This is a genomic window from Pacificibacter marinus, assembly GCF_018860665.1.
Taxonomy (GTDB): Bacteria; Pseudomonadota; Alphaproteobacteria; order Rhodobacterales; family Rhodobacteraceae; genus Celeribacter; species Celeribacter marinus_A.
The window spans coordinates 1-45,733 of the sequence record NZ_JAHKPK010000053.1 but is presented as its reverse complement, the minus strand read 5'-3'; the positions used below and the strand labels follow the sequence as shown (position 1 = coordinate 45,733).

Below are 45,733 nucleotides of genomic sequence, written 5' to 3'. Positions count from 1 at the left end.
GCCTCAAACAAGCCCAAGTCGCGATCAATGCTTGGCTCCGAGAATACAATCATAACCGGCCTCATCACGCCCTAGATATGCGCCCCAGTTCCAGAAACCTTAGTAGAGAAATACAAAATTAGTGGTACTGAAATTGGGCGCTAGACACCAGACTTGCGGATCATTGACCAAGACCTCTGGGATGCAGTGCGGACCCGCCAAGGGGCGTTAAAGGTCAAAAACACCAACACGCCGATCTGGGACCGCCGCCGTCCCAAAACCCTGTTTTCTGGCCTTATGAGCTGCGGTCAATGCGGGGGCGGATTTTCAAAAGTGAACAAACACAGCTTTGGCTGCTCAACCGCACGCAACAAGGGCAAGGCTTGCTGCACCAACATGGCGATGATTTCACAAGAGGAACTGGAACGGCTTGTGCTTGCTGCGCTGCAAAATAACCTGATGGATCAAGACGCTTTGGCGATGTTCTGCGAAGAATACGCCAAAGAGCGCAACCGCCTGCAGGCCTCAGCCGCGCAGAACCGTAATGCCCTCATCAAAGAACTTGCGACAGTTAAAGCCGACCATGCCAAGCTGGTCGACGCGATCCTCGCAGGCATCCCTGCGGCGCGCGTCAAAGACCGGATGCTGGCCTTTGACGCGCGCCGCATTGAGTTGGAAGCGCAGCTTGAACGCGACCCCGCCCCCTCACCAATCCGCATCCATCCAAAGATGGCCGAGACCTACCGCGATAAGATCAGCGATCTGATTTCGCAACTTCAGGAACCAGATGGCATGCTGGCGGCGAAGGATGCCCTGCGTGGTCTGGTGGATCGGATTGTGCTCACGCCAACGGAGCCAGAGGGCAAGCTGTCCGTCCACCTTCATGGCGCCCTTGCTGATCTCTTGTAGCTCGGCTTGGGGTCCAAACGCAAAAAAGGCCTGAGTGACAAAACCCAAGCCGTTGATATTATTGATGAGTTAGTATTGGTTGCGGGAGCTCGATTTTATAAATACTTGCCTTTTTATAAGATCCACACAGCTCAGCTTGGTTAAATATCCTAAAAATGCGTCCTCCAGTAAGGATGTAGCTCATCTATAACGAGGGCATGTTCATGTGTGCGTTTTCCGTTGAGATGCGGGTGATCCAATGGCAGGTTCGCATGCGTGTGCCCGACTTGGCTTCTGTCGTTTGCAGGCCACTGCACGAGACACATTATGATCCCCAAAAGTGTCAGGCTCGCCAACACCAGCAAGGCAGGGATCATGCCAAAGGTCGTCATCACCCACCCTGACAGCGGATAGGTTATGAGCCAACAGCCGTGGCTTAGGGCAAATTGCACCGAAAAGAGCGCCGTGCGATCCTCTGGATTGGCCGAGCGTCGCAAAATGCGCCCCGAAGGCGTAAGCACAACCGAGTAACCAAATCCAACAAGCGCCCAAGCTCCGAGTAAATAGACCCAGCTTAAGCCGTTTATCGCAATCAAAAGACACAGACCGATCAAGGCGAACAGCATCAAAAACGCACCCGATATCATCGCCAGGCGATCAGAGACCCTTGTGAGAAAACGTGGCAAAACAAGTGCCGCCGTCATTGACCCCGCTCCGAAAGCAAACATCGTCCACGCAAGCCCGCTATCAGACAGACCAAGCAAGTCTTTGACAGCAATGATTGTATTGACCAAAACCATCGCGCCCGCAGCCGAAGCTGCAAGGTTCAAAGCAAGCAATCCACGTAAGCGTGGTGTCGCAAAATAGATATGAAACCCTCGCGCCATGCCACCGAAGACCTTGCTTTGCTTGGCAGCAGTGGCAGACGGCAGCACCACAGACGCGACGAGCAAGGCAGAGCCCACAAAGCCAGCCACAGTTCCTAAAAAGAGCGATCCAGAGCTCATCACGAGCAGCAAAAGCGCCGCCACAGTCGGGCTCAGAATGTTTTCCAGATCATAGGCCAACCGTGATAGCGAGAGCGCGCGCGTATAATCAGCTTCATCGGGAAGAACATCAGGCAATGTCGCTTGAAAGGTCGGTGTGAACGCAGCCGAGGCGGATTGCAGCGCCAAGATCAATAGATAAACCTGCCAAACTTCCGTTACGAAAAATAATGCAAGCGCACATGCCGCTCGCACAATATCGAGGCCTATCAGCAGACGGCGACGGTCCATTCGAACGGCAACAGCGCCTGCGATTGGCGCGACACAGACATATGCGATCATCTTGATGGTAAAAATGATGCCAAGCGTCTTGGCTGCATTCGCGCCAGAGAGGTCATACGCCAAAAGACCCAAGGCAGTTGTCGCCAACCCCGTTCCCAAAAGCGCAACAACTTGTGCCGCGAAGAGGTTTCGATATGTACGATTGGAAAGAATGCTCAGCATAATGACCTCAAATGTTGGTGGCCTCTAAAACAAAGGCGATAGACATTTACCAATATGGTAGATGTTTTAGATCAAGGAATGGGCATCCAAAATTGCCCGCTTCAAGTAACACAGGCAAACATCTTTCGATGTTTGCGCTTCAATCGCGTTGCCCCAAAGGCCGAAAGACAAGGGAAAATCGATGATCTGCCTCTTGTTCAATCGACACCCAACGGAGGCATTTACATAAGAAAACTTGGCAGCCAAAGCGACAATGATGGCACGAGTATCAAGATCAACAGCAATCCAACCATCGTGAGCAGGAAAGCTGTGTTCGCACGGGTCACCGCCATCACCTCTTCATTCCCAATTCGAGCGGCCACCAAAAGCGCAAGAGCAACAGGCGGCGTCACCTGTCCGATCGCAACGGTCATCACCATCATAACCCCGAAATGGACCAGATCCACATCCAACGTCATTAACGACGGCAGTAAAACTGGCATAATCATCGGGATCAAAGGATCCAGCACCATGCCTGCAATCAAAGCAAGCAACAGCAACGAGACAATTTGAAGAACCACCGATTCAAACGGGAACAGAACCGTCATCACCTCAGCCAAAGCCATAGGCACGCGGGCTTGGGACAAGGCCCATCCTAAAGCCGTAGACAATCCGACAACCATGAGGACCTCACCCGTCAATATGGCGGCATCTACAGCCACGCGGTAAAGACCCCGAAAATCGAGGCTACGATACACGATCATAGATAAAAAGAGCGCGTAAGCGACAGCAAAGGCACCCGCCTCAGATGGTGTAAACAGGCCAAAGACCAATCCACCAAGGATCAACACAGGCATCCCCATCGGCAAGATTGCCGCCCGACCGGTCTTGAGCAAAAGCAGCCAAGAAAATCCCTGCGCGGGTTTCCAACCGTGATAGCGCGCAAGAAAGCCAATCGTAGTCATAAGAGCCAACGCCATAAGCAATCCCGGGATGGCCCCTGCAAGAAACATTGCACCCAGCGAAGTCCCTGTCACTGCTGAATAGAGGATCATTGGCGATGACGGAGGCACCAAGACCCCAATACCAGATGATGTCGCGGTCAACGCTGCCGCAAATGGGCCAGGATATCCCGCTTCCTTCATCTTTGGAATAATGACAGACCCGCTGCCCGCAAGATCTGCAACAGAGGTGCCGATCATGCCGCCGAACATCAAGCTGACAGCGACATTTACATGCGCCAACCCGCCTCGCATCCAGCCAAGCAACGCGCTGGCAAACGCGAATAGGCGATCCGCTATTCCGCCTGCATTCATGATGCCTCCAGCTAGAATAAACAAAGGCAATGTGACAAGGATGTAATCAGATAAGCCGACCAATGTCTGTTGTGGCATCGCCAGCATCCAGCCCCCTGAAAAGGTCAAAAAAACCACCACTGACGCTGCCAACGCCACGATGATCGGCAAACCGGCGAGCGCAAACACACACAGTGTTACGATTGTTGCAGCAGCAAGCCCCATCATGTTGAACGACCTCCGAAGGCTATTTGCGTAGTGCGAAACAGCAACACGGCAGCCATGCCCGTCATGCTCAGCATGAGAGCTGAAATACCAAGACCTTTTGGCATTCTGAGGATCGGAGTAACATCCGTGCCAAAGAGGTTGAGATAGGCCCCGATTTTCAAGGCGAAAAAGGCCAGTGTGAAACTGCCGATTGCGCCACAAACAACACCCAGTATACGGCGCGCACGGGTCGGCAGGCGCATGACCAAGACATCGCAGCAGATCAAACTCCCGCGTAAGACCCCCAAAAGTATACCGACGGAGGCGACCCAAATCATCGCCGTCATAACGATTTCTTCGCTCCACGGTAGAGGGTTGTCAAAAATATATCGTCCCAGCGCATTCGCCAACACAAGAACAACGATCAATCCCATCAGCGCTGCGGCAAGCATTTCAGTGCCTTGGATTGCGATCTTAGCGATAGGTCCCTTGGCCGCGTTCCCTCGTATAAAGGTGATGACCGTGTTCATTTTCTCACCTCAGGCAAGCTATGCTGGAAAAGTGCGCCGTAGCCGGGGCAATCATCCGCGACACCGCCAAGACGCAGCGCATGCCAAAACGATGATTGGACAGCAGAAACAACTGGTTTCCCCAATTCCTTTTCGACAGCATCGATCAATCCAGCGGTTAAGAAATTCGTGCAACTGATGAACACCGCATTTGCGTCTGGCGTGTCCATTTCACAAATTATATCGAAAGTTTTTTGCAGCGGCACTTCAGCCAAGGCCTGATCCGTGTCGATTTTCAGATTGCGACTGGCGACAACAGGGTGGCCGTTTTCTTCGAGGAACCGGATGGCACGATTGTGAACCTCATCAACATAGGGCGTCGCCAGAATGACGGATTCAGCCCCAACCGCTTTCAAGCCAGCCAATGACGCCGTTGAGGCCGTATTCACCGCAATCCCCGGCGCCCATTGTTTTAGCTTTGCAATAAGCGCCTGATCATAGGCTGTGCCATGCAAAAATGAAGCAGAGGTTCCACCGAAGCATAAGACATCGATAGGAGCAGACGCCAAAAGGCGCGCGGCTTGTTCCAACTCAGGCGCATCCATCATCGCCTGAATGCCTTCGACAGTTACCTTTGGCAGTTTTATCCGCGTTGTATGAACGGAAACACCTTTTGGGGCCATAGCCCACATCTCAGCTTCCATGACAATGGAGGATGCCATGAAAATCAGCCCAATCCGGCAGCGATCACCATTGCCATCATAGGTGAATTTGGGGGCCATACGGCCCCCATTTATCGTGTTAATTTGCGTACTCACTGAAGCATTTCCTCTACAGCGACCATGAATTCTGATGACACAATCTGCGCGAACTCATCGCGCAAGGGCGCGGCGGCTTCTTTAAACGGTGCCAAGTCAGGTGTATTCACCTTCAAGCCCGCTTCGATGAATTCAGAAACCAAAGACGCGTCACTGTCATCAGACAAAGTGCGCGTGGCTGCGGCACTCACTTTTGCGGAGGCCATGACTTTTTCTTGTTCTTCTGGTGAAAGTGCGTCCCAAACAGAGCCAGCCATCGTCAATGTGATGGGCGTGTAGACGTGATTGGTAAGCGAAATGAATTCTTGCACTTCGTCAAAGGAAAACTCTTTGACCACTGAAAGGGGGTTTTCTTGACCGTCCAGAACCCCTTGGCGCAAAGCAACATAGACCTCGCCCAATGCCAAAGGCGTTGGTGCCGCGCCAAGTGCTTGGAATGCCATGATACGTGTTTGCGACCCAGGTGTGCGTAGCTTTAGCCCAGCAAGATCAGCAGGCGTCTCGATGGGGCGTACTGAGTTACTGATCGCGCGGAACCCCAATTCACCAAAGGCGAGAACTTTCAATCCGTTTGTTTCAAGCAAAGAGTCAGCCAACATGCCGCCAAGCTCGCCATCAAGCAAAGTGCGTGCTGTGTCTTTGTCATCGAACAAGAATGGCAAATCAAAGATCGCAAATTTGGAATCCAGTTCGACAATGTCAGACCCCAAAGGTACAACATCCAACTGACCCGCACGCAACAGTTCTGTCAGGGCCGTTTCATTGCCCATAGCGCCGCTTTCAAAGAAGTCGACGCTGAACCCTTCTGACGCTAGCAAGTCGTCTTTAAAGGCGGTCAGCATGACGTTTAGTGGGTCGCCCGGCGGTGTTTCGACCGCCATAGTCAGTTTTGTTTCCCCGAACCCCGGTAGGGCTGAAAGCGCGGTCAATGCCGCCGCAAAAGCAAGTGTGATAGGTTTCATCGTGAACTCCCGTTGGTGTGCATGAGGCAATAGTGTCCTTGTGGACGCTTTGAATTGGAAATCGGGCAAAACAGGTTTTTTGGGTGGCTGGAAAGCCCCTCCAAAACTGGCCTTAAGCCCAATCTCACTTTCGATGCTGCCCCTTGCAGCACCCCCCAACAATTACAGAAAACCTATCTTCTACGAAGCCACACCCACATGAAGGCGCTTAAATAATTGAAATGTAATGGTAATAAATAATGGCTCTTTTCGAGAAACCGCATGTTAAAAAAAATTCGCCAGTTTGCGCACAATATTTACGCAAAATTTTTGAAAGAAAACTGTGCCGACAATTGTCAATCTCGTCTTTTTGAATACCGCTCAGCTACAGCGCTACGCTTGAGGCGCGTGACTTAGAACGGTTTTAGAAAAAGAGATAATTCAAACAGGACGGGCCGCAGCGCTTAGTGAGCGCCTCATCACGTGACGCCTCTCAAAAACAGCAAGACCTAAGAAGGGTTTTGGCTACTCTCTACTTTGGAAGTTCCTTCTTTTCTATCGAGATCGATACGCGCAGTGTCATCTCAAAGAAATTCCAAACCAGTCAAAGTGGAACGCTTCCATCACCCTGAACAGATGGACACGCTCACTGTATCGCTGGGAAAATAAATCTAGGATATGAATATGACAGTCGAAAAAACGGATACACTTGTGGTGGGAGCCGGGCAATCTGGGATTGCAATGAGTGAACACCTCACAGAAATGGGTGTGCCACATATCGTACTTGAGCGCAGCAGAATTGCAGAGCGCTGGAGATCCGAACGCTGGGATTCACTGGTGGCAAACGGACCAGCATGGCACGACCGTTTCCCCGGTCTTGAGTTCGACGACGTATCCCCTGAGACATTCCCCCCCAAGGAACGCATGGCGCGCTATTTTGAAGACTATGCAGCGATGGTCAATGCTCCTGTGCGCACCAATACCGAAGTCAAATCCGTCAAACGTTGCGAGGGTCGTCCCGGTTTTATGGTCTCGACCTCACAAGGCGAGATTGAAGCTCAGCGCGTTGTGGCAGCGACAGGCCCATTCCAAGTGCCGCTCTATCCTAAGATTGTCCCCGAAACATCCGACATCCAGCAAATCCATTCTTCTGCATATAAGAATCCCGACCAATTGGCCAAAGGGGCCGTGCTGGTTGTGGGCGGTGGCGCATCTGGGTCGCAAATTGCCGAAGAACTGCAACGGGATGGGCGCAAAGTGTATCTATCTATCGGTGAGCACTACCGCCCTCCTCGCTCATACCGTGGGCGCGATTATGTGTGGTGGCTTGGCGTTCTGGGCAAATGGGACGAGATCAAAACCGAAGCAAAGAAAAAACACGTTGCTTTCGCGGTCAGTGGCTATGACGGCGGCAAAACAATCGATTTCCGCCGCCTGGGTAACATGGGCATCACTGTGCTTGGCATCACCAAAGCCTATCAAGATGGCGTACTAACCTTCGCCCAAGACCTTGTGAAAAATATCACTGAAGGTGACGAAGCCTATCTCGATGTTCTCAGAGAAGCGGATGCATATGTCGAACGTAATGGCATCGATCTTCCGCTGGAACCCGAGGCATGGGAGGTTCAACCCGACCCCGACTGCATCACCAATCCTATACTTGATCTCGACATGAAAGAGGCTGGCATTACGACGATTATTTGGGCGACAGGGTTCAAATTCGATTTCAGTTGGATGCAGGTAGATGCCTTCCATCCAGACGGCACCCCGTTTCACAAACGCGGGATTTCTGCAGAAACAGGGATCTATTTCCTTGGGCTTCCAGAACTGACCAACCGTGCATCATCCTTTATCTACGGATGCTGGTACGATGCGAAATATATCGCGACCCATATCGGCGTTCAGCGAAATTACGTCGCGTATAAATCAAAATAGCGACCAAGACCTACGCTTAGACATCTGATCTGGTTTATCAAAACACAAACGGCCGTTTCAACATCTGATGATGCTGATGCGGCCTTAACACCATAAGGATTATACAATGAAAACTGTCATGTTTCTCAACGGCCCCAACGCCAATTTATATGGTCTTGATCCAAAAGGGGCGTATGGAAACGATAGTTTTCCGCAAATTGAATCTGCCTGTATGGCCTGCGCTGAAGATCTCGGGTTTAAACTTATCTTTCGCCAATCCAATCACGAGGGCGTGCTGATTGACTGGATTCAAGAAGCCCGTACGAGCTGTGATGGAATTCTGATCAATGCCGCGGGGCTGACCTATACCTCTATCGCCATTCTTGATGCTTTGCTGGCCTTTGACGGCCCCATTATCGAATGCCACATGAGCAATATTTGGAAACGTGAGGCTTTTCGCAGCCACTCATTCATTTCCAAAGCAGCAACTGGCGTGATCGCTGGACTGGGGGTGCAGGGGTATCTTTTGGGGCTGACGGCAATGAATACACTGATCAAGGGTCCTCAAACATGACAGACAGTCTGGTATTCTATAGTAAACCCGATCCGTTTGATGCGTGGCGCGATGCGTTGACACCTCACTTGGGCGATCAGGTTCGCATCGAAAATGCAGACGCCGTCAGCAATGTCGATGATGTCCGATTTGCATTGGTTTGGATGCCTCCTCTTGGCTTTTTTGATCGTTTTCCGAACCTTGAATTGGTGATCAACCTCGGGGCTGGCGTGGATAGGCTGGTGGCCCGAGAAGACCTGCCAGATGTGCCGATCACACGGTTGTCTGATCCCAAAATGGGCCAGATGATGGCAAGTTTTGTGTTGTTTTCTGTCCTGCGTCACGCACGCGATATCCCTTATTTCGAGGCCGCTCAAGCGCGTCAGGAATGGGCTTATAAACATCCGCGCGCAGCCAGTGACATTAAGGTTGTGGTTCTAGGGTTGGGGCAACTCGGGGCGCTTGCGGCAAGTGAAATCGCGCGCCAAGGCTTTGACACTCACGGTTGGGCCACAAAACCTCAAACACTATCAGGCGTAACAGTCCACTGCGGCGATGAAGCCCTCGATGGGCTATTGGGGGACGCTGATATTGTCGTGTGCATGCTGCCTTTAACAGCAACGACCCGCGAACGCCTTAACGCGAGCAGCTTTGCCGCAATGAAACCCGGCGCTGCTTTCATCAATGTGTCGCGTGGCGAAGTCGTGGCGGAATCCGCACTCATCGAGGCGCTGCGCTCAGGTCACCTCTCAGGCGCAACATTGGATGTTTTTCAAACGGAACCGCTGGGGCCTGAACATCCGCTTTGGTCGATCCCGAACGTGCTCATCACCCCGCATCTCGCGTCAGTTGCACTGCCCAAAAGTGCCGCGCCACAAATTGCCGCCAATATCAAAGCTGTTCAAAACGGCGATGCATTGAGCAACGAGGTTTCCAGAGTGCGTGGATATTAGGCACTCTGGGTTTACTTTTCTGACCACGGTTATGCGCCGCAGTGAAGAAGACTCTTGTTATGCAAATAATTCAGACAGTTAAGTGATTAGAGTGGTAAAAGCTAAGTAGCGGTTTGAAAATTGTGATTTTTAAAAACGTCGTCATTCCCACAGGCTCAGGTTAAGAGACGGTCCCTCCTCGGATAGGCAGTCATCTCAGTTTCGCAAGACATAACGTCACTTACCCAACCGGAGTTTAAAATGAAAAAGCTACTCTTAACCGCTGCTGCTATCAGCATGTTTGCACCCGCCGCGTTTTCTGAAACATTGACAGTCAGCAGCTGGGGCGGAAGCTTTCGCGATTTGATTGATCAGACCATTGCCAAGAAATTCACTGAAGAAACTGGCGTCGAAGTCGAGTTCATCACCGGCGGCACCATCGACCGCCTGAACCAAGCAAAGCTGAACCGGGATATGCCGGAAAGCGACGTCACCTTCACCACATCACACATTGGTTGGCTTTATACCAATGACGGATTGTTTGAAGAATTGGACATGTCCAAAATTCCAAACGCAGAGAACCTTGTTGAGCAAGCCAAAATCAGCCCTGCTCACATCGGCGCATGGGCATATGTCTACACCATCGGCTATCTGCCTGATTCAGTGCCAGAAGGCATAACATTCGACAGCTGGAATGATCTATGGTCGCCGGAACTGGAAGGCAAAATCGCGGCACCTGATTTTGATCCATCGCACATCATTTCCGTCGCAGCCAAGCTTGAAGGCGTTGACATTGAAAACTGGCAGGATGCTTCCGAAAAGTTATTGGCACTCAAGCCTAACTTTAAAGCCTTCTACACCAATGATGCGAACTCACAGCAATTGCTGTCAACGGGCGAAACACCTGTGCAAGTCATGCTTTCAATGAATGCGTATCACATGCAATCAGAAGGCTTGGACGTACAGATTGCCATCCCTTCTGAAGGTGCTGTTTTGGGTGTCGATACAATGGGCATCACAGCTGGCACGGATCAAGAAGAGTTGGCGTATAAGTTCATCAATGCCGCTCTGGACCCCGAAGTTCAGGCCAAAATCGCTGAAATCAAAAAAGGCAGTCCGGTTGTCTCAAATGCCGTACTTCCTGACGAGATCGCAGCGCTCCCAGGTATTTTCACGACGCCTGAGCAATGGGAAAGCGAAACGCTTATTATCCCGCATGATCTTCGTGCTGAAAAAACAGCCGAATGGCGCCAATGGTTTTCAGAAAACATGATTTCCAGCAACTAAGCCTGACCAAGACGACAGCCCAGCAGTCTAAACTGCTGGGCCCCCTCAAACAGAGTAGCCTTTTTTAATGTCGAAACGCCCTTTTCTTGGATGGTTTTCCCTACCCTCGGTCTTGATTGCCTTTGCGATCACCGCCTCTTTTATTGCGATCGTGCAATACAGTTTCAGGGCCTATGTCCCCGGATCACTCGACCCCGGCGGTTTCACGTTCGATAACTTTACGACGCTTTGGAAAATGGTCTACGGGCAAGCGTTTTTGAACACTGTATTGCTCTGTTTTTGGACCGCGATATTCACCTTATTGATCGGCTATCCCCTTGCCTATGCTATGGTGCGCGCGCAATCGGTGAAGCTGCGCAGTGCCATTCTGTTGATCTCACTCACCCCGCTATTCTTAGGCGAAATTGTACGCACCTATTCGTGGATCATCGTGCTGGGCAATCGTGGTTTTGTGAATGCGGCCTTAATGCAGATGGGGCTCATCGATGCCCCCATCAACTTTATGTTTACTATGACCGGCGTCGTTATCGCATTGGTGCATTTTACATTGCCAATTGTGGTGGTGATGCTGGCCGCAGCCTTGTCGCATATCGACCTGAACCTTGAGCGTGCCGCAACCTCACTTGGCGCTGGCCGTGTGCGCGTTTTTGCAAGCATCACCCTGCCCCTATCCATACCCGGCATCGCCGCAGCCACCTCAACTGCATTTGCTTGGACGTTCTCGGCGTTTGCCACGCCGCAAATGATTGGCGGCGGCAAGGTACAGACCATTTCCACATTGGTTTACCAAGTTGGCTTTGCATCGTTCAACTTCCCGCTCGCAGCATCATTGTCGTTGGTGGGGCTGCTGTTCACCATCGCAGTGCTTGCCATTTTTAACACCGGCATTCGTCGTTTGGAAAAGTTCGGAGCGCATTCATAATGAAAAAGTCTTTCTTTGATCATCTGCTAGACTGGAGTGGCCGGATTCTTTTGACCATGATCCTCGGCTTTGTGCTGCTCCCCTTTTTAGTGGTTTTTATCGCCTCCTTTAACGACAGTGCGATCCTATCTTTTCCTCCGAAAAACTGGTCACTACGCTGGTATACGAACGCCATTGAGTATCGGGATTTTGGGAAAGGACTGGTCAATTCACTTAAGATTGCGGCCATTGGTGCGACATGTGCCATGATCGCAGGTTCAGGCTTTGCATATGTTTTGAACCGCTATGAGTTCTCATTGAAATCTGTGTTGAACAGCATTCTCATGTCGCCCTTGATCATCCCCAATTTCACCATTGGTCTTGGTTTGCTTATCCTGTCCACAGCGGCGTCTTTGCCGAGAACAATTTGGCTGGTGATTGGCGTTCATGTCATCATCGTGCTGCCTTTTGTGATCCGCTCTGTCTACGTTTCATTGCAAAACTTCGAGCGCCGCTATGAACAGGCCGCGGAAAGCCTTGGTGCATCCCCGCTGCGTGTTTTGCTGACCATTACGCTTCCGCTTTTGGTGCCGGGTCTTATTTCTGGCGCGCTCTTTGCTGCCATTTTGTCGTTCAACGAGTTTACGGCCTCACTGTTTGTCGTGAACCAAAGCACCCAGACTTTCCCCGTCGCGATGTACAACTACGTCCGCGAATACGCTGACCCAACGCTGGCCGCCGTCTCAGTCATTTACGTGATTGCCGTCGCTGCCCTGCTTCTCGTCGTGCATAAATTCTTCCGTCTTGAAAAGGTCCTCAATGTCGAATGAGATTTCCCCCAGCGTTCCGCAGAACAAACCCCAACACCCAGCCGTTCAGATCGATGGTGTTGGCAAGTCTTTCTCTGGGACCGTCGCGCTAGAACCAGTCTGGCTGAAAATTCGTCAAGGAGAGTTTCTCACCTTGCTGGGCCCATCAGGCTGCGGAAAAACCACGCTGCTTAATCTGATTGCGGGCTTTCTTGAGGCGGATTGTGGCGAATTGTTTATCAATCGCGACCTTGTCACCCAAGTGCCACCACACCGACGTGAAATTGGAATCGTGTTCCAGAATTATGCTTTATTTCCGCATATGACTGTGGCGCAAAACGTTGGCTACGGCTTGCGCACGCGCCACGTGTCTAAGGCGGAAACGGCCGAACGCGTGCGAGAAGCATTGGAACTGGTCAAGCTTGAAGATTTTGCAGATCGCAAACCCAATCAACTCTCGGGCGGTCAACAGCAACGCGTTGCGCTGGCACGGGCCTTGGTTATTCGCCCGAAGGTCCTGCTTTTGGATGAACCTTTTTCTGCGCTTGATCGGAATTTACGCACAGCAATGCAAGTCGAGCTCAAAGAAATCCAAACCCGCCTCGGCCTCACCACAGTGTTTGTCACGCACGACCAAAGCGAGGCCCTGAGCATGTCAGACCGCATAGCAGTGATGTCTCGCGGGCAGATCCGTCAAATCGGGTCTCCGACCGATATTTATGACCGGCCTCAGAACCAATTTGTGTCAACTTTTGTCGGCGACGCAAATCTATTTTCTGCCACTTTTGTGGACCGCGACGAATCCTCTGTGCGTCTCACGGTCGGCGCAACACAGTTGCAGTTGGAAACGTACCAAGATGATCTTCCTGAACTCGGTCCTGTGACATTATTTGTCCGCCCCGAGCAATGCAAATTGACGCAAGCCGGAGAGGCCGGAAGCATTCCCGCAACCGTTGCTTTGACCGTTTATCAAGGCAGTTACGCCGAAGTGCATCTTGACTGCGCCGCCGCGGACAATCGCGTGATGCAACGTGTGCCAGCAAGTGAAGCGCCAATCGCAGGCACCAAGGTTGGTATCGCGTTACCGTCCCGTGGTCCTGCAATCTATAAACTGAATGGAGAGGTCGAATGACCAATACTATGCGTGCCGTGATTGCGAGCAAAGCTGGCGGCCCAGAGGTTCTCGAACTTGTTGAGCGCCCCATCCCCGTACCAAAAGCCGGAGAGGTGCTTATTCGCGTTGCAGCATCAGGTATTAACCGACCGGATATTATGCAACGCTCAGGCGCTTTGCCCGCCCCAGCAGACGTCTCCGACATCCTTGGACTAGAAGTCTCAGGCACCATCACACGCCTTGGTGAGGGTGTGGATGCTCTATCTGAGAATACAGATGTGATGGCCTTGGTCAAAGCTGGCGGATATGCTGAATACGTACCTGCAAAGGCAGATCACTGCCTGCCAATTCCTGCAGGGCTAACCAAGGCAGAGGCTGCCGCACTTCCTGAAGGTCTGTTCACAATTTGGCACAATCTCTTTGAGCGTGGGGCCCTCAAAACGGGTGATCGCGTTTTAATTCAAGGGGGGGCCAGCGGTATAGGCACACTGGCATCGCAACTCGCGACGGCTTGGGGGGCTGACGTTTTTGTCACCGCAGGCGGCGCTGAGAAATGTGCGGCATTAAGTCAGATGGGCATACATGCCATTGACTACCGTACAGCGGATATCACCGAAGACATAATGCGCGTGACGGGTGGTCACGGGGTAGACGTCGTGCTGGACATTCTTGGTGGCGATATGATCAACAAGCATCTGGCCTGCATGGCGCAGGGTGGGCGCCACATCGGTCTGGCATTCATGACGGGCATGATCGCGCCCGTGGATCTTGGGCTGGTGATGCGAAAAGGTCTTTGGCTCAGCTCATCCACACTGCGCCCCAAAAGTGATACGGACAAAGCCGAGATCGCGCAGAACGTTCGTGAAAAGCTTCTTCCCCTCATCGCCAACAAAAGCGTCCGCCCCGTGATATCCCAAACCTTCGCGTTAGACGATGTGGCGCAGGCACACACATTTTTAGAAAGCGGCAACAATATTGGCAAGATCGTCTTGGCAACGCAAAAGGCGCCGCTATGAAGCTTTCGCTGTATTGGGGGTCGGCGTCACCATTCGTACGCAAGGTGATGGTTGTGGCGCATATGTTGCAGATTGAGGACTCCATCGAGGTGCTCGACAGCGCTGCGCATCCCACGGACAGAGACACACGCATTCAGACCTATAATCCGCTGGCGAAAGTCCCTGCGGCTCGGACTGAAGATGGTGTTGTGTTGTATGACAGCCGCGTGATTTGCGAATATCTCGACACCGAGAAAAATGGCGCGTTATTCCCGCGCGCAGGTGCTCCCCGTTGGACTGCGTTGCAACGCCAAGCCCTTGCCGATGGATTGCTGGATGCGGCATTGCTGATCCGCTACGAAACGCTGCTGCGCCCCGAACAGCACCGCTGGCCATTGTGGATCGAAAAGCAAACCGAAAAGGTCATGGATGCGCTCAACGCTATGGAGGCCGACATTCCAGATGCTCGATGCCAAGACATCGGCGCCATCAGCTATGCCTGCGCCCTTGGCTGGCTCAACTTTCGTTTCCCCGACCTGTCTTGGCAACAAGAGCGGCCTGCTTTGGCGCATTGGCACGCCGCGTTTGAGAAAACCCCTGCCTTGATAGCCACCCGCCCCACGGCCTGAATATCTTTGGACCTTAGCCGCCCCAAAGATGACCACTGCGATATAAAAAGGAGCATTCCGATGCCACATATCCGCCACCGCAAATTCAACACAAAAGAAACCTACCCCGAGCAAAATCTTGATAACGATTTGTCGCAAGCCGTGATCGCCAAAGGCGGAACGACAATATTTTTGCGTGGTCAGTGCCCCCAAGATTTGGATACGGCCGAAAACATCCAAAGCAACGACCCAGTAGAGCAAACCCACAAGGTCATGAGCAACATTCGCCAACTTGTGCAAGAATGTGGCGGCGAGATGCGCCACGTTACGAAACTGGTCGTGTATTTGACGGATGTACGCCACCGCGAGGCCGTATACAAAACCATGGGAAGCTATATCAAAGGCGTTTACCCAGTCTGCACCGGTCTTGTGGTTGTCGCCTTAGCGCGCCCTGAATGGTTGGTCGAAATTGATGCCACGGCCGTTATCCCCGACTGATTTTAATTGTGTAACTTTAAGACTTAGCGCCGCTTGCTGCGCTAAGCCTGAACACATCCACGTTCACCTTGAGCCCTTCCCCTTGGAGATTACATGACTTTTTCTATCATTGGCCACTGCCCTGACACCGGAATGTTCGGGGTCGCGATATCATCGTCATCCCCAGCAGTTGCGGCACGGTGCTCTTTTGCACGTGCAAAGGTTGGTGCCGTTGCGACACAAAACATTACAGATCCGCGATTGGGACCACATGCTCTTGATCTCATGGAACGCGGCGCCAGCCCTTCAGAAGCCCTATCGATCCTAGAGCGCAGTGGCCCACATATGGGCTACCGACAAGTTCTAGCAGTTAATCGCTCAGGCCAAAGTGCAATTTATTCAGGCACTCACGTTTTAGGTCTATGGTCTGAAGCCACAGGGCCAGACACAGCTGCCGCCGGTAATCTGTTAGCAGATGCAGATGTGCCAGAAGTCATGGTACAATCTTTTATTAACAGTACGGGTCATTTGGGCCAGCGGCTTTTGAGGGCTTTACGGGCAGGCTTAACGGCTGGCGGCGAAGCTGGGCCAGTTCATTCTGCGGGCTTGCTGTTGGTTGATCAAGAAAGTTGGCCTCTGGCAGAACTGCGTTGTGACTGGACAGAAAACTGCCCCATTACGGCGTTGGAAGCCTCTTGGGACGTTTTTCAGCCCCAGATGGAGACATATGTCACCCGTGCGCTCGACCCGCGTGATGCGCCCTCTTATGGCGTTCCGGGCGACGAGTAACTACAGTTTACGAGCTTAAATCCAAAGCACGCGCAACTTCCAAGAAAGGTCCAGTCATATCATGCCGTTACGATTTACTTTGAGACAACTTGAATATTTCATTGCGGTTGGCGAAGCTGGAAGCATCGCTCTGGCGTCTGAAATGGTGAATGTCACAGCGCCGTCAATGTCATCAGCCATTGCGCAGCTTGAGGCAGGGTTTGGCGTTCAACTGTTTACCCGTCGCCATGCACAAGGATCAGTCCTGACACCTGCAGGCGTGCGCTTCACAGAACAGGCCCGCGCAGTTTTGGCCAATGCTGCACAGCTCAACGATATGGCGAATATCTATACAGGCAGCGTTCGCGGCCCGCTCAGGGTTGGTTGCCTAAAGACATTCGTTCAAGTCATGGTGCCACAGTTGCGTCGCGGTTTTGAGGATAAGCATGCCAACGTCGATTTCAATCAAATCGAGTTGGATCAAGCACAGATATTCGATGCCTTAGGCTCTGCCAGAATAGACATCGCATTGACCTACGATCTTTCATTGCACAGTGATATCGACTTTCAACCACTGCAACCCTTGCCACCTTATGTTATGGTTGCAGTCGATCATCCATTGGCCAGTGCCAGTTCGTTAACCGCGGCTGACTTGATTGATCACGAAATGGTACTGCTCGACATGCCGCATAGCTCTGATTACTTTTTGTCCTTTTTCCGCAGTTTAAGCCGCCGTCCCAGCATTGCAGAACGGACGTCCGAGATCACAATTCAGCGGTGTTTGGTCGCGAATGGCTTTGGCTTTGGCATTTCAAATATGCGCACGGTTTCAAAGACGTCTATGGATGGGATGCCCCTTAAATTTATCCCGCTGGAAACCGATGTGCCGCCACTACAACTGGGGATTGCGTTGTCCAAAGCGAGCCATGTTTCGCGTACGATTCAAGCCTTTATTGATCACTGCCACGAAGCCGCCGACGCCAATAAACTCCCCGGCCTCGTGATATAATAGGAAATCTGAATGAGCTCCGAGATTTTAGATATTCTGACAAAGCTGGTCTCATTTCAGACCGTGTCACGCCACTCCAACCTGGCTTTATTGGACTACGTGGAAGGCCTGCTTGGCCCGCTTGGCGTACGGCTTGAGCGGTTCACCAGCAGCGATGGCACGCGCGCAAATCTTTGGGCAAGCCTCGGACCACAAGGATCTGGCGGCGTGGTCATGTCAGGGCATTGCGATGTGGTGCCCGTGACAGGCCAAAATTGGAGCAGCGGTCCATACACATTGCGTCGTGAGAATGGAAATCTATATGGGCGCGGCACGGCAGACATGAAAGGTTTTTTGGCCGTGGCCATCTACACCATGATTCAAGCAGCCCAGTCCCCATTAAAGCTGCCTTTACACCTCGCCATTTCTTATGACGAAGAGATCGGCTGCCTCGGCGTGCGCGGGATGCTGGACTCTCTTGCCAAACGGCCAGAACGCCCCGCGCTTTGTATTATCGGAGAACCAACAGGCATGCGCATCGCAACAGGCCATAAAGGCAAGCGCGCGTTACATGCCTGTTGCCATGGGCAAGAGGCGCATTCTGCACTGGCCCCTGATGCCTTGAATGCCTTACACCTTGGCGCGGCCTTGATTGCGCGCATTCAAGATCAACAAGCTGAGCTTGAACAAAATGGTGCCCGCGATATGGCCTATGATATTCCTTATTCCACACTGCATGTTGGCACGATGCAGGGGGGCACAGCGCTAAATATTGTGCCTAACTTGTGTGATATCGAATTTGAAATACGTAACATTGCGGCGGATGATCCTGATGCACTTATTGCCAACATCTCAAAGGACGCGACTGCAATTGTCGCACCACATAAAAGTCGTTTTCCTGATGCGTGCATTGAAATCAAAGAAGTGTCTGGCTACCCAGGCTTAGACACACCGGTTGATACCCCAAGCGTTACTTTTCTTAACACCCTGATGGACCCAGAGAGCGCCCTCATTAAAGTCGCATTCGGCACGGAGGGCGGCCTGTTCCAAGAACGCCTTTCAATACCCGCAGTGATTTGCGGACCGGGGCACATGGCACAAGGGCATAAGCCAGATGAATTCGTCAGCGAAGCACAGCTTGCCAAGTGTGATCAATTCCTTTCAGCGCTCACCACGGCTCTGCAAGACGGTACGGAACCGACCCTTCAAGCCGTGACCACTCTCATAAGAACTGGACCAATCGCGATTTGATGCCGCCCCTTTGATAGCATTTACTGCATGTATGGATACCCCCATTGGTGCAAGAAATTTCTGAACGGTTTGAGTGTGTGATCGGGTGCTGTAAGTTGCTGCTGCTCTTGAGACATCCAATTTGCTGATTATAGCTTTTCTCCGAGGGCCTCAAAAGTTGTCTTTCCATTGTGCGCGCCGTGCGGTCTGTGGAAGTTGTAAAAGCGTTCCCATTCATCGAGTTTGGCCTCTAAATCAACATCATCTTTGTAGCTGAGCAGCTGATAAAATTCTTGCCCGTCAGATCTGTGCGAACGTTCAACTTTGCCTGGAATTCATGGCCGTTATCGGTTCTGATCTCACGGATGCGGGACCTTTTCGATGATGTGATCCGCGAAGTCGATGGCATTGGCTTGGGTTTGTTTTTCGTAGATTTTCAGGGCCCGCACCCGCGTTGCATCACCGATAGCGGTATATTGAAAACGACGCAGATTTTCCCCTTTTCTCCTTTTAAGATCAGGACCTTAACATCCATTTGACTGTTGTGGACAGGACCTGTTTTTGATAGCGTTTGGTGTGGACCTTGCGCAGGCTGGTCCCGCGCGGAAGGCGGTTCATCCCATGACGCCGCAGGAGGCGTGAAACGGTAGCGTCAGGCATTTTGATGTCGTGATAGCGCGCCAGATACCAAACGATCCGCATTGGACCGAGATGGTATTTGCGGCGAAAAAGCCGCGCCAGTTTTGCTAACATATACAAAAATCTCAAACTTACCGACATCAAGGCCGACAAAATCCGTATTCTGTGCCATATTCTAAATCTCTTTCTTATGCTCCGGGGTCATACGCCCCAATCAACTGTTCGAGTTTGAAGAAAGAGAAGGGTCGCCAGTCTAGATTACGTGGTCGCACCACAAGGGGCTAACGGCGTACACCTTCCCGATCCGGTATCTTGCAAAACGCCGGATCGGGATAACGATAGCAAACTTCCGATACATAAGGGGTTATTCAGAGCAACTTTTTTACAAGACTAAAAGAACAGTCAACCCAGACCTGAATGAGTTGGATTATAACAGCAATATAGGTAGAGCTTTTCAACAAAGGGTAGAGGGTCGCCCAATTTGGCGGATCAAGCATCTGCCTGAATATAAGGTGCTAAAGCCGCATAAACTGATCGTTTAATAATCAAATAGTACCCGCCATCATTGTTAAACGATCATCATCACGGTGAAACAGCAACCGTTGGCATTCGGTTTTCATCTCGAAATAAATCGTTGACACGTCTTTATATAAGAAACCACGTCTTCAATGGTCACCTGCCAGACCTGAATGCTCGACGTTGTTCGGGGCAATGACGCGGGCGCTGCGTTGACATGGAGGTCGCCCACATGAGAACGTAAATCGACAGTTTTCAGGAGAGTCTCTATGCGCCGTATTTTCGCCGCCCTCATTGTTCTGCTCACTTTCGCATCCGCCGGATTTGCGCAGTCGCCACTGCCTGAGCAACAATTACTCAATACCCGCAATGTGGATTTCTACGGGGCTGACTTAAAATCGATTTTCGACACCACTTTGGATACCTGCCAACGGGCTTGTCTGAATGATGCGCAGTGTAATGCCTTCACGTTCAATAGACGCAGCGCTTCCTGTTTTCTAAAATCGGCAGTCGGGGAACAAACCGTCTATGACGGAGCGATTTCGGGCGAATTGCGCCGCGTGCCGCAGGCCCGCCACGAACTTGCGAAACTGCGTGCGGGGGAATTGGACTGGTTGCGTGCGGGAGATTTTGATGCGGCCCGCCGTCAAACACAAATGCTTGGCGCTCAGACCTACGCAGGAAGCTGGAAGCTCAACGACGCGCGCGAAGCCTATGCGAGCAAACTGTTCTATGACGACAAAATTTCGGCGTTCAACTGGCTCGGTGTGGCACTCGCGCTATCCGATGAGCCCGACATGTGGATCGACTATGCGAGATTGTCCCAACAGGCCTATCACCTCATGGTCCAGAACAAACACCCTGCGGACAGTCGCCGCACGGCGCGCAATGCGATCCTGCCAAGTGCCATCAACGCCTATCTTCGCCAAACCACAGATCAGGGCCGTGCCGCCGCACTTGTGTTTCTCAGTCAAGCTCTGGAAATGAATGATCGGGGCCGCGAGCAGATTTCCACTCTGCGCTTGGCACAACGCCTTGCCCCAAATAGCAGCACCGCCGAGCAACTTGCCCGTGCCGAACGTCTCTACGGGTTCCGTATCATCGACAGTGACGTTGACAGCGACATTGCCCTGTCACGGGTTTGTGTCGAATTTAGCGAGTCTCTGGCCTCTGCGGGCGTCGATTATAGCAACTATGTCAGCCTACCCGACACAGCGACCAATGCGGGGTTTGCCGTTACCGCCGAGGGACGTTCGCTTTGCATCGAGGGAGTGGCGCATGGCGCGCGCTATGCCTTTACCTTCCGCAAGGGTCTGCCTGAGGAAAATGGCGAGAAACTCGCTCGTGATGTCCCACTTGAAGTCTATGTCCGTGACCGATCACCCTCTGTCCAGTTTCCGGGTCGTGCCTATGTTCTGCCTCGGATGCCAGAGGCGGGCCTGCCCGTGGAAACCGTCAATCTCGACCATCTCGATCTGAGCCTATACCAGATCAGTGATCGCACTCTGATTTCCGCAATCCGCGAGGAACATTTCGGGCGAGCGCTCTCCGGTTACAGGGAAAAAGACTTCCGCAACAATTTCGCCAACGTGATCTGGCAGGGCGAAGCAGATGTCCAAAACACGCTGAACAAAACGATGGTTACGCGCCTGCCGTTTGACGGACCAATGAAAGATCTCGCCCCTGGCATCTATGCGCTTGCGGCCACTGTGCCTGATGATGATCGCGATTATTCTCAAAGCGCGCTGCAATGGTTCGTCGTCTCCGACCTTGGCCTAACCAGTTTCTTAGGCACAGACGGCCTACACGTCTATGTGCGCGGCCTGAATGACGCGAAACCAAAAGCCGGCGTGACGGTCGAACTCTTGTCGCGGGCAAACCGTGTTCTGGCCACGACCGAAACAGATGTCGAAGGGCATGCCCTCTTCGAGGCGGGGCTCACACACGGCACGGATAGCGCCGCGCCCGCAATGCTTCTGGCGCAGACGGGAACCAAGGACGCGCCCGAGGATATGGTGTTTCTCTCGCTGACCGATCCAGCTTTTGACCTGTCGGACCGTGGGGTCGAAGGGATGCCCCCTGCCCCGCCGATTGATGCCTTCCTTGCGACCGACCGCGACGCCTACCGTCCGGGCGAGACCATCCACGCAACAGTTCTTTTGCGCGATACAAACGCGGCGGCGCTCTCTGGCCTGCCGCTAACCGCGATCCTGACACGTCCTGATGGCGTCGAATATTCACGCGTTCTCTCATCGGGGGACGTTGCGGGCGGGCATGTCTTTGACCTGCCGCTTGGCACCAGTGTCGCCCGTGGCACGTGGCGTTTAGAATTACGTTCTGATCTGGAAGCGCCCGCGCTCACATCCGCGTCACTCTTGGTCGAGGGTTTCTTGCCCGAACGCATTGATTTCTCGCTCTCGCTCCCAGATGGCCCCATCCGCGCGGGCGACACTCCGCCGTTGACCGTCGATGCGCACTATCTCTTCGGCGCACCTGCGAGTGAACTTGGGGTCGAGGGCACCGTGCGCCTGTCGCAGGCAAAAGGACTTGAGGCATGGCCCAAATATCATTTCGGCCGCTATGATGAACCGCTTAGCTCGGTGATGCACGGCTTTGGCAACGGGGTGACGACCGATGCACAGGGACAGGCGACGGTCCCGCTGGAATTGCCTGACCTCACAGCTAACGGCCATCTGGTCGAGGCCACAATTGTCGCACGTGTTGCCGAAGGCTCGGGCCGTCCTGTTGAGCGAAAAATGACCCGTATGCTCGCCCTTGACACACCCGTCATCGGCTTGCGTCCCGAATTTGACGGGCTTGTCGGAGAAGGCGAAACCGCGCGGTTCAAAGTGGTCGGTCTTGCACAGGACGCAGCACCCGCGCCGATGGATATACACTGGACGTTGAACCGTCTGGAACGCCACTACCAGTGGTATCAGGCCGATGGTCGTTGGGATTGGGATGTCACCACAACACGCACACCGATTGCCACTGGTGATCTCACCACAGATACGGACCCTATCGCACTGGAAGCGCAGGTCGACTGGGGCGAATACGAGATGGTCGTCGAACGCACCGATGGCGAATATGTTGCCACATCCTACGCGTTTTCGGCGGGGTGGTATGTCCCTGCCGGAGCCGACAGCCCAGACACATTGGACATGTCCCTCGACGCCAAAACCTACGACGTGGGCGATACGGCCAAACTGCGACTGGTCTCACGTTATGACGGCACAGCGTTCATCGCGGTGATGTCCAACCACCTGATTGCGACCCAATCGGTGGCCGTGGAAAAGGGCGAGAACCTTATTCCCGTTGACGTGACCGAAGACTGGGGAACGGGCGCCTATGTCACCGTACAGGCCATCCGCCCAATGGATGGAGGGGCAAAGGTCGGTCCCGCCCGCGCACTCGGCTTGGTCTACGCCAAGATTGAGCCCGGCAAGCGCGCGCTTACCGTATCTCTGGACACTGATGAGGTCATCGACCCACGCGGCCCACTGCCCGTGACGGTGAATGTGGAGGGTGCAACGGGCCCCGCCTATGTAACCGTGGCCGCCGTGGATCTCGGAGTGCTGAACCTGACAGGGTTTGACTCCCCCTCCCCTTCACAACACTACTTCGGCCAGCGCCGCCTCGGCGTGGAAATCCGCGATGTGTACGGGCGGTTGATCGACGGCATGAATGGCGCAATGGGACAAATCCGTTCGGGCGGCGACGCCACAGGCGGATTGCAGCGCCAAGCCCCACCCCCAACAGAAGAACTGGTTGCCTATTTCAGCGGCCCCGTGGAAATAGGCGCGGATGGCACGGCGCAAGTCTCCTTTAACATTCCGTCCTTCAACGGCACGGTGCGGTTGATGGCCGTGGCGTGGAGCGACGAAGCCGTCGGCGAGGCCGAACGCGATGTGATCGTGCGTGATCCTGTCGTGGTGACGGCAAGCCTGCCACGTTTCCTTGCGCCCGACGACACCACGCAAATGCTACTGGAGTTTGTTCATACCGAAGGGCCTGCGGGAGACATGCCTCTGACAATTGAGGCTGCTGGCCTTGATCTGGGCACAGATATCCCCGCGACAATCTCACTCACCGAGAAAGGCAAAACCGCGCTACGGGTACCTGTGTCGGCGCGCATCTCTGGTGATTACGAGATGACGGTCACACTCACCACGCCCGCGGGCAAGGCGCTGACCAAAACATTGCATGTACCCGTGCGGGTCAATGATCCGCAGGTCTCGCAAACCCGCCGCTTTGAATTGGCCGCAGGGGATACCTTCTCGCTCACCCGCGACGTGTTCACGGGCCTGCGCGAAGGCACGGGATCGGCACTGATCAGCGCGGGATCATTGGCGCAACTCAATGTTCCGGCATTGATGCGCGACCTTGACCGCTACCCCTACGGCTGCACCGAGCAGCTCACCAGTCGCGCTATACCGCTATTGTATTTTGACGAAGTGGCAGATGCGATCGGGATGACCCAAACGCAGGATGTTGACGACCGTCTCGAACAGGCCGTGAAACGTATCCTGACACGACAAAACAGCAGCGGGGCCTTTGGCCTGTGGCAACCTGAAGGTGGTGATTTCTGGCTTGATTCCTATGTGAGTGACTTCCTGTCACGCGCAAAACTGCAAGGCGTCGATGTGCCTGACAATGCTTTCCGCACGGCAATGGACAATCTGCGCAATGAGATTTCCTATGCCTCGGATTTCGAGGTGGATCGAAATGGTGGCGGCGTAGCCTTGGCCTATGGCTTGATGGTTCTGGCGCGTGAAGGCGCGGCACGGATCGGTGATCTGCGCTATTATGCCGATGAAAAGGCAGAGGATTTCGCAACGCCACTGGCACAAGCCCAACTCGGCGCGGCACTGGCTTTCTACGGAGATCAGCTAAGAGCGGATCGTCTCTTCACCCTCGCCAACCGCAACATTATGCGCCTCGCCAAAGACAGCGAACGCGGGGTTTGGCGCGACGATTACGGCAGCACCCTACGCGATGCCGCCGCAATCCTGAGCCTTGCGACCGAAGCAGGAAGCAACGCGGTGGACCGTGAGGCCCTGACGCGGATGATTTCGCGCCATGATGGACCCCGCTCGACACAGGAAATGGCATGGGGACTTCTCGCCGCGCATAGCCTGATCGACGATCCGCGCACGGACGGGCTGACCGTCAATGGCGCATCAATGTCGGGTGGATTTGTGCAACGTGTCGTGGACGGGGCTGACTTGTCACCGCTTGAGGTTCGCAATACGAGCGCGGAGGACGCCGACATCACCCTGACCACCTTCGGCGTTCCAATCGGTTCGGTGGAGGCGGATGGCTACGGCTACACTATGACGCGACGCTATTTCACGCCCGAGGGCACTGCCATCGAGGGGCCTGTGGAACAGGGCACGCGGCTTGTTGTCGTGCTCGATGTGACCCCATCGGATGACCTCAGCGGGCGGTTGATGATCGACGATCCGCTGCCTGCGGGGTTGGAAATCGACAATCCGCATCTGATCTCTTCGGGTGACATGACCATGATGCCGTGGCTCAAAACCTCCTATGCGGAACATGCCGAGTTCCGCAGCGACCGCTTCCTTGCACAGGTTAGCCGACAGGACGGGCAACCAATCAGATTGGCCTATGTGGTGCGCGCGATTACGCCAGGCGACTACCATCATCCCGCGGCCTCGGTCACGGATATGTATCGCCCTCAGTATAACGCGAATACCGCTTCGGGTCGCTTTATCGTCACGCCATGAGGCAGTCCCGCGCGGCGCGTATTGGCACTTTAACCGTCGCGGTTTTACTGGTGGCGGGCTTCGTGGGATTGGTCGGTTTCGCGCGGACGTGGGTGGCGGACACTCAACTGCCCTCCCTCACCCCCGCGACCTCCGCCGAGGTGCTGGATGCCGATGGCCGCTTGCTGCGGGCCTTCACCGTAGAGGACGGGCGTTGGCGTTTGGCGGCAGATCCCGAACGGGTCGACCCTCACCTGATCGAGATGCTCATCGCCTATGAAGACAAGCGGTTCTATTCCCACTACGGCGTTGATCCATTGGCTATGCTGCGAGCCACCGCCCAGGCGGTGCGACACGGTGAAATTATCTCGGGCGGCTCGACCCTGACCATGCAGGTCGCTCGACTTCTGGAAGACAGCGGGACGGGATCATGGCGCGGAAAGCTGCGGCAAATCCGTGTGGCCTTGGCGCTTGAGGCGCAGTTGAGCAAGGCCGATATTCTCTCACTCTATCTGACGCTTGCCCCCTACGGCGGCAATATCGAGGGGGTGCGGGCCGCCGCTCGCATATGGTTTGACAAGGAGCCAGAACGACTAACCCCTGCGCAGGCCGCGCTTCTGATCGTGCTACCACAATCGCCCGAAAGCCGCCGCCCCGACCGTCACCCTGAGGCCGCAAAAGCCGCACGCGCCGCCGCCCTTGCGCGGTTTGTCCGTTCAGGGATTATCACGCAAGACGATGCCGATGCGGCACTACGTGAACCCCTACCCCGCAACCGCCACGCCTTCCCTGCACTGGCTCCTCATCTGACGGCACGTCTCCACCATGACGCCCCCGATACGCCAGTCCTGCGCACAACGATCAACGCTCCCCTGCAAGCCGCATTGGAACCTCTGGCACAGCAGGCGCTCGCAGGCCGCGATCCGCAAAGCTCCGTGGCGATTATGGTGGCCGACCATCAGACAGGCATAGTGCTGGCCACGGTCGGTTCCGGTGGATGGGATCGGCCCGGCGGGTTTGTCGATATGACACGCGCGCTGCGCTCGCCTGGTTCGACGCTCAAACCGCTGATCTATGCCTTGGCTTTCGATGACGGGTTGGCCCATCCCGAAACCCTGATCGACGACCGCCCGACCGCCTTTGGCAACTATGCCCCACAGAATTTCGATGGCCAGTATCGCGGTGAGTTGCGTGTTTCCGAAGCCCTGCAACTCTCGCTCAACATTCCTGCCGTAGCACTTACAGAAGCCCTTGGTCCCGCCCGCCTGATCGCAGCCCTCCGCCAAAGCGGGGCACAAACCGCACTGCCCAATAACGAAGCCCCCGGACTGGCCGTGGCGCTTGGCGGTTTGGGGATGACCCTCGAAGGACTGACACAGGTTTACACGACCTTAGCACGGGGCGGCATACCGATACCGCTTCACTATCTGGCCGAGAACACCCCTCGCGAGGGCCGCGAAGTGGTGCGTGCTGCAAGCGCTTGGCAAGTCGGGCATATCCTCGCGGGATTGATGCCACCTGCGGGACAACCCTTGGGCAAAATCGCCTACAAAACGGGGACGTCCTATGGCCACCGCGATACATGGGCCTTAGGGTTTGACGGGCGCTATACAGTCGGCGTCTGGCTTGGGCGCCCTGATGGCACCCCCATTCCTGGCGCCTTTGGTGCTGATGTCGCCGCCCCGTTGTTGTTCGACGTGTTCCAACGGATCGCCCCGCAAAGCACGCCGCTGCCCCCGCCCCCATCCGATGTTCTCTTGGTTGAAAACGCCGCGCTGCCCGCGCCGCTAAAACGGTTCCGCCCGCGTGGCGCAACCTTTGCACCTCACGCAGACGCGCCAAAGCTGACCTTCCCGCCAGATGGAGCCACGCTTCTCCTCGACAGCGCACCGCTCACTTTGCGACTACGTGACGGCGCGCCGCCTTTTACTGTGTTATTGGACGGGCACCCCGTGATCATCGGCGCTCGCAGGCGCGAAGTCACATTACCGCCGCTTGCGACTGGTTTTGCGACCATCTCGGTGGTCGACGCTACGGGCCGATCAGACCGCGTGGAAATTGGCGTCACACCCACGCCGTGATCCCGCAAAAAGATAGGCTACAGTAACGCCGTAAGTGTTCCGAAAGGCACTTACTACGACCTCTCTTATGCGCTCAAGGCGCGATCTCGTTTGCTTCCTGCCATGTATTACGGTTTCCCATGGACTTAAGCTCACCTTATGGCTGTCGCTCGGATTTACCGCGCCACGTAGTTTCTGAGAAAGAACAGCCCAAAGAGCAACAGCCCGCCCCAATTCATCAAACTGATATTTATAGGGCGGTTGCAAATTAGGCCACGGTTGCGCCTGTATTGTGTTGGTGCGGGCGGTGGAAAAGTCGTCCACTTTTGCTCTCACTGATTTGTCAGAGCCCATTGCGGGAATACAATCTCGTTTTCGAACTGGGCGCAGACGCGGTCGTGATCAATCCCGATGGCCCGACGACATGGCCAGTTCTTTCCCGAGTGCAAAATGATGCGCAGCATATCCTCGTCGTCGACCTTGGGCTAAAGGGCATGACTCGGCAGATGCATTTGCCCCCGTCTTTGAAAGTCGAAATATTCTCGAACGGCGAATTGGTGCAGACGGATGATTGCTGTAGATATGCCGTTGACCGCGAGACATTTCCGTTAACCTCCCAGACTTGGGAAGAAGGAGATGTTCATGATCTTGGCGCTCAAGGCACTCACGACGTTCTGTTGCTGACAGTCGACAGCGACATGGGAAACGTCCGTGCCTACTGGGCTTCGTGAGGGGTAAAGCGTTCCAGAGCGCAGTGAGCCAGGTCGTGGGTCAAGGAGTATGCCGTCGTCTCGCGCCCGAGCGCGGCGGCTTGACCGCAGTAGTGAGCGCTGAAATCCCGGTTCCCAATGCGCTCGGCCGCGGCGCGTAGCGGACCTGTTGCAGAGAACCCCTTGGGAAAAGCGGGTGCGTTCTGAGAGATCGGGCCGAGTTCGCGTGCCATCCGATTGGCGAGCACGCGAGTCGGTCGCCCGGAAATCACATTGCAGACTGCGGTTTCGCCATTGGCGGCATCGGCTAACGCCTGCCGGTAGAGCGGGCTGATGGTCGCCTCTTCGGTGAACAGGTACGCCGTTCCGATCTGGACCGCACTCGCCCCCAGCGCGAAGGCGGCGACGATGCCGCGCGCATCTGCGACCCCTCCCGCAGCGATGATCGGCAGATCGACAGCATCGGCCATCTGCGGCACCAGCGCCAGTGTTCCGGTCTGACTGCCGAGGTTGTCGGTCAGGAACATGCCGCGGTGGCCTCCGGCCTCAAAGCCTTGGGCGATGATCGCGTCGCACCCATGCGCAGCCAGCCATCGCGCCTCGTCCAGCGTTGTGGCCGAAGAGATAATCTTGCAGCCTGCGGCTTTGACCCGAGCAACAAGCGCGGGTTCGGGCAGGCCGAAGTGAAAGCTGACCACGGCTGGCGCGAAGGCCTCGATGACCGCGCAGCGCGCCGCGTCAAACGGTCGGAGGGGGCCGACGGACAGAGCATCCGGGGCGTCGAGCCCGAGCGCTGCGTAATAGGCCGACAGCTTTCCAAGCCAGGCAGCGTCGCGCGCGGGATATTCCTTCGGCGCGGCGTGGGCGAAGAAGTTCACGTTCAGTGATTTGGCGGTTTTCTCTCGCGCGGTCGCCAGAACGCCGTGTAGGCGGTCTGTATCCAGCGCCGCGCAGGCCAGGGATCCGAGCCCGCCTGCCGCGCTGACGGCAAGTGCCATGTCAAGACCACTGGCACCGGCCATTGGCGCCTGGATGATAGGGTGGTCGATGGAGAACAGGTCGCGAAGACGGGTGTCGGGCCACATGGGCAGCTCCTTTTCTGTCAGGTGCCGGATCGGCGGTTACAGGGAGATCAGCGGTGTCACTTGTAGGGTGCACCCGTCTTTTCACAGAGTGTTTTCAGCCTTTGTAGACTGTCCTGCGACCAGGTTGTCTTCTGGTCGTAAAACACTTCGACTGCGGGCGTTTCATCCGGGATGATGTACCACGGAAGCTTGGTAGCGGTGTGAATGTGAACATCGGGCGGCATAAGAGACGGATCATCTAGCGTGCCCACCCGCAAGAAAAGGTGGTGTTCGCCCTGGTTGTTGATCAAGTAGTTGCTCCACAGCGCGACCTTGCATGACGCGCAGCGCGCGATGCGCTGTCCACGACCGCTGGGTGTGTCGACCAGTAATTTCTCGATCTCGCCAGACAGAAGAATGACGCGATCGGTTTCGATGAGCGCGTTGATGGCGTGGGCGCTGCCGGTTTGCCTCTGACAATTGTGGCAGTGGCAGGCGTGCACAATCATTGGTTTGGACGTCACGCGGTAGCGCACCGCGCCACAGGCGCATCCGCCTTCGCAAAAGGTGGGGTCATTATTGGTCATTGGTGTTTCTTTCCATGCTGGGCGCGCCGTCCGCCCGGCACACGGCCGGGTTCATGGACAGACAGTCGGGTTGAAACCTGTTGCGGGTCGCGCAGCGCGAGATACCAGATGTCCCATGCCAGCGCCTGATCTACGATGCCTCGCACCGTGCTGTCAGCGGCATCGGTCGTGACGTCGATGGCAATGCGGGTATCCAGCGGCGCGGCATGACCTGAGCCGAGGCCGAACAGCGCGGCATCGTCAAAATCCATTTCGACAGAGACATCGACAGCCTCGAAACGGACAGACTCCCGAGCGGCGAGCATCTTGACGGCCATCGCGACGCAGGCGGCAATGGCGGCGCGGCCGTGGAACCCCGGTGAAAGGCCGGCGCATTCGCCGCCCATCGCGCGGCCCATATCGAGCATCATTTCGAAACGGCCCTGCGTGACATGGCAGGCCAGGCCTTCGCTGATGTGACCGTTGGTTTTTACCGTGCTGCGTGCCTTGCTCGGGTCCGATTTCATGCGCGCGATCACCGCATTCTGTGCGTCACGGATATGCGCGTCGCGATCCGTGTTCTGAGGGGAAGTGGTAAAATGTTGGGTCATGTTGTTGTTCTTTCGGTTCATGCCGCTTGGCGGCCGGTGGATTGGACGAGGTGATCGGCAAGCGCGGCGGCATCGGCGCCGACGCCATCGATCAGCGATGACTTGCGGGTACGCAGGAATGGAAGGCCCAGTACGTAGAGGCCCGGCGCAACACGGCCGTCGCTATGGCCAAGCCGCCCCTTGCGGTCGAACACGGGCAGGTGAAGCCAGCTGAAGTCCGGCCGGAATCCGGTTGCCCAGATGACGGTCGAGATCTGCCGTCTCGCGAGGTCGAGCCGGAGCGTCGGGCTTGCGGGGACCTCGGTCGCGGGGAACCGTTCGGGCGGTGCCAGGCCGTCGGTTCCCGCCTGGTCCGCCCAGATGTCGAACGCCGCCAAGGCCCGGTTCATTTTCAGATCGGACAGCGTTGATGCATTGGCCAAACCGCCGGAGAACAGCGCCTCACCGTCACGTATGTCCGCAAGGCGGCCGACCACCTCGACGCCCGCTCGCTGGAGCGCGTTGAGGTCGAGGAACTGAGCATCGCGATCGCCGACGAGTTGCAGCGACGGCACGGCGCGGGCGCGGGCCAGATCGTCGATCTCGCCGGTCGTGGTCGCAAGCAGTCTGGACCGGTCCATCCACCATTGGATGTCGCGACCGCGGTAATGCCGCGGCATGCGGATGTGCTGACCTGCGGCGAGAGTCACCGGGTGTCCGGCGGCCCGGATTTCGGACGCAAGCTGGACACCCGTAGCGGAAGCGCCGACTATAAGAACACCGCCAGCGCGCAGTTGGGACGGGTTGCGATAGTCCAATGGGCTCAGCTGGGTGATATGTTCGGGAAGCGCTGCGGCGCAGGCGGGGACATGCGCGCGGTTGCAGGCACCGCTCGCCAGAACCAGATTGCGGCAGGCCCAGATGCCCTTGTCAGTCATCACCCGGTATCCGTCACCCAGGCGGGAAACCGAAGTGACGGTGGTTTGCTCCTCAACCGGGGCAGCGATTGCGGCCGCGTATCCGCCAAGGAAGCGGACGACGCCAGCCATGTCCATGAAGCCGTCCGGGTTGGATCCGGAATAGGCGCAGCCGGGTAGCCTGCTTTGCCAGTTAGGGGTCAGCAAACGCAGGCTGTCCCAGCGTTCGCTCGCCCAGGAATTGGCGACTTTTCCGCGTTCGAGAACCACATGCGGCACTCCGCGTTGTTGCAGGCAATAGCTCATCGCCAGACCCGCCTGACCGGCACCGATGATGATCGTAGAAATGCTTTTCATGGGGTTGTTCCTTGTCTGGACGTCCGGCGTTTCCGCAAAACGTTGGGATTAGCACTGCTTGCGGGGTGCCGCGGATGAGCGTTGCGCCGAAGTTTTTGGGTGCGGCTGGTAGTGGCCGAGGTCAAAGAGGGCCACGCCGCGCAGTGGCTTGGGGTCGATACTCATTGGTGTTCGTTTCGGTAGAGGGTTGGCTGGCCATCGGCCGCACCGCAGGCACGGCCGATGACAAGGTGACTGTTACGATACGGTGACGGCGACGTTCGTCGGGTTGGTCAGGATGTCGAACAGAGCAGAGCGTTTCTGCGACTGGGCAACCAGCGCGCGGATGTCTTCGTCGCTTGCGTCGGCGTCGATCTCGAAAGACACGCGGACCGCCGAGAAGCCGTTGCGGATTTCGGGATCCATGCCAAGGATGCCTTGGACATCAATGTCGCCCTCGACGGTGGCGCGCACCGAGTGCAGCTGGATGCCGCGATGCTGGGCAACCGCGGCTACGCCGCCGGTCAGGCAACTGGCGAGTGCCGACAGCACGATCTCGGTCGGGGTCGGAGCGCGGTCTGCCGCGGCAAAGACTTCCGGATGATCGGATTCGATCGAGAACGTGCGCTTGCGCTCATGCTCCTGGCCGAGACCGAAATAGCCGTTGATCGTATTTCGGTTGTAGGTGCCTTCAATCCAGTCGCAGGTGCTTTTGAAGGTGAACTGTGCTGCGACAGGGGTTTCGGCAAACGCGCCACGCGCGCCGATGAGGGCTTCGGTGTTGACGCCGTTGTTGGCGGTGGTTGTGGATACGTAGGTCATTTTTGGTCCTTTGGATTGTTGGTTGAGTCTGAATTTTCGGTATCGCGGGTAAGCGATCCTATGGGTCGTTGCTGGCCCCAGCGGGGAAACAGCGGGTGGATCGGGTGCAGGCGCCGGCGCGTGTCGGGCGGTTGATGCATCCCGTTACCGGGCACGTCAGACGTGCCGGCGAGTTCGCGCCGAAAGCGGCGGAATTGGGGTGAAAGACATAGCGGTCTCTTTCTTGTTGCGGGTCAGCGCGGCGCGCGGGCGGTGATCAGCCAGGATGAACTGTCCATCCACAGGCCGCCCTCGCGCGCTTGGACGCCTTCAAAAAGCTCCGACAGGGCGAGCATGATCTCGGCGCGGCGGGCGACACCTTCGGCACCGGCCTCGCGGTAGGTTTCCCCTGCCGGACCAACCGCGAGTTGGAAGTTCACAGCGTCATCGATGTCGCGTCCGACCTGCACCTTGGCGTCGATGCGCTGGAAGGCGATGTCGGTGAAACCAGCTGCTACCATTTGGGCGCGTGTCGTGTCTTCATCCGCCATCGAGAACGGGCCGGGGCCACAGGTACGTGCATCGGCACCCGGTGCGGGCAGATAGCGGCGCACGATGTCGCCGGCCGCGATCAGCCAGGGATTGTCCTTGCGCCCGCGCCAGACGATATGCGCCATGCGACCACCGGGCTTGAGAGCGTTGCGCATACTGCGCAATCCGGCCACCGGGTTTGAGAAGAACATCGTGCCAAAGCGCGAAAAGACAAAGTCGTACTGGGCAACGCCCAAACCCCGCTCGGCATCGCCGGACTCGAATCGGACATTGGGCGCGAACCTGCGTTCCGGCCGGTTGCAGGCGATATCAAGAAAGGCATCACAGCAATCGACGCCTACCACTCTCCCTTCTGGCCCAACGCGGTTGGCCATCGCAATGGCGGTGTCGCCAAAGCCGCATCCGACATCCAAAACGTGGTCGCCCCGCGCGATTTCGAGCAACGGCATCACTGTTTCGCTGTGGCGCGACAACCCGCCTTCGAGCACGTGGCGATACTTGACGAATTTGGGGGCCAGCGTGTCGTTCCAGAATTCGACGAGCGGCGACGTCGGCAGGATTTCGGCATCATGGGTGGTGAATTCGTTTTGAACAGTCATTTTTGTTTCTCCGGTAAAGGTCGCCTTGGGAATCAGCGAATTTGGTGTGGTTTCAGCCGCGCCGGATGGCGGATTTTTCTCAGAAAGATCCGGCGACTTTGTATTCTGCATCCGCTGGGCTGATGGCGATGTCGGACAGCTGGCGCGGCGTGAGATAGGAGAGGGTCAACCTCTGACGGCGGGTTTCGAGAAGGTCCTGGGGCTTGGTTCGCTTGACCGAACAGTCCTGCCGAAACCCTGATATTGCTTTGATAAACATTGCTTTTCTCTTCGGTTTTTCCTGGCGACGGGGTGTCCGATCGCCGATGACCAAAGGAATAGAGGAACCAGGGCGGGCGAAATACTTCACCGCAAGAAGTAACCCGCTACAAAAAACGAAGGAATCTGCTACAATATGTGAAGTTCATCATAGCCAAGGTGACGAGGTGGAGTGCTTATGAATTACAACCAGTTCTGTCCGATCGCGAAAGCCGCCGAGATCCTTGGCGAACGCTGGACCATTCTGATCCTGCGCGAACTCTTGATGGGTGGGCGACGGTTCAGCACGCTGCAACGCGGGCTAGGAGATATTTCTCCGGCCCTTCTGACCAAGCGGCTGAAGCAACTCGAAGAGCAGAACATGGTGATCCGTCGGCGCATCCCCGGTCAGAGAGGGTACGAATATTTTCCGACCGAGGCATGTGAATCGCTGTTGCCGGTTCTGTTTGCACTTGGCGAATGGGGGATCATCTGGGCCAAGAACACGATCCTGGACCAGGATTTCGATGTCGAGTTCCTAATGCTCTACCTTGAGCGCAGCATCGACCGCGAAAAGATCAAGGGGCAGGAAACAATCATCAAGTTTCGCTTCTCGGATTTGGAGGAGCAACGTGACTGGTGGTTGGTCGTCAGCCCGGAAAAGTCAGAGGTTTGCATCAAGGACCCGGGCAAGGATATCGACGTCTATTTCAATTGCACGGTCCAGACCCTGTCGGACATTTGGATGGGCGACCGGACCTACCGCGATGCCATCAAGAACGGCGATCTGTTAATGGATGGAGATCCAAGCCTGACCCGCACCGTAACGTCTTGGCTAAGACCGGGCGTGTTCGCCAATTCGCCCCGCGATGTCGTGCACGGCGAAAGCCCGAGTCTTGGCGCTTTGTGACTGTCGACCTTTGTAGCTGAAAAGTTGATAGAACTCTTGTTGATCGGAACGGTGGAATCGCTCGACTTTGCCGTTCAATTGCGGTGTGCCGCGTTTGATGTAGGCGTGCCTGTTCCCGAGATCTTCGACATGCCAATGGAACTTGGCCTGAAACTCGTGGCCATTATCCGTGCGCACTTCGCGAATGCGAAACGGTGACTTTTCGATGATGTGGTCAATGAAGTCGATGGCATTGGCTTGGGTATGTTTTTCGTAGATTTTCAGGGCGCGAACTCTGGTTGCATCGTCGATCGCGGTGCATTGGAACCGGCGGACCTTTTCGCCGCATTTTCCTTTGAAGGTCAAGAGCTTGACGTCTACTTGGATGTGGTGACCTGGAACCTGCTTCTGATATCGCTTGGTATGCAGCTTGCGCATTCGTGTGCCTCTGGGCAACCGGTTAAGACCGTTGCGTCTGAGGATACGGTAGACCCCGGCATCTGAGATTTTGATGCCGTGGTAACGTGCCAAATACCAGACGATCCTTATGGGCCCCAAGTGATACTTGCGGCGCAGATACAGAACCTTCTCGACAATTTCAGCAGATGTTTGATTGGCCGGGTTCTTCGGAATTGATTTGGCATTCTTCAAGCCAGCCTCCCCATGCTTTTGATAGGCATCCCGCCATCTATAAAAGCTGAATCTCCCAATTCCAAAATACCGGCATGCTTTGCGTACATTGCCGATCTTCTCAGCATGCTGGAGCACTCTCAGCTTGCGTTGAATGTCACGTTCTTCGTTCGTCATAAAAACTTCCCCACCCAAAATTGGGTAATTTACAGGAAGTGTCCCGAGAGTCCGTACATATTTACACGATATGACTAGAATTAGCAGGTCGCGTAGGGCCAAGCACTGGTTCACCTCGACAAAATGGAAAAGACGAATGGTCTCTGATACAGCAACATAGGCTGCGGTTAGTTCATAGTTTCGGCATCGTCAATGTAATGCACTCCCTCGCACGAGACGCATTGCGTCCTAAAATCTGAAGGGGTTTGATAAAAAAATGGACAGCGTGCGAAGAGGCATCCAACAACGACGATAGAATACACACACGACAAAGGGGTGCAGTTTTCCAGCCGAACGATATGCTGGATGCCAAGGACACCTTGTTGGGGTTGATCGCTAGAAACGCACTCAAAACATCTGAGCCTAGCGGCAAGCTTTCAATCCATCTTAAAGACGCGCTGGCTGAGCTGGTGTTGCTCAGCCTAGACACGAAAAGACGATCCAGGTGAATTAGTGTTGAATGTGGTAAAGCGCAGCCGACGACACTTACCGGTGCTCAGATGTGTCATTTAAAACGGGGCCTTTTAAACAGGGTATTGGCGCAAAACGATGCAGACGAAAAACGCGAGTGTATAGGAAACTCTGAGCCAACGAGTCGGTGCCTCCATACACTGAGCATTTCAGCCTGTCCGCATTCAAACTAACAGTATAGCGTGTGAGTGATCACACTCTTTCCAAAGCAATCGCGATGCCTTGCCCGACGCCGATACACATGGTGGACAGGCTTTTTTCGCCGGGTTTCAAATCAAGCATTGCAGTTCCGGTAATTCGAACACCAGACATGCCCAAAGGGTGACCAAGCGCAATCGCGCCACCATTTTTGTTGACCCGCGGGTCATCATCGGCGATGCCCAGATCACGCAGGGTGGCGAGACTTTGAGATGCAAAAGCTTCGTTCAATTCAATCACCGCAAAATCGTCGGTGCCAAGACCCAGACGCCCCATCAGTTTGCGCGAAGCTGGCGCAGGGCCAAACCCCATGATGCGCGGCGCCACACCGGCCGTTGCTCCGCCAAGGATCTTGACAATGGGTGTAAGACCATGCTTTTCCGCCGCAGCACGTGTCGCCAAAATGACCGCAGCGGCGCCATCATTAACTCCAGACGCGTTGCCCGCAGTAATCGTTCCACCTTCTTTCACAAAAGCACGCAGCTTTTGCAGATCCTCAAGGGTGGTTGAAGCACGGGGATGTTCATCAGCCGCCACAACAACGTGGGCTCCCTTGCGTTGGGGAATGGTCACGGGTGTAATCTCTTGAGCAAGACGACCGTTGTCCATAGCGACCTTTGTGGCTTGTTGGCTTCGAAGGGCAAAGAGGTCCTGATCTTCGCGGCTGATATCGAAATCTTCGGCCACATTTTCAGCGGTCTCAGGCATAGAGTCGACACCGTATTGCGCCTTCATCAATTTATTCACGAAACGCCAGCCGATGGTGGTGTCATGGATTTCATTTGCTCGCGAAAAGGCACCTGTGGCCTTGGGAATCACGAAGGGCGCACGCGACATGCTTTCAGTGCCGCCAGCGATGACAAGGTCCACTTCACCCGATTTAATCGCCCGCGCGGCCGTGATGATCGCGTCCATGCCCGAGCCGCACAGGCGGTTCATTGTGGTGGCAGGAACCGTGTCAGGATAACCAGCAAGCAAGAGCGACATGCGCGCGACATTACGGTTGTCTTCGCCGGCTTGGTTTGCGCAACCAAAGATGACTTCATCAATCGCGGAAAGATCCAAATCAGGATTGCGCTCTGCCAGCGCCCGCAAAGGAACGGCACCCAGATCGTCGGCGCGCACAGCGGACAATCCACCGCCATAGCGGCCAATCGGGGTACGGATATAATCACAGATAAAAACGTCGATCATCACAGAGTCTCCGGCACAATCAGATCGTCAACAACGCCATCCACATGAAGTCTGGCCCCCGTGACAGATTGAAGTTGATCCATAGAAATTTGCGGTAACTTTTCACATAAAACAAACTGGCCGTCACGAATGTCGATAACGGCAAGCGAGGTATAAACCCGTGTTACACAGGCAATCCCAGTGAGCGGAAGGGTACAGGCCTCAAGCAATTTTGGCGCGCCCTTTTTGGTCACGTGATCGGTGACCACTGCAACGTTTTTCGCGCCATGCACCAAATCCATTGCCCCCCCAACGGCAGGCACGCCTTTGGCTCCGACACTCCAATTGGCCAAGTCACCATTTTGACCGACCTGATAAGCGCCCAGAACGGCAAGGTCCAAATGTCCGCCACGCACCATCGAGAAACTATCGGCATGGTGAAAAAACGATGCACCGGCATTAAGTGTAATCGCCCGTTTGCCCGCGTTGATTAGATCCCAGTCCTCCTCACCCTCAGCGGGGGCTTTGCCAAATCCAAGCACACCGTTTTCAGTATGATAGGTGACCTCACGGCCCTCGGGTTGAAATTTTGCAATCATTTCGGGAAAGCCAATCCCAAGGTTCACATAGGAACCATCCGCCAGATCTTGCGCCGCGCGCCATGCGATTTGGGCATTGGTAAGCTTGTCTTCCATCACGTTGAAATCAGCCATTAGTACACCACCCCTTCGCGCACGAGTTCTTCTTCTTGTTTCGGATTGGGCACCTCGACCATAGTGTCGATGAAAATGCCCGGTGTGATCACATGTTCTGGATGAATGGAGCCAGGCGGCCCCAAATCAGTGACTTGCGCGATTGAATGATCGGCAGCCATCGCCATCAGCGGGTTGAAATTACGCCCAGCTAAACGATAGGTCAGGTTCCCGACGTGATCACCTTTATGTGCTTTGAGCAATGCAAAGTCCGCTTTGAGCCAGCGTTCACGCACATACATTTTTCCGTCGAATTCTGCGGTATGCTTGCCTTTGGCCAGATCTGTACCAAAGGACGTGGGCGTGTAGAATGCTGGAATGCCGGCGCCTGCGGCCCGAATGCGTTCAGCCAAGGTGCCTTGTGGGACCAGTTCAAGATCGATCTCACCCGCAAGATATTTGGTATTGAACGCCTCGGCATTGGACGAGCGCGGGAAAGAACAGATCATCTTGGTGACCATGCCAGCCTTGATCATCGCCGCAATCCCGGTGGCCCCATTTCCGGCGTTATTGTTGATCACCGTCACATTTGCGGGGCTGCCCGTTGCGCGATACCGATCAATCAAGGCATGGATCAATTCGATCGGCGCGCCCGAGCCGCCAAAACCGCCAATCATGATTTGTGCGCCATCGGGGATGTCGGCGACAGCATCTCGCAATGTATCTGCTATTTTCGTCATGGGTATCTCCTACGTTGTGAGCAAATTAAAGCGTCCCCCAATCGTTCGTCACTTGATTTGTTCACATATTGATATTTGTTCAATTGTCGGATACCTTTGTGCGCATGCTGAACAAATCCACTGATTTCATCGCCTCACTGGCCAAGGGACTGCGTGTCATCGAGGCGTTTGGAACCGATACGCCACGCCTATCGATCACAGAAGCCGCCAACCAAAGTGGACTTGATCGCGCTACGGCACGTCGGGTGCTGTTGACGTTGCACCGAGAAGGCTACGCCGATTACGACGGCAAATTTTTCACGCTCACACCGCGGGTGCTTCGGTTGGGCGTCGCGGCACTTTCCTCCCTCCCCTTGTCCCAAATTGTTCAGCCATGGCTAGAACAACTCTCCGAGCAGATCGGCCAGAGCTGCTCAGTCGCGCTTTTGGATGAGGGCGAGATCGTCTATATCGCGCGTGCGGCGCAAAAACGGGTGATGTCGATCGGACTTATGCCCGGGTCTCGTCTGCCTGCAGCATGCACGTCAATGGGTCGGGTTCTATTGGCCGCCCTGCCCCGAGATGAGGCCGAAAGCCTGATAGAATCTCTTGATCTTGCGCCACGCACACGATTTTCTCTGACCAACCCCGCCGATATCATGGCCCACATTGATGCCGCACGTAGCAATGGGTATGCCATCATAGATCAGGAAATCGAAATCGGTTTGAGGTCCATTGCGGTGCCCTTGATCGACGGACATGGACGAGTTGTCGCGGCAATCAACACTGGCATGGCAGCAACACAAGCGGCCCCAGAGGACATCATTGATCTCTATCTCGGGAAACTTCTAAACGTCCAAGACGGCCTCAAGCGTGTGCTATAAATCACCAATCCACTCGACCGTCTCAAGCAACATCACCGCGCAGTCAAGCGCACGCGCGGTCGTCGTCATCATGGGGGGGTACGGTCATACATTCGAGTGCCCAACTCATACCTGAGCGTTCGCGCTCGCTTTGAACAGCGCGGTGCACATGTACAGTTCGCCCAAGACGGGCTTCTGTTTGTGCGGCATGGCGCTGCTGCTTCCGCCGTTTTCGACGCCTATTGCATCGACGCCCTGTTGCGACAGCAGAACCACGTCCTTACCAATTTTTCCAATCGCGCCAGTCACTTGGGATAGCCACGCCGCGTAGATCGCGATACGTGTTCGATCCGAATCCCAAGACATTTCCGGCGCATAAAGCCCAAGGTGCGCCGCCATCGTTGTGGCATGAGCGGTGGTTTTTGAAGAGGGGTAAATGCGTTGCCCTCATGATACGACTGCAATCCGCCTTTTGGTCATTCGCGGCACGCGCAACTCCAGCGGCTCTACGACCTCATTATACGAACAGAACCGCCGTTCGAACAAAACATTCAATACCAGCTCATTTTGCAAGCAGGCTATCGGCGCCATAATAGACGACGCCGATTTCGTGCTTTCCTCCACTTGATTTATCGTCGGTCCTCAAAAGCACTAAACGGCCAAATCAACTGGGCTGCCCGTTCGCGATGATGTTTCAATCGCCGTGATAAGTTGATGCGCATTCAATGCTTCGCGACCGGTAACCATTGGCTTTTTTCCGTGACGAACTGCGTCGACGAAATTCTCGATAACAGATTGATGCCATTCATGTTTTCCACCCAGTAAGGGGTTGACCTTTCGCGGCTCACTGTCCTTTGCTTCGATATTTGTGGGGCCGTTTCGCCAAGAGATTTCAAGAGCATCCTTGTCGAGTTTGAGGCTGGCGTTTTCAAAGTGCAGGCGAATGATTTCCGTTCTGTGAGGGTACATTGCGGTACTGGCAATAAAAGAACCGACTGCGCCACAAGAAAACCGCAGCCCTGCGATTGCGAAATCCTCCGCTTCCATGTCGTGCAGCATCGTGGTGGCTGTCATCGCCTGTACGCTTGAGACTGGGCCGGTCAAGCTGAGTGCCAGGTCAATAGAATGGATCGCGTTGGTGATCATGACGCCGCCGCCATCGCGGGCATAACTGCCCCGCCCAAGCTCATCATAATAGGATTGATCGCGCCATAGAGGCACATCGATTTCCACCAGACCCAACTTGCCTAATGCACCGCTTTTGACATGGGCGGCAGCCGCAATCGACGGAGCCCGCATGCGATGCTGGAACAAAACACCCAGGGTTACGCCTGCGCGTTCACAAATCTCGACGACCTCAAGCGCCTCTTCAGGATTTCGTCCGACGGGTTTTTCAAGAAGAATATGTGTCCCCGCTTGCGCCAATTGTTCAATAATGTCTTTACGCACACTTGGCGGCGTTGCGACGATGGCCACTGGAATGTCGGGATCAGCGGCAACAGCAGCCAAATCTGATGTGAATTCAGGCGATTCACCTTGATAAAAGTCAGCGAGGTAGCGTGCCTTATCCGGCCGACGCGAAACGATCGTTTTCAGAGCAATTTCATTTCGTGCATCCGACAAGGCGGCCACATGGGTTTTTGCAATCATACCAGCTCCGATAAGAGCCACACCGACGCGCTGTTGATCAATGGTCTTTGCCATTTTTCATTCCTTCTGGATCGTTTCAAAAAGCTGTGCTTGATTTACATCTATGGGTTTAGGCTTGGGCTGCCCACTGCGATATCTTGGCCGAACTGAGGGGATGCTTAAAATGGCACAGCGATCCCCGCACATTCGGCCAATCGGGCAAATGCGGTCACGGTTTCAGGATCAAGGGGGACACCGGCCTTGCGGCGGCTTGCGGCTTCCGCCCACTCACGATCTCCGGGCGCCATCACTTGCAACCCCTCTCGCGGCGAACTCCCGCGCAACGCGGACAGATATCGATCCATACCGGCCAATAGCAACCCGCGACCGACAAATCCATCTGGGTCGATACAGATGACGAGGGCTCCCATATCACGCGGTGTAGAAATATCCGGCCCGCCCATCGGCAGAATTTCAGGGCTTATTTTCATGCCTGTCAGGATTCCGGACAGAATTTCTACGAGCCCGGCCAATCCCGCCCCTTTGAAGCCGAACTCACCGCCCAGCGGGGCCAACATTTCAACGACGTTCGCGTCACGGGTATCAATGCCGTTCAAATCGGATGCGGTGCCATCAGGCAGATCGCGACCAAGTGATTTATAAAGTTGCACACGATTGTAAGGCACAGCGCTTGTCGCCATATCTAAAAGCCAAGGGTTACCCTTGCCCGTAGGCACAGATGCTGCAATGGGATTCGTTCCGTGAAACCGTTCCGCGCCATCATGTAGACGTACAAAACTGTCAGAGTGGCACACAGCAATGCCAATCATACCCGCATGAGCCATAGCCAGTGCATATGCCCCCGCAGGCCCAAAATGCGATGTGCGGCTAATTCCAACCGCGCCGATCCCCGCCTCACGCGCCAAATCACAGGCATGATCCGCAGCTGTGTAGGCGGCAAGCGCCCCATGTGCATTATCCGCATTAAGGATGCCAGTTCCGGCGCGCTTGCGCTCAAATTTCATTTGTGGCTCGGTGTTCAACCGCCCGCCACGAAATACCATATCGTAATGCGGCAAAAGCCGAACGCCGTGACTGTCAACACCCAGACTGCTGGCGTGAAGCATTGCGCGTGTAGCGGCGGTGGCGCTCGATGCGTCTGCGCCGGCCGCACGCAAGATTGCCTGACAAAACTCCGACAGCGCCTCAATGTCAGCGCGTTGGACGGTCATCTGCATTGACCTCGACCCTGCGCAGCAAAGGCTGCGCCCTTTGGCTGAAAGATATGCCTTGGGGACTTGCGGGTCGGTACGATCATTGCCATTTTCTCCCAAATATGTACTATGTATACGATATACATTATTTTCGACAATACGCAACCCTCTATACGCAAGCACCTTCACCATGCTACCAAGATCAACAAGTTGAACAATGTCCGAGACGAGAAATTTTGAGAGCCCTTAGCGTGAATGAGCCGCTTTACACCCGTATCCTGCACGCACTTGTATCAGAAGTCGCCGAGGGGATTCTTGCGCCTGGTGATCGTTTGATGGAAAACAGGATAGCGACCCGCTTCGGCGTATCACGCGCACCTGCACGCCAAGCTTTGACTGAACTGGAGGCCCTAGGCCTCGTGACCCATGCGACAGCGCCAGCACGAGGGTTTCTTGTGGCAGTCGATGCGCTGTGGCGCGCTAACGCGCAGGCAACGCCCCCCAGTGCTCCTTTCACAACGCAAACGATTCCGACGTGGCAACGCATTTATGGCGAGATCGAAGATGCATTAACGCAGCGCATCGCCTTTGGGACATGGCGTTTGATCGAAATGGGGATCGCACGTCACTTTGATGTCAGCCGCACAGTCGCGCGCGAAGTACTTGCGCGCCTACAGGCACGCGGATTGGTGGTGAACGAAGGAAAAGGATGGATTGCGCCAAAGCTTAGCGAAACACGTGTGCGCGAGCTTTACGAATTGCGCGCGTTACTTGAACCTGCAGCCCTCAAGGACCTAAGCAACCGCCTGCCCACACAGCTGCTTGAGCGCATGATCGCGGATTTACAAAATGCCCTGAACACCGATGTCGACTGGCAAAAACTTGACCAACTCGAAGCGGACCTGCATGTGACGCTCTTGAATCGCTGCAAAAATTCAGCACTGCGCAAGTCCATGACCGAAGCGCAGTCACTCCTGTTGGCGCATAAATTCTTTTACCAACATACGAACGACATTTATCCGGTTGAACCATTTTTAGACGAGCATCTGATTGTGCTGACGGCGCTGCATAGTGGCGCAGTCGCCGACGCCTGCGACGGGCTGCGCCAACACTTGCTCAGCTCAAGTGATCGGACCACAACGCGGATCGCCAGATTACAAGATAGCTTTCATGACACGCCCCCAACCTATCTTGAACCCATTGGCCTGCCCGTTTAATCCACGGTGTCACCAATTTCTGCTGCTGCTCGAGCGAACAGATTGGCCGCTTCGCAGCAAATAGCGCCATAACCAAACTATAAAAGCAGCCTCGGATGCCCCCTCCCTGCAATGATCGGCAGCCGCATGAAGCGGGATCTGGCGTTCCGCGCCTTGGACATGACGATCGCCCTTCGCCTCTCCCGAAAAACTGTATTCATCAAACACAAGATTATTGGTTGTACGGACACATACACATACCGCAGGATCGGTCCTTCGTGGCAAGGAACCGTTTGCGGGCTTTCAAAGCGTATATCTTTTGCTTAAAGCCATGACAAAAGCGACACCGAAAGTGAGATCAGATGGGCTATTTCAAACGTTTTGGCATTGATGCCTATATGTTGTTGCTTTTGGGAACGGTAGCCTTGGGCGTTATTTTGCCAGCCCAAGGCATCTTCGCCGATATTTTGGGACAGGTGACTTTTGGGGCTGTCTCGCTCTTGTTCTTTTTGTACGGCATCAAGCTAGACCCTGCGTCTGTAAAAGCAGGGCTGCTGAACTGGCAACTCCAAGGGCTAACATTCGGCGCAACTTATTTGATGTTCCCCATCATCGGGATGGTTCTGTCCCTCGTCTTTGAGCCGCTTTTAGGGACAACGGTCACTTTGGGTTTGCTCTTTCTCGCCGTATTGCCCTCAACGGTTCAATCCTCCATCGCGTTCACGGCAATTTCCGGCGGCAATGTTCCCGCCGCAATATGTGCAGCCTCCGTTTCGAACCTCATCGGCGTCCTATTGACCCCCGCCCTAGTGGCACTCATGCTGCACAAAGGCGATGGCAGCGTCAGCTTTGATGCCGTGGTCAAGATCGGGCTACAAATCCTACTGCCTTTTGCGATAGGCCAGCTCATGCGACCTTGGCTGAGCAGCTTTGTTAAAAAACACAAAATCTTAACGACAGTGGTTGATCGTGGGTCAATCATATTAATTGTCTATTCCGCCTTCAGCGCAAGCACACTGTCAGGCCTTTGGTCTTCCATGCCCACTCAGACATTGGCATGGCTGTTCGGCGTCATTTGGTTATTCCTAGCCCTCTCGATGGCCGCGATGCTCGCAGCTGGGCGGCTCGCAAACTTATCACCGCCTGACAAGGCCGTTTTATTCTACTGTGGATCGACCAAAAGCTTGGCAACCGGCCTACCCATCGCAACGGCTTTGTTTGCCCCAGATGTCTTGGGCGCTATCGTTTTGCCGTTGATGATCTACCATATGTCGCAGCTCATCCTATGTGCATTCGTCTCGCAAAAAACGATATTTCAACCACGGTGAGCGCAGCTCATACATTCACCGTAACACGCCTCTTTATCACTTACGTATCATATTGCAGCTGGACCTGCCTGCCCTGTGATATCGACAGGCTTTACGGATACTTTCGTTTTTTTTCCGCATGCCAGCGTACTTTAAGTATGCCTTAACAACACGTTTTTAGTTCGTCATTAGTTCGTCCTCCATCCCAATTCGGGGATATTCACAGGAAATGTACCAAGGGCCGGCATACGCCCCAAAAGTGTGACTTTTTTGCTCAGGATTAACAAGATCCTCCAACATGCAGTTGCATGTAATGCTTTTGCATCATAGGGGAAAGCCGCCGAACGGGCGTAGCCAGAGGTTTCCCCAAGCCAAATCTAAACTCTTGGTGGGGTCTCATATGACACTGAACCACTCCCCATTTGTCTGACAGGATCTGGCGTAAATTAAGCTACTCTTTGCACCTGCTGATCGGGTTTGGTCGTTTCAATTCTCTGCCAATAGACCACGGCAGGTGGTTTGCCGCCAAGGGAAGGAGGTG

General features: G+C 54.9%; 41 protein-coding genes and 2 pseudogenes. 22 read left to right on the top strand and 21 right to left on the bottom strand.

Features of this window, described 5'->3' with window-relative positions; translation table 11 throughout:
* Together KO497_RS19500 and KO497_RS13850 are read left to right on the top strand one after the other, a co-directional pair.
* Nucleotides 1-122: integrase core domain-containing protein (locus tag KO497_RS19500; RefSeq protein WP_215944554.1), on the top strand; the 122-nt coding region annotated here is incomplete at its 5' end.
* Between the two features lie 31 nt (nucleotides 123-153).
* Nucleotides 154-888 (top strand): zinc ribbon domain-containing protein, encoded by a 735-nt coding sequence (locus KO497_RS13850; protein ID WP_215944551.1) that lies wholly within the window; start codon nucleotides 154-156, stop codon nucleotides 886-888.
* Between the two features lie 149 nt (nucleotides 889-1,037).
* Here the strand turns inward: KO497_RS13850 and KO497_RS13845 are convergent, their stop codons facing one another.
* From KO497_RS13845 to KO497_RS13825, 5 genes are all read right to left on the bottom strand, one after another.
* Nucleotides 1,038-2,357, bottom strand: coding sequence for an MFS transporter (locus KO497_RS13845; RefSeq protein ID WP_215944550.1), 1,320 nt, complete (start codon nucleotides 2,355-2,357; stop codon nucleotides 1,038-1,040).
* 221 nt (nucleotides 2,358-2,578) lie between these two features.
* The gene (locus KO497_RS13840) at nucleotides 2,579-3,859 is read right to left on the bottom strand and encodes a TRAP transporter large permease (RefSeq protein ID WP_215944549.1); all 1,281 of its coding nucleotides are present in this window, start codon (nucleotides 3,857-3,859) and stop codon (nucleotides 2,579-2,581) included.
* Nucleotides 3,856-4,368 carry a TRAP transporter small permease gene (locus KO497_RS13835; RefSeq protein ID WP_215944548.1) on the bottom strand — a complete coding sequence of 171 codons (513 nt, stop codon included), beginning with the start codon at nucleotides 4,366-4,368 and terminating at the stop codon, nucleotides 3,856-3,858. The genes KO497_RS13840 and KO497_RS13835 overlap by 4 nt, the downstream gene beginning before the upstream one ends.
* Nucleotides 4,365-5,165 carry a maleate cis-trans isomerase family protein gene (locus tag KO497_RS13830; RefSeq protein WP_215944547.1) on the bottom strand — a complete coding sequence of 267 codons (801 nt, stop codon included), beginning with the start codon at nucleotides 5,163-5,165 and terminating at the stop codon, nucleotides 4,365-4,367. Before KO497_RS13830 ends, KO497_RS13835 begins: the two co-directional genes overlap by 4 nt.
* Nucleotides 5,162-6,127: a TRAP transporter substrate-binding protein gene (locus tag KO497_RS13825; protein ID WP_215944546.1), complete on the bottom strand. Its 966-nt coding sequence runs from the start codon at nucleotides 6,125-6,127 to the stop codon at nucleotides 5,162-5,164. The genes KO497_RS13830 and KO497_RS13825 overlap by 4 nt, the downstream gene beginning before the upstream one ends.
* A 663-nt stretch (nucleotides 6,128-6,790) precedes the next feature.
* On the opposite strand from KO497_RS13825, the gene KO497_RS13820 reads away from it, so the two are divergent.
* The 13 genes from KO497_RS13820 (at nucleotide 6,791) to argE (ending at nucleotide 18,703) form a co-directional block, all read left to right on the top strand.
* Nucleotides 6,791-8,041, top strand: coding sequence for a flavin-containing monooxygenase (locus tag KO497_RS13820; RefSeq protein ID WP_215944545.1), 1,251 nt, complete (start codon nucleotides 6,791-6,793; stop codon nucleotides 8,039-8,041).
* A 106-nt stretch (nucleotides 8,042-8,147) separates the two neighbouring features.
* A complete protein-coding gene (locus tag KO497_RS13815; protein ID WP_215944544.1) occupies nucleotides 8,148-8,594 on the top strand; it encodes a type II 3-dehydroquinate dehydratase in 447 nt (148 codons plus the stop codon).
* Nucleotides 8,591-9,526, top strand: coding sequence for a 2-hydroxyacid dehydrogenase (locus tag KO497_RS13810; RefSeq protein WP_215944543.1), 936 nt, complete (start codon nucleotides 8,591-8,593; stop codon nucleotides 9,524-9,526). Before KO497_RS13815 ends, KO497_RS13810 begins: the two co-directional genes overlap by 4 nt.
* 240 nt (nucleotides 9,527-9,766) lie before the next feature.
* Nucleotides 9,767-10,792, top strand: coding sequence for an ABC transporter substrate-binding protein (locus tag KO497_RS13805; protein ID WP_215944542.1), 1,026 nt, complete (start codon nucleotides 9,767-9,769; stop codon nucleotides 10,790-10,792).
* Between the two features lie 67 nt (nucleotides 10,793-10,859).
* Entirely contained in the window at nucleotides 10,860-11,714 is an 855-nt protein-coding gene (locus KO497_RS13800) for an ABC transporter permease (protein ID WP_215944541.1), read from the top strand.
* Nucleotides 11,714-12,523 (top strand): ABC transporter permease, encoded by an 810-nt coding sequence (locus KO497_RS13795; protein ID WP_215944540.1) that lies wholly within the window; start codon nucleotides 11,714-11,716, stop codon nucleotides 12,521-12,523. The genes KO497_RS13800 and KO497_RS13795 overlap by 1 nt, the downstream gene beginning before the upstream one ends.
* Complete coding sequence (locus KO497_RS13790; RefSeq protein ID WP_215944539.1) at nucleotides 12,513-13,634, top strand: ABC transporter ATP-binding protein; 1,122 nt, start codon at nucleotides 12,513-12,515, stop codon at nucleotides 13,632-13,634. The genes KO497_RS13795 and KO497_RS13790 overlap by 11 nt, the downstream gene beginning before the upstream one ends.
* Complete coding sequence (locus tag KO497_RS13785) at nucleotides 13,631-14,632, top strand: NAD(P)H-quinone oxidoreductase (protein WP_215944538.1); 1,002 nt, start codon at nucleotides 13,631-13,633, stop codon at nucleotides 14,630-14,632. Before KO497_RS13790 ends, KO497_RS13785 begins: the two co-directional genes overlap by 4 nt.
* Entirely contained in the window at nucleotides 14,629-15,240 is a 612-nt protein-coding gene (locus KO497_RS13780) for a glutathione S-transferase N-terminal domain-containing protein (protein ID WP_215944537.1), read from the top strand. Before KO497_RS13785 ends, KO497_RS13780 begins: the two co-directional genes overlap by 4 nt.
* A 60-nt stretch (nucleotides 15,241-15,300) precedes the next feature.
* Nucleotides 15,301-15,717, top strand: coding sequence for a RidA family protein (locus KO497_RS13775; protein ID WP_215944536.1), 417 nt, complete (start codon nucleotides 15,301-15,303; stop codon nucleotides 15,715-15,717).
* 93 nt (nucleotides 15,718-15,810) lie between these two features.
* On the top strand, nucleotides 15,811-16,485 hold the full coding sequence (locus KO497_RS13770) for a DUF1028 domain-containing protein (RefSeq protein WP_215944535.1): 675 nt from the start codon (nucleotides 15,811-15,813) through the stop codon (nucleotides 16,483-16,485).
* Nucleotides 16,486-16,564: 79 nt separating this feature from the next.
* Nucleotides 16,565-17,473 (top strand): LysR family transcriptional regulator, encoded by a 909-nt coding sequence (locus KO497_RS13765; protein WP_252729678.1) that lies wholly within the window; start codon nucleotides 16,565-16,567, stop codon nucleotides 17,471-17,473.
* A gap of 12 nt (nucleotides 17,474-17,485) precedes the next feature.
* Nucleotides 17,486-18,703 carry an acetylornithine deacetylase gene (gene argE, locus KO497_RS13760; protein WP_215944533.1) on the top strand — a complete coding sequence of 406 codons (1,218 nt, stop codon included), beginning with the start codon at nucleotides 17,486-17,488 and terminating at the stop codon, nucleotides 18,701-18,703.
* 128 nt (nucleotides 18,704-18,831) lie between these two features.
* Here the strand turns inward: argE and KO497_RS13755 are convergent.
* Nucleotides 18,832-19,408 (bottom strand): annotated as a pseudogene (locus tag KO497_RS13755) (integrase core domain-containing protein); the annotation flags it as partial.
* A complete protein-coding gene (locus KO497_RS13750; RefSeq protein WP_215944555.1) occupies nucleotides 19,335-19,493 on the bottom strand; it encodes a hypothetical protein in 159 nt (52 codons plus the stop codon). The pseudogene KO497_RS13755 and the gene KO497_RS13750, both read right to left, overlap by 74 nt.
* 613 nt (nucleotides 19,494-20,106) lie before the next feature.
* On the opposite strand from KO497_RS13750, the gene KO497_RS13745 reads away from it, so the two are divergent.
* From KO497_RS13745 to KO497_RS13735, 3 genes are all read left to right on the top strand, one after another.
* Complete coding sequence (locus tag KO497_RS13745) at nucleotides 20,107-25,584, top strand: alpha-2-macroglobulin family protein (RefSeq protein ID WP_215944532.1); 5,478 nt, start codon at nucleotides 20,107-20,109, stop codon at nucleotides 25,582-25,584.
* A complete protein-coding gene (gene pbpC, locus KO497_RS13740) occupies nucleotides 25,581-27,644 on the top strand; it encodes a penicillin-binding protein 1C (RefSeq protein WP_215944531.1) in 2,064 nt (687 codons plus the stop codon). The genes KO497_RS13745 and pbpC overlap by 4 nt, the downstream gene beginning before the upstream one ends.
* Nucleotides 27,645-28,021: 377 nt before the next feature.
* Nucleotides 28,022-28,354 (top strand): hypothetical protein, encoded by a 333-nt coding sequence (locus tag KO497_RS13735; RefSeq protein WP_215944530.1) that lies wholly within the window; start codon nucleotides 28,022-28,024, stop codon nucleotides 28,352-28,354.
* Here KO497_RS13735 and KO497_RS13730 read toward each other — a convergent pair.
* The 7 genes from KO497_RS13730 to KO497_RS19495 all read right to left on the bottom strand — a co-directional run bounded on the left by KO497_RS13730 (nucleotide 28,339) and on the right by KO497_RS19495 (nucleotide 34,017).
* On the bottom strand, nucleotides 28,339-29,418 hold the full coding sequence (locus KO497_RS13730) for an NAD(P)H-dependent flavin oxidoreductase (RefSeq protein ID WP_215944529.1): 1,080 nt from the start codon (nucleotides 29,416-29,418) through the stop codon (nucleotides 28,339-28,341). The genes KO497_RS13735 and KO497_RS13730 overlap by 16 nt on opposite strands.
* 56 nt (nucleotides 29,419-29,474) lie before the next feature.
* Nucleotides 29,475-29,984, bottom strand: a complete 510-nt coding sequence (locus tag KO497_RS13725) for a GFA family protein (RefSeq protein WP_215944528.1) — start codon at nucleotides 29,982-29,984, stop codon at nucleotides 29,475-29,477.
* Nucleotides 29,981-30,574 carry an OsmC family protein gene (locus KO497_RS13720; RefSeq protein WP_215944527.1) on the bottom strand — a complete coding sequence of 198 codons (594 nt, stop codon included), beginning with the start codon at nucleotides 30,572-30,574 and terminating at the stop codon, nucleotides 29,981-29,983. Before KO497_RS13720 ends, KO497_RS13725 begins: the two co-directional genes overlap by 4 nt.
* A gap of 17 nt (nucleotides 30,575-30,591) precedes the next feature.
* Nucleotides 30,592-31,827 carry an NAD(P)-binding domain-containing protein gene (locus tag KO497_RS13715; protein WP_215944526.1) on the bottom strand — a complete coding sequence of 412 codons (1,236 nt, stop codon included), beginning with the start codon at nucleotides 31,825-31,827 and terminating at the stop codon, nucleotides 30,592-30,594.
* A gap of 237 nt (nucleotides 31,828-32,064) precedes the next feature.
* Nucleotides 32,065-32,628 (bottom strand): OsmC family protein, encoded by a 564-nt coding sequence (locus tag KO497_RS13710; protein WP_215944525.1) that lies wholly within the window; start codon nucleotides 32,626-32,628, stop codon nucleotides 32,065-32,067.
* Nucleotides 32,629-32,861: 233 nt separating this feature from the next.
* Complete coding sequence (locus KO497_RS13705) at nucleotides 32,862-33,869, bottom strand: class I SAM-dependent methyltransferase (protein ID WP_215944524.1); 1,008 nt, start codon at nucleotides 33,867-33,869, stop codon at nucleotides 32,862-32,864.
* On the bottom strand, nucleotides 33,838-34,017 hold the full coding sequence (locus KO497_RS19495) for a DUF1127 domain-containing protein (protein WP_215944523.1): 180 nt from the start codon (nucleotides 34,015-34,017) through the stop codon (nucleotides 33,838-33,840). Before KO497_RS19495 ends, KO497_RS13705 begins: the two co-directional genes overlap by 32 nt.
* Nucleotides 34,018-34,194: 177 nt before the next feature.
* Here KO497_RS19495 and KO497_RS13695 point away from each other — a divergent pair, with 177 nt between their 5' ends.
* A complete protein-coding gene (locus tag KO497_RS13695; RefSeq protein WP_215944522.1) occupies nucleotides 34,195-34,905 on the top strand; it encodes a winged helix-turn-helix transcriptional regulator in 711 nt (236 codons plus the stop codon).
* On the opposite strand, the pseudogene KO497_RS13690 reads toward KO497_RS13695, so the two are convergent.
* The 4 genes and pseudogenes from KO497_RS13690 to KO497_RS13675 all read right to left on the bottom strand — a co-directional run.
* Nucleotides 34,891-35,691 (bottom strand): annotated as a pseudogene (locus KO497_RS13690) (helix-turn-helix domain-containing protein); the annotation flags it as partial. The gene KO497_RS13695 and the pseudogene KO497_RS13690 sit on opposite strands and share 15 nt — an antisense overlap.
* A 702-nt stretch (nucleotides 35,692-36,393) precedes the next feature.
* Nucleotides 36,394-37,593: a 3-oxoadipyl-CoA thiolase gene (gene pcaF / locus KO497_RS13685; RefSeq protein WP_215944521.1), complete on the bottom strand. Its 1,200-nt coding sequence runs from the start codon at nucleotides 37,591-37,593 to the stop codon at nucleotides 36,394-36,396.
* Complete coding sequence (locus KO497_RS13680; RefSeq protein WP_436799294.1) at nucleotides 37,593-38,267, bottom strand: 3-oxoacid CoA-transferase subunit B; 675 nt, start codon at nucleotides 38,265-38,267, stop codon at nucleotides 37,593-37,595. Before KO497_RS13680 ends, pcaF begins: the two co-directional genes overlap by 1 nt.
* Nucleotides 38,268-38,284: 17 nt before the next feature.
* Nucleotides 38,285-39,004, bottom strand: a complete 720-nt coding sequence (locus KO497_RS13675; protein ID WP_215944520.1) for a 3-oxoacid CoA-transferase subunit A — start codon at nucleotides 39,002-39,004, stop codon at nucleotides 38,285-38,287.
* Nucleotides 39,005-39,108: 104 nt separating this feature from the next.
* Here KO497_RS13675 and KO497_RS13670 point away from each other — a divergent pair, with 104 nt between their 5' ends.
* Nucleotides 39,109-39,867, top strand: coding sequence for an IclR family transcriptional regulator domain-containing protein (locus tag KO497_RS13670; protein WP_215944552.1), 759 nt, complete (start codon nucleotides 39,109-39,111; stop codon nucleotides 39,865-39,867).
* 105 nt (nucleotides 39,868-39,972) lie between these two features.
* On the opposite strand, the gene KO497_RS13665 is transcribed toward KO497_RS13670, so the two are convergent.
* The 3 genes from KO497_RS13665 to KO497_RS13655 form a co-directional block, all read right to left on the bottom strand.
* Complete coding sequence (locus tag KO497_RS13665; protein ID WP_215944519.1) at nucleotides 39,973-40,245, bottom strand: lyase family protein; 273 nt, start codon at nucleotides 40,243-40,245, stop codon at nucleotides 39,973-39,975.
* A gap of 252 nt (nucleotides 40,246-40,497) precedes the next feature.
* On the bottom strand, nucleotides 40,498-41,550 hold the full coding sequence (locus KO497_RS13660; RefSeq protein WP_215944518.1) for a Gfo/Idh/MocA family protein: 1,053 nt from the start codon (nucleotides 41,548-41,550) through the stop codon (nucleotides 40,498-40,500).
* 104 nt (nucleotides 41,551-41,654) lie between these two features.
* Nucleotides 41,655-42,707, bottom strand: a complete 1,053-nt coding sequence (locus KO497_RS13655) for an Ldh family oxidoreductase (protein ID WP_215944517.1) — start codon at nucleotides 42,705-42,707, stop codon at nucleotides 41,655-41,657.
* Nucleotides 42,708-42,940: 233 nt separating this feature from the next.
* Here KO497_RS13655 and KO497_RS13650 point away from each other — a divergent pair, with 233 nt between their 5' ends.
* Nucleotides 42,941-43,906 carry a GntR family transcriptional regulator gene (locus KO497_RS13650; RefSeq protein WP_215944516.1) on the top strand — a complete coding sequence of 322 codons (966 nt, stop codon included), beginning with the start codon at nucleotides 42,941-42,943 and terminating at the stop codon, nucleotides 43,904-43,906.
* Between the two features lie 341 nt (nucleotides 43,907-44,247).
* The gene (locus tag KO497_RS13645; protein ID WP_215944515.1) at nucleotides 44,248-45,213 is read left to right on the top strand and encodes a bile acid:sodium symporter family protein; all 966 of its coding nucleotides are present in this window, start codon (nucleotides 44,248-44,250) and stop codon (nucleotides 45,211-45,213) included.
* The last annotated feature ends 520 nt before the right edge of the window (nucleotides 45,214-45,733 follow it).

Excerpts from the sequence above, each read along its gene's own strand:
- KO497_RS13655 (WP_215944517.1), bottom strand. The coding sequence starts at position 42,707 with ATGACCGTCCAACGCGCTGACATTGAGGCGCTGTCGGAGTTTTGTCAG.
- pbpC (WP_215944531.1), top strand. The coding sequence starts at position 25,581 with ATGAGGCAGTCCCGCGCGGCGCGTATTGGCACTTTAACCGTCGCGGTT.
- KO497_RS13670 (WP_215944552.1), top strand. The coding sequence starts at position 39,109 with ATGCTGAACAAATCCACTGATTTCATCGCCTCACTGGCCAAGGGACTG.
- KO497_RS13665 (WP_215944519.1), bottom strand. The coding sequence starts at position 40,245 with ATGGCGGCGCACCTTGGGCTTTATGCGCCGGAAATGTCTTGGGATTCG.
- KO497_RS13715 (WP_215944526.1), bottom strand. The coding sequence starts at position 31,827 with ATGAAAAGCATTTCTACGATCATCATCGGTGCCGGTCAGGCGGGTCTG.
- KO497_RS13720 (WP_215944527.1), bottom strand. The coding sequence starts at position 30,574 with ATGACCCAACATTTTACCACTTCCCCTCAGAACACGGATCGCGACGCG.
- KO497_RS13745 (WP_215944532.1), top strand. The coding sequence starts at position 20,107 with ATGCGCCGTATTTTCGCCGCCCTCATTGTTCTGCTCACTTTCGCATCC.
- KO497_RS13845 (WP_215944550.1), bottom strand. The coding sequence starts at position 2,357 with ATGCTGAGCATTCTTTCCAATCGTACATATCGAAACCTCTTCGCGGCA.
- KO497_RS13660 (WP_215944518.1), bottom strand. The coding sequence starts at position 41,550 with ATGGCAAAGACCATTGATCAACAGCGCGTCGGTGTGGCTCTTATCGGA.
- KO497_RS13825 (WP_215944546.1), bottom strand. The coding sequence starts at position 6,127 with ATGAAACCTATCACACTTGCTTTTGCGGCGGCATTGACCGCGCTTTCA.
- KO497_RS13785 (WP_215944538.1), top strand. The coding sequence starts at position 13,631 with ATGACCAATACTATGCGTGCCGTGATTGCGAGCAAAGCTGGCGGCCCA.
- KO497_RS13725 (WP_215944528.1), bottom strand. The coding sequence starts at position 29,984 with ATGACCAATAATGACCCCACCTTTTGCGAAGGCGGATGCGCCTGTGGC.
- KO497_RS13750 (WP_215944555.1), bottom strand. The coding sequence starts at position 19,493 with ATGGCACAGAATACGGATTTTGTCGGCCTTGATGTCGGTAAGTTTGAG.
- KO497_RS13675 (WP_215944520.1), bottom strand. The coding sequence starts at position 39,004 with ATGACGAAAATAGCAGATACATTGCGAGATGCTGTCGCCGACATCCCC.
- KO497_RS19495 (WP_215944523.1), bottom strand. The coding sequence starts at position 34,017 with ATGTTTATCAAAGCAATATCAGGGTTTCGGCAGGACTGTTCGGTCAAG.
- KO497_RS13775 (WP_215944536.1), top strand. The coding sequence starts at position 15,301 with ATGCCACATATCCGCCACCGCAAATTCAACACAAAAGAAACCTACCCC.
- KO497_RS13805 (WP_215944542.1), top strand. The coding sequence starts at position 9,767 with ATGAAAAAGCTACTCTTAACCGCTGCTGCTATCAGCATGTTTGCACCC.
- KO497_RS13730 (WP_215944529.1), bottom strand. The coding sequence starts at position 29,418 with ATGTGGCCCGACACCCGTCTTCGCGACCTGTTCTCCATCGACCACCCT.
- argE (WP_215944533.1), top strand. The coding sequence starts at position 17,486 with ATGAGCTCCGAGATTTTAGATATTCTGACAAAGCTGGTCTCATTTCAG.
- KO497_RS13800 (WP_215944541.1), top strand. The coding sequence starts at position 10,860 with ATGTCGAAACGCCCTTTTCTTGGATGGTTTTCCCTACCCTCGGTCTTG.
- KO497_RS13810 (WP_215944543.1), top strand. The coding sequence starts at position 8,591 with ATGACAGACAGTCTGGTATTCTATAGTAAACCCGATCCGTTTGATGCG.
- KO497_RS13645 (WP_215944515.1), top strand. The coding sequence starts at position 44,248 with ATGGGCTATTTCAAACGTTTTGGCATTGATGCCTATATGTTGTTGCTT.
- KO497_RS13835 (WP_215944548.1), bottom strand. The coding sequence starts at position 4,368 with ATGAACACGGTCATCACCTTTATACGAGGGAACGCGGCCAAGGGACCT.
- KO497_RS13770 (WP_215944535.1), top strand. The coding sequence starts at position 15,811 with ATGACTTTTTCTATCATTGGCCACTGCCCTGACACCGGAATGTTCGGG.
- KO497_RS13790 (WP_215944539.1), top strand. The coding sequence starts at position 12,513 with ATGTCGAATGAGATTTCCCCCAGCGTTCCGCAGAACAAACCCCAACAC.
- KO497_RS13780 (WP_215944537.1), top strand. The coding sequence starts at position 14,629 with ATGAAGCTTTCGCTGTATTGGGGGTCGGCGTCACCATTCGTACGCAAG.
- KO497_RS13820 (WP_215944545.1), top strand. The coding sequence starts at position 6,791 with ATGACAGTCGAAAAAACGGATACACTTGTGGTGGGAGCCGGGCAATCT.
- KO497_RS13815 (WP_215944544.1), top strand. The coding sequence starts at position 8,148 with ATGAAAACTGTCATGTTTCTCAACGGCCCCAACGCCAATTTATATGGT.
- KO497_RS13695 (WP_215944522.1), top strand. The coding sequence starts at position 34,195 with ATGAATTACAACCAGTTCTGTCCGATCGCGAAAGCCGCCGAGATCCTT.
- KO497_RS13710 (WP_215944525.1), bottom strand. The coding sequence starts at position 32,628 with ATGACCTACGTATCCACAACCACCGCCAACAACGGCGTCAACACCGAA.
- KO497_RS13705 (WP_215944524.1), bottom strand. The coding sequence starts at position 33,869 with ATGCAGAATACAAAGTCGCCGGATCTTTCTGAGAAAAATCCGCCATCC.
- KO497_RS13795 (WP_215944540.1), top strand. The coding sequence starts at position 11,714 with ATGAAAAAGTCTTTCTTTGATCATCTGCTAGACTGGAGTGGCCGGATT.
- KO497_RS13840 (WP_215944549.1), bottom strand. The coding sequence starts at position 3,859 with ATGATGGGGCTTGCTGCTGCAACAATCGTAACACTGTGTGTGTTTGCG.
- pcaF (WP_215944521.1), bottom strand. The coding sequence starts at position 37,593 with ATGATCGACGTTTTTATCTGTGATTATATCCGTACCCCGATTGGCCGC.
- KO497_RS13680 (WP_436799294.1), bottom strand. The coding sequence starts at position 38,267 with ATGGAAGACAAGCTTACCAATGCCCAAATCGCATGGCGCGCGGCGCAA.